General features: G+C 68.3%; 54 protein-coding genes (2 of these 54 running past the window's edge). 21 read left to right on the plus strand and 33 right to left on the minus strand.

Going from position 1 to position 56,423, the window contains the following annotated elements; genetic code table 11:
• Both G6N58_RS03560 and G6N58_RS03565 read left to right on the plus strand, forming a co-directional pair.
• Positions 1 to 663: the 3' portion of a flavin-containing monooxygenase gene (locus G6N58_RS03560; protein ID WP_115279689.1), read on the plus strand. It extends 828 nt beyond the left edge of the window; the window shows 663 of its 1,491 coding nt (coding positions 829–1,491); the start codon falls outside the window, past its left edge; it ends in the stop codon at positions 661 to 663.
• Between the two features lie 17 nt (positions 664 to 680).
• Positions 681 to 944, plus strand: coding sequence for a DoxX-related protein (locus tag G6N58_RS03565; RefSeq protein WP_068918609.1), 264 nt, complete (start codon positions 681 to 683; stop codon positions 942 to 944).
• Positions 945 to 962: 18 nt separating this feature from the next.
• Here G6N58_RS03565 and G6N58_RS03570 read toward each other — a convergent pair whose 3' ends face one another.
• The 8 genes from G6N58_RS03570 to G6N58_RS03605 are packed head-to-tail and all read right to left on the minus strand — an operon-like array spanning position 963 to position 8,245.
• The gene (locus tag G6N58_RS03570) at positions 963 to 1,928 is read right to left on the minus strand and encodes a sugar kinase (protein WP_232067717.1); all 966 of its coding nucleotides are present in this window, start codon (positions 1,926 to 1,928) and stop codon (positions 963 to 965) included.
• Positions 1,925 to 2,548, minus strand: coding sequence for a bifunctional 4-hydroxy-2-oxoglutarate aldolase/2-dehydro-3-deoxy-phosphogluconate aldolase (gene eda / locus G6N58_RS03575; RefSeq protein WP_115279687.1), 624 nt, complete (start codon positions 2,546 to 2,548; stop codon positions 1,925 to 1,927). Before eda ends, G6N58_RS03570 begins: the two co-directional genes overlap by 4 nt.
• Before the next feature lie 2 nt (positions 2,549 to 2,550).
• Positions 2,551 to 3,687, minus strand: coding sequence for a mandelate racemase/muconate lactonizing enzyme family protein (locus G6N58_RS03580; RefSeq protein WP_115279686.1), 1,137 nt, complete (start codon positions 3,685 to 3,687; stop codon positions 2,551 to 2,553).
• 32 nt (positions 3,688 to 3,719) lie between these two features.
• Positions 3,720 to 5,318, minus strand: a complete 1,599-nt coding sequence (locus tag G6N58_RS03585; protein ID WP_115279685.1) for an N-acyl-D-amino-acid deacylase family protein — start codon at positions 5,316 to 5,318, stop codon at positions 3,720 to 3,722.
• A 1-nt stretch (position 5,319) separates the two neighbouring features.
• Positions 5,320 to 6,048 carry an amino acid ABC transporter ATP-binding protein gene (locus G6N58_RS03590; RefSeq protein ID WP_115279684.1) on the minus strand — a complete coding sequence of 243 codons (729 nt, stop codon included), beginning with the start codon at positions 6,046 to 6,048 and terminating at the stop codon, positions 5,320 to 5,322.
• A complete protein-coding gene (locus tag G6N58_RS03595) occupies positions 6,045 to 6,755 on the minus strand; it encodes an amino acid ABC transporter permease (RefSeq protein WP_115281838.1) in 711 nt (236 codons plus the stop codon). The genes G6N58_RS03590 and G6N58_RS03595 overlap by 4 nt, the downstream gene beginning before the upstream one ends.
• Positions 6,755 to 7,417 (minus strand): amino acid ABC transporter permease, encoded by a 663-nt coding sequence (locus tag G6N58_RS03600; RefSeq protein WP_068918615.1) that lies wholly within the window; start codon positions 7,415 to 7,417, stop codon positions 6,755 to 6,757. Before G6N58_RS03600 ends, G6N58_RS03595 begins: the two co-directional genes overlap by 1 nt.
• Before the next feature lie 12 nt (positions 7,418 to 7,429).
• The gene (locus G6N58_RS03605; RefSeq protein WP_115279683.1) at positions 7,430 to 8,245 is read right to left on the minus strand and encodes a transporter substrate-binding domain-containing protein; all 816 of its coding nucleotides are present in this window, start codon (positions 8,243 to 8,245) and stop codon (positions 7,430 to 7,432) included.
• A 212-nt stretch (positions 8,246 to 8,457) separates the two neighbouring features.
• On the opposite strand from G6N58_RS03605, the gene G6N58_RS03610 reads away from it, so the two are divergent.
• A complete protein-coding gene (locus tag G6N58_RS03610; protein ID WP_115279682.1) occupies positions 8,458 to 9,141 on the plus strand; it encodes a GntR family transcriptional regulator in 684 nt (227 codons plus the stop codon).
• 13 nt (positions 9,142 to 9,154) lie between these two features.
• On the opposite strand, the gene G6N58_RS03615 is transcribed toward G6N58_RS03610, so the two are convergent.
• Positions 9,155 to 9,772 (minus strand): TetR/AcrR family transcriptional regulator, encoded by a 618-nt coding sequence (locus G6N58_RS03615; protein WP_115279681.1) that lies wholly within the window; start codon positions 9,770 to 9,772, stop codon positions 9,155 to 9,157.
• A 57-nt stretch (positions 9,773 to 9,829) separates the two neighbouring features.
• On the opposite strand from G6N58_RS03615, the gene G6N58_RS03620 reads away from it, so the two are divergent.
• Complete coding sequence (locus tag G6N58_RS03620) at positions 9,830 to 10,672, plus strand: alpha/beta fold hydrolase (protein WP_115279680.1); 843 nt, start codon at positions 9,830 to 9,832, stop codon at positions 10,670 to 10,672.
• An 86-nt stretch (positions 10,673 to 10,758) separates the two neighbouring features.
• Positions 10,759 to 11,895 carry an APC family permease gene (locus tag G6N58_RS03625; protein ID WP_115281837.1) on the plus strand — a complete coding sequence of 379 codons (1,137 nt, stop codon included), beginning with the start codon at positions 10,759 to 10,761 and terminating at the stop codon, positions 11,893 to 11,895.
• On the opposite strand, the gene G6N58_RS03630 is transcribed toward G6N58_RS03625, so the two are convergent.
• Genes G6N58_RS03630 through G6N58_RS03645 form a run of 4 tightly spaced genes read right to left on the minus strand, consistent with a single transcriptional unit; the run spans position 11,892 to position 15,761 of the window.
• Positions 11,892 to 12,551 (minus strand): GntR family transcriptional regulator, encoded by a 660-nt coding sequence (locus G6N58_RS03630; RefSeq protein WP_068918621.1) that lies wholly within the window; start codon positions 12,549 to 12,551, stop codon positions 11,892 to 11,894. The genes G6N58_RS03625 and G6N58_RS03630 overlap by 4 nt on opposite strands.
• Positions 12,552 to 12,595: 44 nt before the next feature.
• Positions 12,596 to 13,579 (minus strand): transketolase family protein, encoded by a 984-nt coding sequence (locus G6N58_RS03635; RefSeq protein WP_068918622.1) that lies wholly within the window; start codon positions 13,577 to 13,579, stop codon positions 12,596 to 12,598.
• A complete protein-coding gene (locus tag G6N58_RS03640; protein ID WP_115279679.1) occupies positions 13,576 to 14,421 on the minus strand; it encodes a transketolase in 846 nt (281 codons plus the stop codon). Before G6N58_RS03640 ends, G6N58_RS03635 begins: the two co-directional genes overlap by 4 nt.
• The gene (locus G6N58_RS03645) at positions 14,418 to 15,761 is read right to left on the minus strand and encodes an MFS transporter (RefSeq protein ID WP_115279678.1); all 1,344 of its coding nucleotides are present in this window, start codon (positions 15,759 to 15,761) and stop codon (positions 14,418 to 14,420) included. Before G6N58_RS03645 ends, G6N58_RS03640 begins: the two co-directional genes overlap by 4 nt.
• Before the next feature lie 202 nt (positions 15,762 to 15,963).
• On the opposite strand from G6N58_RS03645, the gene G6N58_RS03650 reads away from it, so the two are divergent.
• The 5 genes from G6N58_RS03650 (at position 15,964) to G6N58_RS03670 (ending at position 20,240) form a co-directional block, all read left to right on the plus strand.
• A complete protein-coding gene (locus G6N58_RS03650; RefSeq protein WP_115279677.1) occupies positions 15,964 to 16,803 on the plus strand; it encodes a sugar phosphate isomerase/epimerase family protein in 840 nt (279 codons plus the stop codon).
• Between the two features lie 9 nt (positions 16,804 to 16,812).
• Positions 16,813 to 17,589, plus strand: a complete 777-nt coding sequence (locus G6N58_RS03655; RefSeq protein ID WP_115279676.1) for an SDR family NAD(P)-dependent oxidoreductase — start codon at positions 16,813 to 16,815, stop codon at positions 17,587 to 17,589.
• Positions 17,590 to 17,644: 55 nt separating this feature from the next.
• A complete protein-coding gene (locus G6N58_RS03660; protein ID WP_115279675.1) occupies positions 17,645 to 18,931 on the plus strand; it encodes a uracil-xanthine permease family protein in 1,287 nt (428 codons plus the stop codon).
• A 62-nt stretch (positions 18,932 to 18,993) separates the two neighbouring features.
• Positions 18,994 to 19,941 carry an alpha/beta hydrolase gene (locus G6N58_RS03665; RefSeq protein WP_115279674.1) on the plus strand — a complete coding sequence of 316 codons (948 nt, stop codon included), beginning with the start codon at positions 18,994 to 18,996 and terminating at the stop codon, positions 19,939 to 19,941.
• A complete protein-coding gene (locus G6N58_RS03670; RefSeq protein WP_115279673.1) occupies positions 19,938 to 20,240 on the plus strand; it encodes a GDP-mannose 4,6-dehydratase in 303 nt (100 codons plus the stop codon). The genes G6N58_RS03665 and G6N58_RS03670 overlap by 4 nt, the downstream gene beginning before the upstream one ends.
• A 47-nt stretch (positions 20,241 to 20,287) precedes the next feature.
• Here the strand turns inward: G6N58_RS03670 and G6N58_RS03675 are convergent, their stop codons facing one another.
• From G6N58_RS03675 to thiO, 8 genes are read right to left on the minus strand one after another with little or no spacing between them, the layout of a single operon-like run.
• Positions 20,288 to 21,766: a M28 family peptidase gene (locus G6N58_RS03675; protein WP_232067718.1), complete on the minus strand. Its 1,479-nt coding sequence runs from the start codon at positions 21,764 to 21,766 to the stop codon at positions 20,288 to 20,290.
• A gap of 57 nt (positions 21,767 to 21,823) precedes the next feature.
• Positions 21,824 to 23,326 (minus strand): M28 family metallopeptidase, encoded by a 1,503-nt coding sequence (locus tag G6N58_RS03680; protein ID WP_115279672.1) that lies wholly within the window; start codon positions 23,324 to 23,326, stop codon positions 21,824 to 21,826.
• 51 nt (positions 23,327 to 23,377) lie between these two features.
• The gene (locus tag G6N58_RS03685) at positions 23,378 to 24,136 is read right to left on the minus strand and encodes an ABC transporter permease (RefSeq protein WP_115279671.1); all 759 of its coding nucleotides are present in this window, start codon (positions 24,134 to 24,136) and stop codon (positions 23,378 to 23,380) included.
• The gene (locus tag G6N58_RS03690) at positions 24,133 to 25,047 is read right to left on the minus strand and encodes an ABC transporter ATP-binding protein (RefSeq protein ID WP_115279670.1); all 915 of its coding nucleotides are present in this window, start codon (positions 25,045 to 25,047) and stop codon (positions 24,133 to 24,135) included. Before G6N58_RS03690 ends, G6N58_RS03685 begins: the two co-directional genes overlap by 4 nt.
• A gap of 5 nt (positions 25,048 to 25,052) precedes the next feature.
• Positions 25,053 to 25,817 carry an SGNH/GDSL hydrolase family protein gene (locus G6N58_RS03695; RefSeq protein ID WP_115279669.1) on the minus strand — a complete coding sequence of 255 codons (765 nt, stop codon included), beginning with the start codon at positions 25,815 to 25,817 and terminating at the stop codon, positions 25,053 to 25,055.
• The gene (locus tag G6N58_RS03700) at positions 25,811 to 26,581 is read right to left on the minus strand and encodes a thiazole synthase (RefSeq protein WP_068918632.1); all 771 of its coding nucleotides are present in this window, start codon (positions 26,579 to 26,581) and stop codon (positions 25,811 to 25,813) included. Before G6N58_RS03700 ends, G6N58_RS03695 begins: the two co-directional genes overlap by 7 nt.
• The gene (gene thiS / locus G6N58_RS03705) at positions 26,574 to 26,771 is read right to left on the minus strand and encodes a sulfur carrier protein ThiS (protein WP_068918633.1); all 198 of its coding nucleotides are present in this window, start codon (positions 26,769 to 26,771) and stop codon (positions 26,574 to 26,576) included. The genes G6N58_RS03700 and thiS overlap by 8 nt, the downstream gene beginning before the upstream one ends.
• A complete protein-coding gene (gene thiO, locus G6N58_RS03710; protein WP_115281835.1) occupies positions 26,771 to 27,787 on the minus strand; it encodes a glycine oxidase ThiO in 1,017 nt (338 codons plus the stop codon). Before thiO ends, thiS begins: the two co-directional genes overlap by 1 nt.
• A gap of 127 nt (positions 27,788 to 27,914) precedes the next feature.
• Between thiO and thiE the strand changes: the two genes are divergently transcribed.
• On the plus strand, positions 27,915 to 28,586 hold the full coding sequence (gene thiE, locus G6N58_RS03715; RefSeq protein ID WP_115279668.1) for a thiamine phosphate synthase: 672 nt from the start codon (positions 27,915 to 27,917) through the stop codon (positions 28,584 to 28,586).
• Positions 28,587 to 28,597: 11 nt separating this feature from the next.
• On the opposite strand, the gene G6N58_RS03720 is transcribed toward thiE, so the two are convergent.
• Positions 28,598 to 29,089, minus strand: coding sequence for an NUDIX domain-containing protein (locus tag G6N58_RS03720; RefSeq protein ID WP_115279667.1), 492 nt, complete (start codon positions 29,087 to 29,089; stop codon positions 28,598 to 28,600).
• A 142-nt stretch (positions 29,090 to 29,231) separates the two neighbouring features.
• Here G6N58_RS03720 and glnX point away from each other — a divergent pair, with 142 nt between their 5' ends.
• The 3 genes from glnX to G6N58_RS03735 are packed head-to-tail and all read left to right on the plus strand — an operon-like array spanning position 29,232 to position 33,868.
• A complete protein-coding gene (glnX, locus tag G6N58_RS03725) occupies positions 29,232 to 30,551 on the plus strand; it encodes a protein kinase G-activating protein GlnX (protein WP_115279666.1) in 1,320 nt (439 codons plus the stop codon).
• Positions 30,548 to 31,507, plus strand: a complete 960-nt coding sequence (locus G6N58_RS03730) for a glutamate ABC transporter substrate-binding protein (protein ID WP_068918637.1) — start codon at positions 30,548 to 30,550, stop codon at positions 31,505 to 31,507. Before glnX ends, G6N58_RS03730 begins: the two co-directional genes overlap by 4 nt.
• Positions 31,508 to 31,516: 9 nt before the next feature.
• On the plus strand, positions 31,517 to 33,868 hold the full coding sequence (locus G6N58_RS03735) for a serine/threonine-protein kinase PknG (protein ID WP_435406169.1): 2,352 nt from the start codon (positions 31,517 to 31,519) through the stop codon (positions 33,866 to 33,868).
• Between the two features lie 70 nt (positions 33,869 to 33,938).
• On the opposite strand, the gene G6N58_RS03740 is transcribed toward G6N58_RS03735, so the two are convergent.
• Both G6N58_RS03740 and pta read right to left on the minus strand, forming a co-directional pair.
• Positions 33,939 to 35,135, minus strand: coding sequence for an acetate kinase (locus G6N58_RS03740; RefSeq protein ID WP_115279665.1), 1,197 nt, complete (start codon positions 35,133 to 35,135; stop codon positions 33,939 to 33,941).
• Complete coding sequence (gene pta, locus G6N58_RS03745) at positions 35,132 to 37,210, minus strand: phosphate acetyltransferase (RefSeq protein WP_232067719.1); 2,079 nt, start codon at positions 37,208 to 37,210, stop codon at positions 35,132 to 35,134. The genes G6N58_RS03740 and pta overlap by 4 nt, the downstream gene beginning before the upstream one ends.
• 497 nt (positions 37,211 to 37,707) lie before the next feature.
• Here pta and G6N58_RS03750 point away from each other — a divergent pair, with 497 nt between their 5' ends.
• From G6N58_RS03750 to G6N58_RS03770, 5 genes are all read left to right on the plus strand, one after another.
• A complete protein-coding gene (locus tag G6N58_RS03750; protein ID WP_115279663.1) occupies positions 37,708 to 39,201 on the plus strand; it encodes a hypothetical protein in 1,494 nt (497 codons plus the stop codon).
• 217 nt (positions 39,202 to 39,418) lie between these two features.
• Complete coding sequence (locus G6N58_RS03755; RefSeq protein WP_115279662.1) at positions 39,419 to 40,885, plus strand: PhoX family protein; 1,467 nt, start codon at positions 39,419 to 39,421, stop codon at positions 40,883 to 40,885.
• On the plus strand, positions 40,882 to 42,330 hold the full coding sequence (locus G6N58_RS03760) for a glycosyltransferase family 2 protein (RefSeq protein WP_115279661.1): 1,449 nt from the start codon (positions 40,882 to 40,884) through the stop codon (positions 42,328 to 42,330). Before G6N58_RS03755 ends, G6N58_RS03760 begins: the two co-directional genes overlap by 4 nt.
• A 2-nt stretch (positions 42,331 to 42,332) precedes the next feature.
• A complete protein-coding gene (locus G6N58_RS03765) occupies positions 42,333 to 44,240 on the plus strand; it encodes a hypothetical protein (protein WP_115279660.1) in 1,908 nt (635 codons plus the stop codon).
• Positions 44,227 to 46,044: an ArnT family glycosyltransferase gene (locus G6N58_RS03770; RefSeq protein WP_232067720.1), complete on the plus strand. Its 1,818-nt coding sequence runs from the start codon at positions 44,227 to 44,229 to the stop codon at positions 46,042 to 46,044. The genes G6N58_RS03765 and G6N58_RS03770 overlap by 14 nt, the downstream gene beginning before the upstream one ends.
• Here G6N58_RS03770 and fgd read toward each other — a convergent pair.
• The gene (gene fgd / locus G6N58_RS03775) at positions 45,947 to 46,957 is read right to left on the minus strand and encodes a glucose-6-phosphate dehydrogenase (coenzyme-F420) (protein WP_083230912.1); all 1,011 of its coding nucleotides are present in this window, start codon (positions 46,955 to 46,957) and stop codon (positions 45,947 to 45,949) included. The two genes, G6N58_RS03770 and fgd, sit on opposite strands and share 98 nt — an antisense overlap.
• Before the next feature lie 91 nt (positions 46,958 to 47,048).
• On the opposite strand from fgd, the gene G6N58_RS03780 reads away from it, so the two are divergent.
• The gene (locus G6N58_RS03780; RefSeq protein WP_232067721.1) at positions 47,049 to 47,792 is read left to right on the plus strand and encodes an MBL fold metallo-hydrolase; all 744 of its coding nucleotides are present in this window, start codon (positions 47,049 to 47,051) and stop codon (positions 47,790 to 47,792) included.
• A gap of 42 nt (positions 47,793 to 47,834) precedes the next feature.
• Here G6N58_RS03780 and G6N58_RS03785 read toward each other — a convergent pair whose 3' ends face one another.
• From G6N58_RS03785 to G6N58_RS03795, 3 genes are all read right to left on the minus strand, one after another.
• Positions 47,835 to 48,032, minus strand: a complete 198-nt coding sequence (locus tag G6N58_RS03785; RefSeq protein WP_115279659.1) for a hypothetical protein — start codon at positions 48,030 to 48,032, stop codon at positions 47,835 to 47,837.
• Positions 48,033 to 48,140: 108 nt separating this feature from the next.
• On the minus strand, positions 48,141 to 49,259 hold the full coding sequence (locus G6N58_RS03790; RefSeq protein ID WP_115279658.1) for an LLM class flavin-dependent oxidoreductase: 1,119 nt from the start codon (positions 49,257 to 49,259) through the stop codon (positions 48,141 to 48,143).
• On the minus strand, positions 49,256 to 49,771 hold the full coding sequence (locus G6N58_RS03795; RefSeq protein ID WP_115279657.1) for a GNAT family N-acetyltransferase: 516 nt from the start codon (positions 49,769 to 49,771) through the stop codon (positions 49,256 to 49,258). Before G6N58_RS03795 ends, G6N58_RS03790 begins: the two co-directional genes overlap by 4 nt.
• A 126-nt stretch (positions 49,772 to 49,897) precedes the next feature.
• Here G6N58_RS03795 and G6N58_RS03800 point away from each other — a divergent pair, with 126 nt between their 5' ends.
• On the plus strand, positions 49,898 to 50,752 hold the full coding sequence (locus G6N58_RS03800; protein WP_068918647.1) for an SDR family oxidoreductase: 855 nt from the start codon (positions 49,898 to 49,900) through the stop codon (positions 50,750 to 50,752).
• Here the strand turns inward: G6N58_RS03800 and G6N58_RS03805 are convergent.
• The 5 genes in view from G6N58_RS03805 to purT are tightly spaced (at most 39 nt apart) and all read right to left on the minus strand, a layout consistent with a single transcriptional unit that may run on beyond the window.
• On the minus strand, positions 50,749 to 53,382 hold the full coding sequence (locus G6N58_RS03805; RefSeq protein ID WP_174904650.1) for a LuxR family transcriptional regulator: 2,634 nt from the start codon (positions 53,380 to 53,382) through the stop codon (positions 50,749 to 50,751). The two genes, G6N58_RS03800 and G6N58_RS03805, sit on opposite strands and share 4 nt — an antisense overlap.
• Before the next feature lie 39 nt (positions 53,383 to 53,421).
• Positions 53,422 to 54,645, minus strand: coding sequence for an O-succinylhomoserine sulfhydrylase (locus G6N58_RS03810; RefSeq protein ID WP_115279656.1), 1,224 nt, complete (start codon positions 54,643 to 54,645; stop codon positions 53,422 to 53,424).
• Positions 54,642 to 55,055: a rhodanese-like domain-containing protein gene (locus tag G6N58_RS03815; RefSeq protein WP_115279655.1), complete on the minus strand. Its 414-nt coding sequence runs from the start codon at positions 55,053 to 55,055 to the stop codon at positions 54,642 to 54,644. Before G6N58_RS03815 ends, G6N58_RS03810 begins: the two co-directional genes overlap by 4 nt.
• 36 nt (positions 55,056 to 55,091) lie before the next feature.
• The gene (locus tag G6N58_RS03820; protein ID WP_308207293.1) at positions 55,092 to 55,544 is read right to left on the minus strand and encodes an Rv0361 family membrane protein; all 453 of its coding nucleotides are present in this window, start codon (positions 55,542 to 55,544) and stop codon (positions 55,092 to 55,094) included.
• Positions 55,541 to 56,423, minus strand: the 3' portion of a protein-coding gene (purT, locus tag G6N58_RS03825) for a formate-dependent phosphoribosylglycinamide formyltransferase (RefSeq protein ID WP_264036056.1). It continues 389 nt past the right edge of the window; only the last 883 of its 1,272 coding nucleotides appear in the window; its start codon lies off the right edge, out of view; the stop codon is at positions 55,541 to 55,543. Before purT ends, G6N58_RS03820 begins: the two co-directional genes overlap by 4 nt.

The following is a 56,423-nucleotide window of genomic DNA, read 5'->3' on the forward strand; positions in this document are numbered from 1 at the left end:
CGGGACAAGGACCTGCGGCGGAAGTTGACGCCCGACTACGACATCGGCTGCAAACGGCCGACGTTCTCGAACAGCTACTTCCGCACGTTCACCAAGCCGAACGTACAGCTGCAGACCGAGGGCATCGATCACATCACCAGCGACGGGATCGTCAACAACGACGGCACCACCACGACGATCGACACCCTGGTCCTGGCCACCGGGTTCGACCTCTGGGAAGCCAACTTCCCGGCCATCGAGGTGATCGGACGCGACGGCCGCAACCTCGGCAAGTGGTGGCGCGACACCAGATTCCAGGCTTACCAGGGTGTCTCGATGCCGTACTTCCCGAACTACCTGAGTCTGGCGAGCCCGTATGCCTTCCTGGGGCTGAACTTCTTCAACACCATGGAGTACCAGATGCGGTTGATGGACCGCCTGTTCACCGAGGTGAAGCGGCGCGGCGCCACCACCTTCGAGGTGACCGAAGCGGCCAACACCGCCTACCTGGACAAGATGACCGAAATGCTGGGCGACTCGCTGTGGACGCTGGGCAACTGCGCGAGCTCGCGCTCGTACTATTTCAATCCGCACGGCGAACCGAGCCTGCTGCGCTCGATGTCGACCAAAGACGCCATCACAGAGGCCAGCGAGTTCCCGCTGAGCGACTACCAGATCGCCTGAGCAGAAAGCCGATACGGATGACACAGAAGTCCCGCTTCCCCAGTTTCGCCGGTCTCGCCGTCGCCGCCACCGGGGTGTCGCATTTCGTCAAACCGGAGCTGTTCGAGTCCATCACCGCGCCGGCATTCCCGGACAACACGCGTCGCGCGATCTACATCAACGGCGGAATCGAGACCGCGATCGGTCTCGGACTGCTCAGCACCAAGACCCGCAAGGCTGCCCTGTTCGGCGGGCTGGGATACGTGGCCTACCTCGGCATCAACGGGGCGCGCAACCGCTAGGTGGTTGACGCCGCCGCGTCAGCGGCTCACGGGATCGGCACCAGTATCCGACAACCGGGCGACATCCTCGCGGGTGGGCGCGGCCTCCCAGTCGCCCAGGCTGGTGCAGGCCAGAGCACCACACGCGGAAGCGACCTCCAAACAGGCTTGTGGGGGCGCGCCCCGAGCTGTCTCGGCCAGCCAGCCCGCCACAAACGCATCTCCGGCACCCACCGTGTCGGCCACGGTGATCCGGTGCGCATCCCGCGTGTGGACCGTGCTGCCGCGCGCCGCGACCGCGCCCCGGGCCCCCCGCTTGATGACCACCTGTCCCACGCCGAGGGCGAGCAGTCCGTCGACCTGCCCACGCACATCGCTTGCGCCGGTCACCAGTTCGGCCTCGTCCTCGCCGGCGAAGACGATGTCGGCCCGCCGGGCCAGGGCACGGTACGCGCTGACCGCGGATTCCCGGTCCGTCCACAGACTCGCGCGGTGATTGACGTCGAAACTCACGACGCGGTTCGCGGCCTTGGCATGGTCGATGGCAGCGTGCAGGGCCAGACGCGGCCGCTCCCCCAGGGCCGCGGTGATACCGGTGACGTGCAGGATCCGACCCCGCTCGATGACGTGGCGCGGTATGTCCGAGGGGCGCAGCCGGCTGCCGGCCTGGAACCGGCGGTAGTAGGTCAGGCGACTGGAGCCGGGGCTGGGACGTTCCTTGAGCATCACCGCGGTGGCCGCCTCCGGGTCGACGATCGCCACTGTCTCGACCGACTCTGCGCGCAGTTCCCGCATGATCAGGTGACCGAGCGAGTCGGCACCGACCCGGCCGATCCATGCGGCGGAGCCACCGAGCCGCGCCACCCCGATCGCGACATTGCTCTCGGCGCCACCGAAACCCAACTGCATCTCGCGCACATGGCTCAGGCTTCCCACCCGCTCTGCGGTGATCAAGCCCATGCTCTCCCCCACCGTGACCACATCGACGGGATCCTGTGATGTCACCGCGCACATACCGATTCGGCAGCCGCCAGAGCGGAGCGGGCTGCGCCGGCCACCGCCCCGCGGTCAGGCGTCGCGGTGATCCAGCTGCCGGAGACGGCGAAGACCGAGGGCAGAGACAGCAGGTTCGCAACGCTGGCCAGCCGGACGCCTCCCGAGGGCATGAACCGCACGCCCGGATACACGGAGGCAAAGGCCCTGAGGCAGGCGGTCACATCCACAGCATCGGCGGGAAAGAGCTTGAGCTGGGTCAGCCCCAGACCCGAAGCCGTCTGGACCTCCGAAGGGGTGAGCACTCCCGGGATCACCGGAACACCGCAGGCTTGCACATACCGCACCACCTCGACGTCGAGGCCGGGTGTCACGATGAAGCGCGCGCCCGCCTCGAGCGCGGCGCGGGCCTGTTCCACGGTCAGTACCGTTCCCGCGCCCACCAGGATGTCCGCGCGGGCCGCCAGCCGCCGGAGTGCCGCCAGGCTGTGCGAAGTGCGTAGCGCCACTTCGACGATCGGCAGCCCGCCGTCGACGAGCCCGTCGCCGATCACGTCGACATCTCCCATGGCCCGTACCGTCAGCAGAGGAATGACGGGATACTCGGACATCCGGGTGTCCGGCTGGGACATGCTCACACCGCCACGGCAAAGTCGGGATTCGTGCCGTAAGCCGCCAACGCGTCCGGGTTCAGCGAGATACCGAGACCGGCGGAGTCCGGGACGCCGAGCATGCCGTCGGCGTCGAGGGTCCAGCCGCCTGCCACCAGTTCGTCGATATAGGCCGCGCCCGTCTTGTACTCCACCAGGTCCGTGCCGGCCAGAGCGGAGGCCAGGTGCAGATCGGCTGCCAGACCCACACCGGTGTTCCAGCCGTGTGGCACCAGACGGACACCGTGATCCTGTGCTGCCCAACCGATCCGGCGTGATTCACTGAGCCCGCCACCCTTCGTGGTGTCCGGCTGAACGATGTCGAAGGCGCCTGCTGCGATGAACGGCGCGAACGTCTGACGGCGGGTGAGCACCTCGCCACCGCTGATCGGAACCTTCGAATAGGCGCGCAGCGCCACGAACCCGTCGAGGTCGTCGGGCGCCAGCGCCTCTTCGAACCACGCCACGTCGTATGCGGCGAGCATATCCGCGGTACGCCTGGCCCACGACAAGCCGCCGGGGAAAAACGCCTCAGAACCACCCGCATCCACCGCAAGCAGACGTTCACCGACCGCCTCGCGCGCCGCGGCCACGGTGCGCTCGTCGGTGGCGCTGTCGACACGTCCGAACTTCCACCACCCGATCTTGAAGGCGGTGAAACCCTGTTCGACCAACGATTCCAGGTTCTCGGCCATGACCGGCGCTTCGTCCATCAACACCGACGCATACGGCCGGACCCGGTCCCGGTAGCGCCCTCCCAGCAGCCGGCCGACCGGCTGATTCGAGGCCTGGCCTGCGAGGTCCCACAACGCGATGTCGATGGCGCTGGTGGCGTGTGTCAACGCACCGCCTCTGCCCATCCAGAAAGCGCTCTGGTGCAGGGTCTCGGTCAAGCGCTCGGCCTCCAGCGCACTCTGCCCGACGAGCTGGGGACTCAGCAGTTCCAGCGCCGCACGAACCAGCCCCTCTGTGGTGAAGGCACTTCCGATCCCGACGTGCCCGGAGTCGGTGTGAACGGCAACCAGGGTGTGCACGACGTCATCGGGACGGAGCTCGTTGGACCAACCGCCCTCCGGCGTGGCACCCCGCAGGCCGCAGGTTTCGATTCGGGTGATCAACATGTTCTGCTCTTCTTTCGTTGTGGTTGTGGACATCAGCGCAGCAGCCGGCCGGCCAGCCGGCCGGTGTGCCGCGCGTCCGCTATGACGGGAACTCCGTTGACCCAGACGTGTCGGGCTGCGTCGGCGTAGTCGCCCGGCGGCATGGCCCAGGTGTCGGTTCGCGACAGCACACCCGGGTCGAACACGACGACATCGGCGACGTGCCCGTCTCGCACGTATCCGCGGTCACGAATACCGAAGTGGTCGGCCACCATTCCGGTCATCTTGTGAATCGCAGCCTCGAACGTCAGTGTTCCCGCCGATACGTGGTGGGCGAGGTAATGCGTGTGCCCGTAGTAGAACAGCGGGTGCCGGGTGCGGGTGCTCAGCGGGCCTCGACGGCACGCGCTGAAGGCGTCCACCCCCAGCAGGAAATGATCGTGCGCAATCGCCTCCGCAAGATGGTCTTCGGTGAACAGCAGACCCAGAAGCTGGACACTGCCCAGATCGGAACCGGCAGCGGCAAGCACATCGAACAGGCAATCCCACTCGTCGCGGCCGTGGCGCTCGGCGATCTCGGGGAAGCTCAATCCTTCCCACTCGGGATGCGTGGCCGAGACCCCGAGCCGAACCCTGTCCCACTGCCCTCGATGGACGAACCGCCAGTAGCGATCGCCGTCCCGGCGCACCTGGTCACGGACTTCCGGGTCCTGCAGCAGCCGGGCAGCCTCGGCTGCCGGACGCTCGGCGAGCCAGCCGGGCAGCAGCCCGGCAGCCAACCCGATCCCCTGCGGGTACGGCGTCATGTCGGCCAGGACGTCGGTATCCCGACTGCGCTCGTCGACCACCCGTTGGGCTGCACGTTCCCACGCGCCGCTGTGCGCGCCGCTGTCGTGACGGACATTCAGATGCGACAGCTGGGCGCGGACCCGACCCTGGTGAACGATGTCGAAGAACTCGTCGACCGCTTGCTCCAGTCCGGCGTCGCGATTACGGATGTGGCTGGAATACATGCCATCTCGTCGACCCGCCACACGCGCCAGTTCGGCAATCTCCGCCATGTCCGCGAATCGTCCCGCACCGTATTCGAGTCCGGTGGACAAGCCGATGGCCCCGGCATCCATCGCTTCCTCGAGGAGGCTGATCCGTTCTTTCCGCTCGCTTCGCCCGTGCCGGACAGCGTTGGATCGCGCTGCTTGCCGTATCGCGGTATGCCCGACGAACCACACCAGGTTCTGGGCGGTACCCCCGGAATGCACCCTGTCGAGGAGTTCCCCGAAACTGCGCCAGTCGACGACACCCTCGAAACCCAGTGCCTGCAGCGCGTTCTGCGCTGCCTCGACATCATCGAGCCCCAATGGCGCGTAGGTGACTCCGCAGTTGCCGACCACTTCGGTGGTGACACCCTGGTAGATGGTGCTCAACGCGCTTCGGTTACCCAGAACTGACCAGTCACTGTGGCTGTGCGGGTCGATGAGCCCCGGGGTGACGATCATCGCGTGGGCATCCACGGTGTGTGCAGCCTCCACGGCGTCATCGACCCCGAGGTAGGCGATGCGGTCACCACGGATTCCGACATCACACCGCCGGGCGGGATCGCCTGTGCCATCGATGACATCGGCACCGACGATCAGCGTGTCCAGGACAGGCATGTCACAACACCTTGCTCAGGAACTCCCGGGTCCTGAGCTCTCTGGGGGCGCCGAAAAGCGTTGCCGGTTCGGCGACCTCGACGATGCTTCCCTTGTCCATGTAGATCACCCGGTCGGCGACCTCACGGGCGAACCCCATCTCGTGGGTCACCACCACCATGGTCATGCCATCGGCGGCGAGTCCCTTCATCACGGCGAGCACCTCCCCCACGATCTCGGGATCGAGCGCTGAGGTGGGCTCGTCGAAGAGCATGATCTTCGGGTCCATCGCAAGAGCCCGGGCAATTGCCACGCGCTGCTTCTGGCCGCCGGACAGGGCGTCGGGGTAGGCCGCTGACTTGTCCGTCAGACCGACTCGATCCAGGAGGGCGCGTGCGCGCTCGACGGACGCTGCTCTGGTGCGTTTGAGCACTCGCTGCTGGGCCAGCGCGACGTTGTCCAACACCGACATATGGGGAAACAGGTTGAAGTGTTGGAAGACCATGCCGACATCACGTCTGACGACCGCCAGGTCTGCGGTCTTCTCCTGCGGGCCCAGGGTGTGCTTGTTGATGACGATACTGCCGTGTGAGGGCCGTTCCAGGCCGTTCATACACCGGAGCAGCGTGCTTTTGCCCGAGCCGGAAGCACCGATGATGCAGACCACTTCGCGTTCTTCGACATCGCAGGACACTCCGTGCAGAACCTCGTTGTCGCCGAAACTGAGGCGCAGGTCTTCGACGTGAATCACTTTCTGGCTCCTGGGTTGAGGGCGGTCAGTGCATCGCCGACTCTGGGCGCGGGCACGCGGGTTCCGAGTCGCCGTTCAAAGCGGCGGGCAACGCTGGACAGGACAAAGCAGATGACGAAGTAGAACGCCCCCACCACTTTGTAGGCGACAATGGGATCGGCGGTCTGCGAGCTCACGATGTTGCCGGCGCGGGTGAGCTCGATCAGGCCGATGACCGCCACGAGCGAACTGTCCTTGATCAGGATCACCAGGAAGCCGACACCGGGTGGCACGATTAGACGGGCGGCCTGGGGCAGGATGATCCAGCGCATCCGTTCGACGTAGGGCATCCCGAGTGCCTCGGCAGCCTCGAACTGCCCTCTGGGCACCGCTTGGATGCTGCCGCGCACGAGTTCACCGATGTAGGCCGCGGCGAAAATGGACAGCGCGATGACGCCCGCCCAGTATTCGGCCAGACTGCTACCGGGCGCCAGTAACGGGACACCGAAGTAGACGAAGAAGATGATGAGCAGCACCGGGATCCCGCGGATGAGCCCGACGTACACACCGCTGACCCACCGCAGCGGGCGGATGGTCCCGGTGGACATCAGGCCTATCAACAGGCCGAAGAATCCACCGAAAACCACGGACAACACACAGATCTGCACGGTGACGAGCGCTCCCTGCAGGATCAGTGAAAGGTGCTGCCAGCCAAAGGTTTGGAACATCACGCCACCTTCCATCTGATGAACTTCGTCTCGACGACCCGGGACGCACCGGCGATGAGAAAGGCGACGCTGAAGTACAGCAAGCCCCCGACGGTGAACGTCTCGATGGTGCGGAACGTGGTCGAGGTGATCCCCAGCATGGCGTGCATGAGATCCGGCAGGGCGACCACAGAGGTCACCGAGGAGGCCAGGAACAGCAGGATCGTCTGATTGGTGATCGCCGGTAGGACGTTGCGCACAGCCGGTGGGAACAGCACCCGCCAGAAGGTGTCCCGCGAGCTCATCCCCAGTGCCGCGCCGGCCTCCCGGAGACCGGCAGGTACCGATTGGAAGCCGGCGCGGTATATCTCGGCCATGTACGCGGCGTTGTTCAGCGTCAGCGCCACCACGCCTGCCGCGATCGGGTCCAGATTGACACCGGCCTGCGGCAGCGCGAAGTACACGAGGTAGAGCTGCAACAACAACGGGGTGTTGCGGATGACCTCGATGTACGTGCGCGAGGCAGCTCGACAGATCCGTACGTCAGATGCGCTGCCCGCGTAGAGCAGAACGCCCAGGGCACCGCCTGCGACGGCGGCGGCAAGGCTCACGCCGAGACTGACTGCCAGCCCCTGCAACAGGGGCCCGAGATAGGGGATGATGTCGCCGTAGTAGAGCTGCATGGTGGGCTGCTGCTACTTGATCAGCGCCGGGACGTCCATGCCGAGCCACCTGTTGTAGGACTCGTTCGCGGCGTCGCTGATGTTGTAGTTCATGATGAAGTTGTTCAGGTAGTTCAGCCACACCTGGTCACCCATCTTGGCCCCGAAAGAGACCAGCGACGGCGACAAGGCGGGCGCCTCCAGCACACGCACGGCGTCGCCCTCGCTGCGGCGGATGTCTGCCACCACGGCCGTGCTCTCCATCAGGGCATCGACCTTGCCGCTGCGCAGCGCCTGGATCGAATCAGCCACCGCCTCATACAGACTCGCGTTGGCCTGCGGGAAACGTGATTCGAGGATCGATGCCGGAACGCTGCCACGGGTGGCCGCCACGGCCCGGCCCTCGAGGTCGTCGTAGGTACGGATGTCACTGGCGGCGGGCACCACCACGAGCTGTCCTTCGGAGGCGTACGGCCGTGTCATCGCGACCACCTGGGCGCGCTCGTCGAGGTTTGTCAGCGCGGCGATGATGACGTCGACCTTGCCGGTTTCCAGCATCGGGATACGGCTGGCATTGGTGGTACTCACGAATTCCACTTCGGCACCCAGCGAATCAGCCAGCGCGTGGGCCTTGTCGATGTCGAACCCCTCGTACTGACCCGAACTGTTCATCACGCCGTACGGCGGTGCGTCCGCGAAGACCCCGACCGTCAGTTTCTTGTTCTCGAGGACCTTGGTCAGTGTGCTGGGTCCGCCTGCAGCCGGCCCCGTCTGACCCGAAGATGTGCAGCCGGATGCCAGCAGCACCACTGCCAGGGCGGCTATCGCCGCGCGTATTCCCTTGCGCATGGGTTCCTCTGATTCGTCGGTGATGGGACGGGTTCGTCCTCGATGGGGCGCTCACACCCGTCCGCCGGCAGACCCGGCGGCGATTAGAGATTATTTACAATCTATTATCTTGGCAAGCCCCGAATGAGATCGAATGTCCGGTGATCAGTCGGGAGCACCTGCGTTGCCTACGATTGACATGGCGCCGGCCCGGCGCGGAGGGAGACGATTGCATGACCCACGCAACAGAGGGCCTTTCCGCGGACGCCCCGTCCCTGATCAACCAGTCCCGACGCCATCAGATCGCCGATTGGCTGCGCGAACAGATCGTCAAGGGAAGCCTCGCTCCGGGAGCGCAACTCAAACAGGACATTCTCGCCGCTCGCCTTCGAACCAGCCCGGGACCAGTGCGAGAGGCACTGCGACAGCTGGAAAGCGAAGGCCTGGTGCAGCACATTCCGAACCGGGGTGCGTTCGTGAACTCGGTCAGCGCCGACGAACTGCTGGGCGTGTTGCTACCCGTACGGTTGTCGATCGAGTCCTTCGCAGTGGCCCACGTCGGCGACGATCCGGAGACCGTCGCCGAGCTGGAACGCCTCGTCGGATTGATGGACTCCGCCGCCGCGGTCAACGACCTCGACCAACTCAACGAGCTGGACGTGGCCTATCACGAAACCATCGTCCGCAGTGCGCATTCCGTGCATGCGATGCAGCTGTGGGCGAGTGTGCAGCCCCGGATCCGCATGCAGATCCACCGGTTGGCCAAACGCCACGCCAGTCCGTTCGCGATACCGCAAGAGCACCGGGTGCTGCTTGATTCGATTCTCCGCGACGGCCCTGATGAGCTGCAACGGGCTTTGGATGACCACATCATGGCCAGCGCGCGGAGCCTGCTCGCCTACGAGCAGTCCGACTGACGCCACCGAGGCGTCAGCGCGGGGCCGCCAGGCCCATGATCACGCGGTCGCACACCGTGTACATCTCGGCCTTGGCAGCGTCCTGGTCGGCAGCAGCCGCTATGTAGAGCGCCGCTTCGTCGAGGGCCCCCAGCAGGACATGCGCACCGGCCCGCAACGGCTGCTCCGGTATCGCTCCCTCGGCCACGGCCTGCGCCAGCATCGCCTCGATGACCCCAAGCCCGTACTTCGCACCCATCGCGCGCCACTGCTGCCACCCCAGCACACCGGGGGCGTCCAGCAGCGCGATCTGCTGTGCGGCCGGTTCGGAGCACAGGTCGAGGAACAACCGGGCTCCCAGCCGCATCGCCTCCACCGAGCCGGTAGGCGCGGCCTCGGCAATGCCTGCGCCCACCGCGGCCACCAGTTCGGCCTCGAGCTCTTCGTAGACCGCCGTGAACAGTTCGGCCTTGTCGGCGAACTGGTGATACAGCGCGCCCCGGGTGACACCCGCGGCCTCCACGATGGCCTGGGTGGACACCTCGGCAAACCCTTTGGTGGCGAACAGGTTCCGGGCGGCAGCCAGTAACGCCGCACGGGTGGCGGCGGTGCGCTCGGCCTGGGTACGGCGGGCAGGGGGGTTGACTTTCATACAGGCTGTACGTAACTTTCATACTCAGTGTTTGTAAGTATGGAGAGGATAGCCGACATGCCCCAGGTCACGTTGCCCCACGCCGCCGTCGAGTACCGCGAACTCGGGCCGGCCGACTCCGTGCACCCACCGGTGGTGTTCGTGCACGGCATGCTGGTCGACCACCGGCTGTGGTCCGAGGTGGCCACCACCCTGGCTGAGCAGGGCTATCGCTGCATCCTGCCGGACTGGCCGCTGGGCTCCCACACCCTCCCGGTGTCCGATCGCAGCAGGCAGTCCCCCGCCGGCGTGGCGGAGACCATCAACGATTTCCTCGAGGCCCTCGACCTGACCGACGTCACCCTGGTGGGCAACGACACCGGCGGCGGTCTGTGCCAATTCCTCATCGACGCGCACCCCGAACGCATCGGACGGGTGGTGCTCACCAACTGCGACGTGTTCGACAAATTCCCACCGTTCCCGTTCAACGCGGTGTTCGCCATGCTGCGCGGTCCGCGGACCATCACCGCGTTGTTCAGCGCCCTGCGCCTGAAGGCACTGCGGCACTCGCCCCTGGGATATGGACTGCTGGCCGACGCGGACCCCGCCCTGACCGCCGCGTGGCTGACACCCGCCCGCACCGATCGCCGGATCGCCACCGACCTGGCCGTCATGCTCCGCCACGTCGCCCACACCGACCTGACCGAGGTGGCGCCGCGGCTGCGTGCGTTCACCCGCCCGGTGACGGTGGTCTGGGGCATGGCCGACCGTTGCTTCACCCCGGAACTCGGACGCCGGCTGGCCGCCCTGTTCCCCCAGGGCACCTTCGTCGAGGTGCCGGGCGCACGCACGTTTGTCCCCATCGACAACCCTGCGGCAGTGGCGCGGGCGATCGCGAGCGTCGGCGCCACCTGCGCCTAACCTTCGCGTGTTATGAGTGAGCGGTGGGAGCACCGCTGACACGAAGACTGGGACTGACCGATGCCGTCCTGATCGGGCTGGGGTCGATGATCGGTGCCGGCGTCTTCGTCGCCTTCACTCCCGCCGCCGCGGCCGCGGGATCGTGGTTGCTGATGGGTCTGGCCCTGGCCGCCGTGGTGGCCTACTGCAACGCCAGCTCGTCGGCGCGTCTGGCGGTGCTGTACCCGGAGTCCGGCGGTACCTATGTCTACGGCCGGGAACGCCTGGGGCCGTTCTGGGGCCACCTGGCGGGATGGTCGTTCATCGTCGGGAAGACCGCGTCGTGTGCCGCGATGGCCATGACGGTGGGGTTCTACGTCTGGCCCGCCCACGCGCACCTGGTCGCTGTAGCCGCCGTGGTGGCGCTGACCGTGCTCAACTGCTTCGGGGTGCAACGCTCGGCACTGCTGACCCGGATCATCGTTGCGGCGGTGCTCGCGATCGTGGCCGCGGCCGTCGTCGGGATCTTCACGGCGGGCAACCCCACTGCGACCGTAAGCGACTCGCCGCCATCGGTTCTCGGGGTTCTGCAGGCAGCCGGTCTGCTCTTCTTCGCCTTCGCCGGGTACGCCCGCATCGCGACGCTGGGCGAAGAGGTGCGCGACCCGCACCGGACCATCCCCCGCGCCATCACACTGGCCCTCGGTATCACCCTGGTGGTCTACGTCGCTGTGGCGCTGGCCCTGCTCCACGCGCTCGGCGACACCGGACTGGCCGCCGCGACGGCACCGGTGGCGGAGGCGGTGAGCGCGGTCGGGCTGCCGTGGCTGTCACCGGTGGTCCGGGTGGGTGCTGCGCTGGCCGCGCTGGGCGCGCTACTGGCGTTGATCCTCGGCGTATCCCGGACCACGCTGGCCATGGCACGCGACCGCCACCTGCCGGCAGTGTTGGCGACCGTGCACGCGGGGGTGCCCCGGTACGCCGAGATCACCGTGGGAGTGGTGGTGGCACTACTGGCCGCCACCGTGGATCTGCGCGGCGCCATCGGCTTTTCGTCGTTCGGCGTGCTGGTGTACTACGCCATTGCCAATGCCTCGGCCTTCACGTTGGGGCGACACGTGGTTCCGGTGATCGGACTGACCGGCTGCCTGGTGCTGGCGGTGACGCTGCCGTGGACGTCGGTGCTCACCGGCGCCGCCGTGCTGGCCGTCGGTGCGCTGTCCTATGTTCTGCGCCGGAACTAGGCGACCAGAACGTGGGCCGCGCCGGCCATGTGGCTGGCCACGGTGGCCGCGGCGAGGTCGGCGTCACCCGCTTCGATGGCGTCGACGATCTCCATGTGCCGCTTGGCGTCCATGTTCTTGATGGCACGGTCCACGCCGGCGAACATGATCGACATCCGGATGCTGCCCTCCAGCGAGGTCCACTGGTGCAGCAACGTCTCGTTGCCGGTGAGCTGGCACATGGTGCGGTGGAAGCGCAGGTCGGCTTCGATCCGGTCTTCGAGATTGGATGCCGCCCAGCGGTCCATGTCGTCGACGGCATCCCGCAACAGCCGCACGCACTCGGTACGGTCAGCCAACGCGGCGAGTTCGCGCGCGGCCAATGACTCCAGGGCGGCCCGGACGTTGAAGATGTCGCGAATCTCCTTGGTGTCCAGGTGCCGTACCGAGAGCCGGCCGCGCGCGCCCGCCGAGATCAGCCCCTCCTGCTGCAGCTGGCGCATGGCCTCGCGCAGCGTGCCACGGCTGATCTGCAATTTCTCCGACAGCTCGGTCTCCACCAGGTGGGTGCCCGGGGGCAGTTGACCGGTGGTGATGGCCCGGCGCAGCGCGCTCAGTGCCTGCTGGCGCAGACTGGTTTTCTCCAGCCGCAGCAGCGATGTCGCATCAACGGACATCGGCCACCCCATCGGTTTGTCAACACTTGTCTGTCAACAACACCCTACAGGCGGTCGAGCACCGTTGCGACGACCCGCGCCGTGGACAGTCCGTACCGTTCGTGCAGCGTGGGCAGCGCCCCCGCGGCCAGGAACTCGTCCGGCAGGGCGACGGGAACCACCTGCTTGCCGAGTCCGCGACGCACCACCTCGGCGGCCACCGTTTCGAACAACCCGCCCACCACGGTGTGGTTCTCGCACGTCACCACCAGGCGGTCCGAATCAACCTGCTCCAGTACGGTTTCCGCGTCGAACGGCTTGATGGTCGGGGTGTGCACCACGGCGACGTCGACGTTGTGCGCCGCCAGTTCCCGGGCTGCCGCCAGCGCACGCATGGTCATCAGACCGCTGGAGATCAGCACCACGTCATTACCGCCACGCAGCACCTTGGCCTTGCCCAGCTCGAACGAATAGTCGTACTCGTCCAGCACCGTGGGCACCTGGCCACGCAGCAGCCGCAGGTAGGTGGGGCCGGGACTGGCCGCCAGCTGCGGTACCGCCTGCTCGATGTCCACCGAGTCGCACGGGTCCACGATCGTCAGCCCCGGCACCCCGCGGAAGATCGCCATGTCCTCGGTGGCCTGATGGGACGGGCCGTATCCGGTGGTGAGACCGGGCAGCCCGCCGACGATGTTGACGTTGAGCCCCGGCTCGGCGATGTCGAGGCAGATGAAGTCGTATGCCCGCCGGGCGGCGAACACCGAGTAGGTGGACGCGAACGGTACCAGCCCCGTCTCTGCCATGCCGGCGGCCGCACCGAAGAGCAGCTGCTCGGCCATACCCATCTGGAAGAAGCGCTCCGGGAACGCCTTTGCGAAGACGTGCATGTCTGTGTACTTGCCCAGGTCTGCGGTCAGCCCGACGATCCGCGGGTCGGCTTCGGCTGCCTGCACCATGGCGTGACCGAAGGGCGCCGGCGCGGTCTTCTGCCCTGGGTCGGCGAACGACGCGATCATCGCCGACGTGCGCAGCTTGGCGGGGGCGCTCATGCGGATACTCCTTCGAAACCGGTGCGGAGCTGCTCGCGGCAGATCGCCCACTCGTCTTCCTCGATGCGCATGAAGTGCGCCTTCTCCCGGTTCTCCAGCAGTGGCACACCGCGTCCGATCCTGGTGTCGCACAGGATGACTGCCGGGACGTCGGCATCGTTGGCCGCGTCGAACGCGGCCAGCAGGGCGTCGACGTCGTTGCCGTCGACACGCTGGGCGAACCAGCCGCAAGCCGTCCACTTGTCGGCGACCGGTTCGGTGCGCAGCACCCCGGCAGTGGGGCCGTCGGCCTGCAGGGCGTTGATGTCGACCATGGCAATGAGATTCGACAGCGCGTGGTGCGACGCACCCATGGCGGCCTCCCACGTCGAGCCCTCGTCGAGTTCGCCGTCGGACAGGAAGTTGATCACCCGCGCGCCGTTGCCCTGGTGCCGCAGGCCCAGGGCCATCCCCACCGCGACGGTCAGACCGTGCCCCAGCGATCCGCCGGAGATCTCCATTCCCGGTGTGTAGCTCGCCATTCCGGACATTGGCAGCCGGGAGTCATCGGAGCCGTAGGTCTCCAGCTCCTCGACGTCGATGATGCCGGCCTCGGCGAGCGCAGCATAGAGGCCGATGGCGTAGTGCCCGGTGGAGAGTAGGAACCGGTCGCGGCCCTGCCAGTGCGGATCGTCGGCGCGGTACCGCAGTTGGTGGGCGTACACCACGGCCAGCATGTCCGCGGCGCCCAGCGCCTGGCCGACGTAGCCCTGCCCCTGCACCTCGCCCATGTGCAGCGCGTTACAGCGGATGCGGTAGGCCGCTTCCCGGACTTTCTGGGAGGTACTCAGCACCGCGGTCATGCGATCGCGCTCTGCGGGGCGGGGGTGCGGGCCTCGGCTTCGGCGGCCAGCTGACGCTCACGCGGGCCCCAGGTTTCGCGGGTGGACAGCGCGGCCCACAGCCCGATCGCCATGTAGGTGCTGAACAGCACCGCCGGGCCCCACCAGCCGAACGCCTCGAAGAGCAGGGTGGTGACGAAGGGGGTGAATCCGGAGGCGATGGCCGAGATCTGGTAGGCCAGTGAGGCGCCGGAGGATCGGGTGTTGGCGTTGAATAGCTCGGGGAACCAGCCGCCCTGGGCACCGGCGAGGGCGTTCTGGCAGACGCCGTAGGCGATGGCGAAGCTCGCGATGTAGAGAAACATCTGCCCGGTGTTCACCATCGTGAACATGAGGATGCCGAATGGGATACCGAAGGCGGTGACCGCGATGTAGACGGGCCTGCGGCCGATCTTGTCGGTGAGGGTGGCCCAGCCGAACGTGGCGAAGATGCCGAGTGCGGACGCGATGCACAGCGCTGTCAGCGTCTGGCTGGCGCTGGCCAGTCCGGTGCTCTTCAGGTAGGAGATCATGTAGGTGATCGAGACGGCGTAACCGGCGGTCTCGGCGATGCGAAGACCGATGCCGCGCAGAATATTTCGCCAGTCGGTCTTGAGCACCTCGGCGATGGGTGACTTCACGATGCTGCCGGATTCCCTGACCTCTTCGAACACCGGCGACTCGGGCACCTTGGCGCGGATCACGAGGCCGACGATCACCAGGATCATGCTGGCCAGGAACGGCACCCGCCACGCCCAGTCACCGGGCAGGTGCACGCTGACCAGGAAGGTGAGGTTGGCCAGCAGCAGGCCGACCGGGAAGCCGGCCTGCACGATGCCGGTGTACTGGCCCTTCTTCTTCCACGGCGCGTGCTCGTAACACATCAGGATGGCGCCGCCCCACTCCGCGCCGAAGGCCAGGCCCTGGATGATGCGGACGGTGACCAGCAGCACCGGGGCCAGGATCCCGACGGCAGCGTAGGTGGGCAGCAAGCCGACGGCGAACGTGGCCAGGCCCATGATGATCAGCGAGGCGACCAGGACCGGCTTGCGTCCCACCTTGTCGCCCAGGTGGCCGCCGATGACGCCGCCGAGCGGACGGGCCAGGAAGCCCACACCCAGGGTGGCGAACGCGGCCAGCGTGCCGGCCAGCGGCGAGGCGGAGGGGAAGAAGGCGGTGCCGAAGTACAGCGCCGCGGCGGTTCCGAAACCGATGAAGTCGTAGGTCTCGATCACGGCGCCGACGCCGGATCCGACGGCAACTCGTTTGGCTTCCGGCGTGCCGTGCACCGGGCCGCGCATCTTCAGAGCGTCGTCGCTCATGGGCGTCATCCTCTCAAATCCTGGTCTAGCTGGGCAATCACGATCACTGTCGACGGTCAACAGTGCGATGCGACATAGTGTGACCCCGCGCACACGTCACTGTCAACAGTCAACATGAACTAGTGCTTATCAGTTGACTGTCAACAGTCGACCGAGCTACTGTGGCTGTCGTCACAAGCCCTGCACGTCCCGAGGTGTCCCGATGTCCTGCCCCACCACAACCTTCGACAGCCGGCTCGGCTGCTCCACGATCAGCTTCCGGCACCAGGCCCTGGCCACCGCGCTGGCCACCATCGCCGATCTCGGTTTCGAGGAGATCGACCTGGGCGCCCTGCCCGGCGTGTGCGACCACGTCCCCTACGTCCTCGACGAGGCGGCCGTGGCCGACGTTGCCGCCACCGTGGCGGCCTCCGGACTCCGGGTACGGTCCATCAACGGCGACATCGGCGACCTGAACACACCGCTGGCTGACGGTCCGCGCGCCGACCGTCAGCGCCATCTGATGATGCTCGTCGAGCTCGCCGTCGCCACCGGCTCACGGGCGCTGGTCCTGCCTTGCGGTGCACTGGAACACGAACCGGTGCGCACCCTGGCCGACGACCTGGACCTGGTGGCCGCCGAACTGACCGCCGCCGCACAGATGGCAGCAGACCGCGGGGTCGAGCTGTGGACCGAGTCCCTGCACTACTACCGCCTCTGCTACGACATCGAACGCGCACAACAGCTTTCCGACCGGCTGCCCGAGCAGGTGGGCATCGTGATGGACTTCAGCCACATCGTCGCTTCCGGCGCCGACCCCGGCGAGTTCGTCCGCCGCTTCGGCCCCCGCATCACCCACGTGCACATCCGCGACGCCGTGGCCGGGAACATCAACCTCTCCGTGGGCAACGGCGCCGTCGATTTCGGCTTCGGACTCAAGACACTGGCCCACGCCGGTTACCAGGGGCACTTCTCCCTGGAACTGGAAACCAGAGACATCACGCACGACGAACGACCCGCTGCCGCCGCACGGGCCGGCCGCTTCATCACCGAATCGATCTAGGGAGAACACATGTCGATCACAACCCAGCGCACCGCCGTCATCACCGGGGCCACCTCCGACAAAGGCATCGGCATGACCGTCGCGCAGCGCTACGCCGCCGAGGGCTGGGCCGTGGTGATCCTGGATCTCGACGGCGAGAAGAGCGCCAAGGTGGCCGCCGACATCGGCAACCAGTTCGCCGTGCCGGCCTACGGCCACGCCGTCGACGTCACCTCCGAGGACTCGGTGACCGCCGCCCACGCCGCCGTCGCCGCCGAGGTGGCCGCCGGCAATCTCCCCGCGGTCGGGGCGCTGGCCAACATCGCCGGCATCACCTCCCCCGTTCCGTTCCTGGAGACCACCCTCGAACTGTGGAACAAGGTGTTCGCGGTCAACTCCACCGGCACCTACCTGGTCACCAGGGCATTCCTGCCGGACATGATCGAGCAGGGCTGGGGCCGCATCGTGAACATGAGTTCGGTGTCCGCCCAGCGCGGCGGCGGCGTCTTCGGCAAGGTGCCCTACTCGGCGGCCAAGGCCGCGCTGCTGGGGTTCACCAAGGCGCTGGCCCGCGAGGTCGCGGACAAGGGTGTGACCGTCAACGCCGTCACCCCCGGAGCCGTCGACACCAACATCCGGGTGGGCTCCACCGACGAGCAGGAGGCCGCCCTGGCCGCCGCCATCCCGGTCGGCCGCACCGCCACCACCGATGAGGTGGCCGCCTGCATCACCTTCCTGTCCAGCGAGGACGCCAGCTACCTGACCGGCACCACCATGGACATCAACGGCGGCAGCCACATGCACTGAGGCCGAAGGCGGGGTTCGGTGTGCGCCCTCCGCCGCAGTGGTGTGTCATCTACGGATGATTCCGCTGACCTGGAAGCCCGTCACCAGCACGGCCGATCCCTCCTTCGTCGTCGGCCCCGACGAGCGGCTGAGCTGGCCCAAGACCATCGGCATCGGCGCCCAGCACGTGGTCGCCATGTTCGGGGCGACCTTCCTGGTGCCGGTGCTCACCGGCTTCCCGCCGGCCACCACCTTGCTGTTCTCCGGCATCGGCACCATTCTTTTCCTGCTGATCACCGGCAACCGACTGCCCAGCTACCTGGGCTCCAGCTTCTCGGTGATCGCACCCGTCACCGCGGCGACGGCCTCGGCCGGCACCGGTAGCGCGCTCGGCGGCCTCATCGCCGTCGGGGTGCTGCTGATCGTCATCGGCGCCGTCGTGCACATCGCGGGCACCCGGTGGATCGACATCACGTTGCCGCCCATCGTGACCGGCGCGATCGTCGCGCTCATCGGCTTCAACCTGGCGCCGGCCGCCAAGAACAACTTCGTCGAAGGGCCACTGGTCGGCATCGTCACCCTGGTGCTCCTGGTGGCCGCGCTGGCCTTCTTCCGCGGGCTGATCGGCCGCCTGGCCATCTTCCTGGCCGTGGTCATCGGCTACCTGCTGGCGCTCGCCCTCGGCGACGTCGACACCTCGGCGATCGCGGCTGCCGCCTGGATCGGGCTGCCCGAATTCCAGGCCCCCTCCTTCGATCTCGCCGTTCTGCCGATGTTCCTGCCCGCGGTGATCGCCCTGGTGGCCGAGAACATCGGGCACGTGAAGTCGGTGGGTCAGATGACCGGTACCGACGTCGACCCGCTGACCGGGCGCGCGCTGGCCGCCGACGGCATCGCCACCGTGCTGGCCGGCGCCGGCGGCGGTTCGGCCACCACCACCTACGCCGAGAACATCGGCGTCATGGCCGCCACCCGGGTGTACTCCACCGCCGCCTACTGGGTGGCCGGGATCGCCGCGATCCTGCTGGCACTGTGCCCGAAGGTGGGCGCCACCATCTCGGCGATACCGCCGGGTGTCCTGGGCGGTGCGACCATCGTGCTCTACGGCCTGGTGGGTGTGCTCGGCATCCGGATCTGGCTGACCAACCACGTCGACTTCTCCCTGCCGATCAACCAGATGACCGCCGCCATCGCCCTGATCATCGGCATCGCCGACTTCACCTGGCAGATCGGGGATCTCATCTTCACCGGCATCGCCCTGGGGTCCATCGCGGCGCTGGTGGTGTACCACGGGATGCGCGGGCTCGGCGCGTTGCGCGGCGTCCCGGCCACGCCCGCGACGCCGGCCGAACCCCTGACCTGACACCACAAACCACGGGTTTTCCGGGGTCCCGTACGGCCGACTGCATTGTCAGGCTGGGCGGTATGACTGATCACGTGCTCGAACCGGCGGCCCAGGAGTTCGCCGACGCCACCTCCACTCCCCCATTCCTCTACGAACTCGGTCCCGAGGGGGCGCGCAAGGTCCTCGACGACCTGCAGGCCGCGCCCATCGCCAAGCTCGACGTGGACGACCGCTGGATCACGGTGGCGTGCCGGTTCGGCGATGTCGCGGTGCGCATCGTCACCCCACCTGGCACGACGGGCCTCCTGCCGGCCGTGCTCTACATCCACGGCGGCGGCTGGGTGCTGGGCAACGCGGGCACGCATGACCGGCTGGTGCGTGAACTGGCCAACGGCGCCGGCGCGGCGATCGTCTTCGTCGAATACGACCGGTCACCCGAGGCGCACTACCCGGTGGCCATCGAGCAGGCCTACGCCGTGGCGCAGTGGATCACCCAGCAGGGTGCCGAGCACGGACTGGACGCCGAACGGATGGCCATCGCCGGGGATTCCGTCGGCGGCGACATGACGGCGGCGGTGGCCATCATGGCCAAGCAGCGCGGCGACGTCCGATTCATCCACCAGTCGCTGTACTACCCCGTCACCGACGCCGGGCAGGACACCGCAAGCTACTCCGAGTTCGCCGACGGCCCGTTCCTGACGGCCAAGGCGATGGCCTGGTTCTGGGACTGCTACCTGCCCGATGAGGCGAAGCGTTCCGAGATCACAGCGTCACCCTTGCGGGCCGGGCTCGACGACCTGCGCGGCCTGCCCCCGGCGCTGGTGATCGTCGACGAGAACGACGTCCTGCGTGACGAGGGCGAAGCCTATGCCCGCAAGCTGACCGCCGCCGGGGTCCCGACCACCAGCCTGCGGGTCAACGGGATCATCCACGACTTCATGATGCTGAACCCGGTGCGCGAGACCGCTGCCACCACCGTCGCCATCGAGATCGCGATCCAGAGCCTGCGGAAGGCGTTCGCCCGATGAGTCTGGTCGCCGTCACGGGAGCCTCCGGCTACGTCGGGAGCCACGTGGTCAATCAGCTGGTGCGCCAGGGCTATCAGGTGCGCGCAGTGGTGCGGGGCAGCGGACGTGCCGACGAGGTGCGCCGACTGGCCCAGACCGAGCCGGCGATGCGGGAAGCGCTGCACCAGCTCGGCAGGCGGCCGCAGATCGACAACACCAAGGCCAAGACCCTGCTGGGCTGGTCGCCGCGGCCGGTCGAGGACACCATCCTCGACACCGCCCACTCACTGCTGCGTGCCGAGACCGACGTTTCGCCGTGAGCCACTAGCACTTTCGGGCCCGTGCGTGAGATTGGGCGGGTCAGGGGTCAGGGGCCCATCGCGGAGCGGTGGCGCAGGTCGTGGGCGGGCACGCCGTTGGGGCCCTCGATGGAAGATGCGTAGGTCCCGACAGTGAAGGCCAGACCCGAGCCCGTGATGGCCAGCGCCTCGCGGTTCACCGCCCGGGCCGTGTCCCGCACAGTGTGGTAGTTCGGGTCGAAGGGCGCGCCGGCGGTGCCACCCCACAGCCGGGCCTGCACCGCGGTCTTCTGTTGCGGCCCACCGGTGGTCAACCCGCCCACCGGAATCCCCGCGGTCAGGAAGGGGTGGTAGTCGGTGCTCGCGGACAAGGGCATGTCAGCCGGGCGCATCCCGGCCAGATTCAGATAGCCGGCCAGCGTGCGCTCCAGCCCCTCCGATCCGACGGGCACGTCCTCGGCGTCCACATCGGGGCTCGGCGCCCCGGACTGGTCCCCGTCATAGGTGAAGTACCCGGCATTCGGCGAGCCGATCATGTCGACGTTGAGATACAGGGCGATGTCGTTGAGTTCGTCGCGGCTGCGGTTGAACACGTAGTCCAGCGACCCGGCCAGCCGACTCTCTTCGCCACCCCAAAATGCGAACCGCACCGCGTTGCTGACGTCGGGTTCGGGCCCGAGTTGCAGGGCGGTCTCGAGCACCGCCGCCACCCCCGTGCCGTTGTCGTTGATTCCTGGGCCCTGCGGCACGCTGTCGAGATGCGCACCCACCATCACGACATCCCTGGTGGAGCCGGTCCTGGTCTGCGCCAGCACATTACGCGAGGTGACCGTGGCCGTTTTCCCGTCGAGCACCACCCGCGCCGGACCGGTGGCCCGACGCAGCGCCGCGCCGCCCTCGTCACCGATGACGGCCACCGGAAGCGTGAGCCGCTCGTAGTACCCCCGCTCGAAAAGCCCCGGCGGACTACCGTTTCGGCCACCTGCGCTGACCACCACCAGCGCTGCGGCCCCTTTGTCTACGGCCGCCTGGTGTTTGGCCACCACCGAACACCCGGTGTCGTCCACCACCACCACCGCACCCCGGGGCACCCGGGCCGGATAGTCGGCCGCGCTGCAGCCGGGAGCGCGGGCGGGCCGGACCACCGGACCCTCGACGCCGCGTGACTGCACCAGCAGCGAGGCCTGGTCCACCTGGTAGGTGCGGCCGCCGACAGTGACCGTGGGACGGCCGGCGTCCTGGGTCTCCAACCGCTCGAATTCGGTGGTCTCGACGTCGAAACCCTTGTCGCGCAACACAGTGATCACGTAGTCCACGCTGGCGTCGAAGCCAGGTGTGCCGTCGGCCCGGTTTCCGCCGTGCTCGGCCGCGATGTCCTGCAGCCGCTGCAGGTGCACCGACATGCCGGCCTCGGTGACCTGTTCGGCCAGATGGTCGGCCAGGCTGACCACCTGCTCGGGTGGCGCCGGCGCCGGCGGCGAGGAACATCCCGACAGCACCACCACCGTCGAGAAGACCGCCACCAACCCCGCCCCTGCACGCCTCACCCGCACAGGCTAGCCCCTCACCGGTGCCCGCCCGGCGTCATCGTTGCCGTACCGAGATCAGGAGGGACCGATCTCGTGCCGGGTCCGGTCGTCGCGGACCGGCATGCCGTTGCGGCCGGACTGGTCCTGGGAGTAGAGGCCAACCGCATACCCCACACCCGCCCCCTGGATGGCCTGGCTGGTGACGTCGATGTTGTCGATGTTGTCCTGCGGCCGGTGATAGTTCGGATCGAACGGCTCGCCGGCGGTACCGCCCCACTGCTGCTGCTGAGCTTCGGTCTTGTCCCCTTCGGCGCCGGAGTACAGCCCCCCGGCCGGGATCCCGGCGAAGGTGAACGCGTCGTAGTCGGAACGGCCATCGAAGAACGTGTCCTGCGCCGGCATGCCGGCCGACTCGAGATACGCGGTCAGCGTCCGTTCGATCCCGGCCGAGCCTTCCGGCACCCGGGCCGGCACCTCATCGCGGCGGAACGCGGTGGACTGATCACCGTCGTAGGTGAAGTAACCGGGGTTGGGTGAACCCACCATGTCGAAGTTCAGATACATCGCGATGTCCTTGAGCTGCTCGGTGTTCAGCGACTCGACGTACTTCTGCGAACCGACCAGCCCGATCTCCTCGGCTCCCCAGAAGGCGAACCGCACCGCGTTGGCCACCGGCGGCGAACTGCCCAGCTGCAGCGCGGTTTCCAGCACCGCCGCCACCCCCGAGCCGTTGTCGTTGATGCCCGGTCCCTCGGGCACGCTGTCCAGGTGGGCGCCCACCATCACGACGTTCTCGGTGGAGCCGGTCGCGGTCTGGGCGATCACGTTGCGACTGGTCAGCTCACGCATCTCGGCCTGTACCCGGATGGTCGCCTCACCGGGACGGGCCCGCAGCTGCGCACCGTCGGCCTTGCTGACGCTGACCACCGGCACGGTTACCGACGTGTCGTCGCCCAACGTGCCGCCCATCCGTTCCTCGTCCACGTTGTCGGCGATGACGACCCCCACGGCGCCCAGGTCGGCCGCCACGGTGGCCTTCTCCCCGAACGGGCATCGGCCCCGGTCCACCAGCACCACGGCCCCGGACACGTCGAGGCCGTCGTAGTCCTCGACGGTGCAGCCCGGACTCTCCTCCGCCGGCGCCGCCACCAACCGCGCCGTCACCCCTGACCCGGAGGTGCCGGGCGAGTATTCGAGCGCCCGGGCGCCGAAGTCCGTGCCGCCGACGCTGACGGTGCCGGGCTCGGAACGGAACACCCGCACATCGAACTCCGGGGTCTGCACCTCGAAGCCCTTGGCCCGCAGCGCCTCGGCGACATAGTCGACGCTGGCGTCGTACCCGGAGGTGCCGGCGGCGCGGTTGCCGTCGTGGGCGTCGGCGATGTCCTGCAGCGCGCGCAGGTGGGTCATCATGGCGTCACCGCTGATGCGCTCCTGTAGCCCGGTGGCGAACTCGACGGCCTCGGCCGGGGTTCCGGGGGGCGCCGCGACCGGTTGCGGATCCTGCGCCCGTTGCCCGCATCCGGCCAGCGCGAGCACTGAAAGCATCGTGACTGCTGCCAACGTCCTGGACACCATTCGCTCCAAGATACTGACGGTGCAGGCCGGCCTGCGGTGGGTGATCCGCCGTCAGGCGTCGCGGCGGTCGACGACGACTGAGGCCACGGCGAAGACGAGGGCGGCGACGGCGGTGAAGTACACCAGACCCCCGACACCGCCCCAGCGCAGGTCGTAGCCCAGGCGGAGCAGTTCTACGCCGGTGAACGCCACCCCGTTGACGAAGGGCAGGGACGGCCCCACCTGGGGCCCGATGTCGGGCAGCAACGCCAGGACGGTTTCGATCACCAACGGCCACAACAGCAAGAGAACGACAGTGCCCGGAGCGGCGCGGATCAGCGCCCCGACGCCGACCCCCAGCACCGCGGCAACGGCCGCGTACAGCGCGAAAGCCCCGGCCAGCAGCCACGGCCCGCCTCCTAGCAGCGACAGCGCATCCGTGGTCATCGGCGGCGCCACCAGGCCCGCGGCCACCACCGAGGCCAACACCATCGCCGCAGCGGCCACCGCGGCCACCGCCGCACTGACGACCGCCTTGGCGGCGAGCACCAGGTAGCGATTGGGGACCGCCAGGAACGTGGTGCGAATCATCTGCGTACGGAACTCCGAGGTGACGGTCATCGATGCCACCACCATCAGCACCGGCACTCCGACCATCGCGACGGCGACGGCGGTGTCCTCGGGTGCGATGTCTCCCATCCGGCTGCCCCACGCCTGCAACGCGGCCAGTGCCACGCAGACCCCGGCCGCGGCGGCGATGGCCAGCCACGGAGCCCGGGTGCTGACCAGCTTGATGCGTTCGGCGGACAGCGCCGCCAGGACCTGACTCATGACACCGACCGAAAGTCGGTGACGCTGTCGGTCAGTTCCAGGTACGCGTCCTCCAGCGACGCCTTCTGCGGGCTCAGTTCGTGCAGGGTGATGTCGTTGCGGGCGGCCAGGTCACCGATGACGTCGGCCGAGGCACCGCTGACCGCCAGCACATCCGGATGGTCGTCGAAGCCGATGCCGGCGTCCACCAGCGCCGCCCGCAGCTGCTCCAGGTGCGGGCTGCGGACGCGCACCACGCCGCCGCGCGACCGCGCCAGGAAGTCCTCCACCGAGGTGGTGGCCACCAGCTTTCCCCGCCCGATCACCAACAACCGGTCGGCGGTGTTGGCCATCTCGGCCAGCAGGTGGCTCGACACCAGGACCGCGCGGCCCTCGGCGGCCAGGCTGCGCATCAGCGTGCGGACCCAGCGGATGCCTTCGGGGTCCAGCCCGTTGACCGGTTCGTCGAACAGCAGCACCGGCGGATCTCCCAACAGCGCAGCGGCGATCCCCATCCGCTGGCTCATGCCCAGCGACAGCGCTCCCGCTTTCCGGCCCGACACGTCCTGCAGACCGACGATGCCCAGCACCTCGTCGACCCGGGCGACCGGAATGGAGTTGGCGGCGGCGATCCAATGCAGGTGGGCGCGCACCGATCTGCTGGGGTGCACACTGCGCGCGTCGAGCAGCGCGCCCACGGTGCGCAGCGGATCGCGCAGCTCCCGGTAAGGCTGCCCGCAGACGGTGGCCGAACCCGAGGTCGGCCGGTCCAGCCCGAGGATGAGCCGCATGGTGGTGGATTTCCCCGCGCCGTTGGGGCCGAGAAAGCCGGTGACCACCCCGGATTCCACCCTGCAGGTCAGATCGTCGACGGCCCGGGTGGCCCGCGGACCCCGGCCGAACACCTTGGTGAGCCCGCTCATCTCGATCACCGGAGTCACTGCGGCGACCTTACGCGGCTCACCACCATCTGCGCGACGGCAGCCATCCCGGCGGCGTTGGGGTGAAACGGTGCCGGGCGGCCCGGAATCGGGAAGCGGGCGCCCACCGTCCACGGCAGCTGGGACCAGGCGTGGTGTTCGGCGCTGGCCTCGGCGACACCTACTACCTCACACCCGGTGGCGAGGGTGGCCTGCAGCAGCCGGTCGGCCAGGTGGCGGCCCAGCTCGGCGTCGGGCGCGCTCAGCGGCGGCGCGGGGGTCCCGGCCGGCGGCAGCAGGGTCAGGTAGTCGACGAACAGCAGCCGGGCCTGCGGCGCCCTGCGTCGCACCACCTCGGCGACCGCGCGCAGCGAGGAGTCCAGCACCAGCAGGGCGCGCTCGCGGGCCTCGGGGTCCAGTATCTCCTGCAGCCGGGGGCCCAGCAGCGGCAGCCGGTGAACCGGCCGGGGCAGGCTCGCGGCCATCAGCGCGGGCACGTAGCCGATGTCGTTGCCACCGATGGTGACGGTCACCAGCACCTCGTCCCCGCGCAGCGCCTCGACCTGCGGCGGCACCCCGTTCTGCGCTTCGTGCAGCACGTGTGCGGTGGTGGCACCGGAGTAGGTGACATCGGTGAGGTCCAGCTGCAGCGCCTGCGCCACGAGGTGGGGGTAGTTGCGCTGCGAACGGCCGGCACGCCGCGGTGAGCCCGGCACCCGGGGCATGATGCCCGGGCCGGCCGCCATGGAGGAACCCAACGCGACGTAGCGGCCGGTCAGCATGTGGTGACGGCACCGTCCGGGCTCGACGCCTGCGCCCAGAACCGCTTGGGGATGCGGCCGGCGCGGCGGGCCAGATGCCCGGCGGTGACGGCGGCGGCCATGGCGGCCGCCATCATCGGCGGGTTCGACGCCCGGGTCACGGCGCTGGCCAAAAGCACGGCGTCGCAACCCAATTCCATGGCCAGCGCCGCGTCCGAGGCGGTGCCGATGCCGGCGTCGAGGATCACCGGGACCTGCGCCTGCTCGACGATCATCGCGATGTTGTGGGGATTGGCGATCCCGAGTCCGGTCCCGATGGGTGAGCCCAACGGCATCACCGCCGCGCAGCCGGTGTCGGCCAGCCGCCGCGCCAGCACCGGGTCGTCGGTGGTGTACGGCAGCACGGTGAAGCCGTCGTCGACCAGCTGCTCGGCCGCGCGCACCAGCTCGATGGCATCCGGCAGCAGGGTGCGCTCGTCGGCGATCACCTCGAGTTTCACCCAGTCGGTGCCCAGGGCCTCGCGGGCCAGCTGCGCGGTCAGCACCGCCTCGGCGGCCCCGCGACAGCCTGCGGTGTTGGGCAGCGCCATGATGCCCAGCTTGTCCAGCAGCGCCAGCACTCCGGTGCCTTCGGCGGCGTCGACCCGGCGCATCGCGACGGTGGTCAGTTCGGTGCCCGACGCGATCAGCGCCTCCTCGAGCACCGCCTGGTTGGCGGCGCCGCCGGTGCCGAGGATGAGCCGCGAGCCGAAGCTGCGGCCCGCGATCGTCAGTTGGTCAACCACCCTGCACCGCCGTCACCACCTCTACTCGAGCTCCCTCGGACAACGGGGTGTCCCACCGGGACCGGGGCAGCACCGCCCAGTCGACGGCCACCGCCACCCCTTTCTGCGCAATTCCCCGCTGTGCCAGCAGCGCCGCCACCGTGGTCTGCGGCGCGATCTCGACGTCCTCGTCGTTGAACTGGATCCGCATCAGACGCTCACGGCCGACAACTGCGCACCGATCGTGGCCGCGGTCCAGGGCGCCAACAGGAAACCCGAGCGGCCGTGACCGGTGGCCACCAGGGTGCGCTCGTCGAGCCGGCCCACCAGCGGCAGATTGTCCGGCGTCATGGGGCGCAGTCCCGCGGCGCTTTCGGCGAGTTCGTACTCACCGAGCGCCGGGACCACCGCGCAGGCGTCGTCGAGCAGTTCGCGCACCCCGGCGACCGTCGGCGCGGTGTCGCGGCCGTGTTCGTACTGCGTGGCACCCACCACCACGCCGTCGGCCCGCGGCACCAGATAGACCTGGCGCCCGCGCACCCGCGCGCGGATGACGCGCTGCGGCACAGGCAGGCAGCCGCGGCGCCAACGCAGCCGCAGCACTTCACCTTTCACCGGGCGTACTGCCAGGCCCGGCCACAGCGTCGGTGCGTCGATGCCGTTGGCGAGTACGCGGGCGTCGGCGTCCACCTCGGCGAGGTCACGAACCGGGCCGGCCCACTGCACCCCGAGTCGCTCGCAGTGTTCACCCAGAGCGGCCAGGACGGCGCGGTTGTCGACGGCCAATTCGGTCCTGGCGAGCAGGCCGTGCCGGATGCCCTGCGCCAGAAGCGGTTCGATGTCACGGGCGCTGGTGGTGACCTCCACCGGGTGGCCCTGCGCCGACAGCCACTGCCCCACCGTGGCCAGATCGGCGGCGTCGGCGCGGTCGACGGCCACCACCAAGGACTCCCGGGCCGTGACGATGTGGGCGGGCAGTCCGTCGCGATAGGACCCCGGGCCGTCGGCGGTCCACAACGCCAGCGACTCCAGGCCCAGGCGCAGCAGCTCCTCCTCACCTGGCCAGCCCTCGCTGTGCGGGGCGAGCATCCCGCCGGCCACCCAGGAGGCACCCGTCTCGGGGGTGCGGTGCACCCGCACGGTCCAGCCGTCGAGTGTGGCGCGGCGGGCCACCGACAGGCCGATGACGCCCCCGCCGATGACCGCGAGTGTTCCCCTGTGCTGCATGGCCGTTGGCTCCCTATCGCCGGCATGACCCGGATCAGGTGTGACGGTAAGGGCAATGCGTCGTGCCCACTCTCAGCCCCGCGACCGGGACTCCCGCGCTGTCGAGAGACCACAGTACCCTCGCCAGATGCCCGAAGAGCTGGACCGCCTGACAACCGCACGGCTGTATCTGTGCACCGACGCCCGCCGTGACCGCGGCGATCTCGCGGAGTTCGCCGACGCCGCGCTGGCCGGAGGCGTCGACATCATCCAGCTGCGGGACAAGGGGTCGGCCGGGGAACGGGAGTTCGGGGCGCTGGAGGCGCGCCAGGAGTTGGCCGCCCTGGAGGTGCTGGCCGACGCGGCCGCCCGCCACGGTGCGCTGCTGGCCGTCAACGACCGCGCCGACATCGCCCGCGCGGCCGGGGCCGACGTCCTGCACCTGGGCCAGGACGACCTGCCGTTGCCCGCCGCCCGCGACATCATCGGGCCGCGGCCCCTGATCGGCCGGTCCACCCATGACCGCGAGCAGGTGGACCGGGCTCTGGACGAGGCCGTGGACTACTTCTGTGTGGGACCGTGCTGGCCGACCCCAACCAAACCCGGCCGCACGGCACCGGGGCTGGATCTGGTGCGCCATGCCGCCGCCACTGCCGGTGAGCGGGTGTGGTTCGCCATCGGCGGCATCGACGAGCAGCGACTTCCGGAGGTCCTGGCCGCGGGCGCCACCCGCGTGGTCGTGGTCCGCGCCATCACCGGCGCCGACGATCCCGAGGCCGCCGCCCGGCGTCTCAAAACTGCGATTTCGGCGCGCTGGTAACCGCCCAGCGGTTACGAGCGCGCCGAGATCACGCCCAACTCGCTGATGACCTCGAGCAGCTGCGGCCAGCTGTCGGCGAAACCGGGATGCAGCGGCAGGTCGGCCACCGCATCCGTCGGCACCCAGCGCAGCTCCGAACTCTCCCGGTTGGGCACCGTCTCCAGCAGCGATCCGGCGTCGGCGATCACCGTCGTGTAGGTCCACCCCGGCACCTCGGCGGTGACCACACTGGTGCGCACCACCAAGACCTCGGCGGTCAGTCCGGCCTCTTCCCAGGCTTCGCGCACCGCGGCCTCTTCGGGTGTCTCGTGGCTGTCCCGGGCGCCGCCGGGCAGCGCCCAGGTGCCGCCCTGATGACTCCACGGCGCGCGGTGTTGTAGCAGCACCGACACCGAGCCGTCCGGTGCGGCAGCCCGCAGCAGCAGCCCCGCGGCGCCGAACCTCCCCCAGTAGTGGTTGCCGGTCTCGGAGACCACCACCCACCCGTCGCCGTCGCCATGCACGCGCTCAACAATAAGCCGCGCACCGAGACCGCGTACCAGCTCACCGATCTGACCCCACGCGTCACAGGAATGCTCTTAGAATTCGCTTATACAGTTGGAATGAGTCCGGGCAAACGCAAGCGGGAAACGAGGTCCGCACAAGGTGACGGTTGAGTTGGCGCACCCGTCGACCGAGCCTCTGGCGTCCCGGTCGCCCGCCGAGCCTGCCCACCCCCGGTGGTGGTTCCTGTGGACCACGCCGGGGCGCATCCTGGCGATCGGCGTCATCCTGGCCACCCTCGGCGTCATCAGCGCTTTCGCCACCTCGACGACAATCGACCAGCGCCAGCAGCAGCTCACCACCGTGCTGGATCACACCGAACCGCTGGCGTTCGCCGCGGGCCAGCTGTACACCACGCTGTCGGTGGCCGACGCCGCGGCGGCCACGGCCTTCATCGCCGGGGCCGAACCGCGGCCGGTGCGCCAGCGTTACGAGCAGGCCATCACCGACGCGGCGGTCGCGCTGACCCAGGCTTCCAGCGGCCTCACCGACAAGCCGATGCAGGAACTGCTGGGCAAGATCAACGCGGAACTGGCCGTCTACACCGGGCTGATCGAGACTGCGCGCACCAACAACCGGGCGGGCAATCCCGTCGGCTCGTCCTACCTGTCCGAGGCGTCGTCGTTGATGCAGGACACCATCCTGCCCAGCGCCCAGCGGCTCTACGAGGTGACCAGCACCCGCGTCGACGAGGAGACCACGGCCTCGACCCGCATCCCTGCTCCGGTCATCCTGGTGGTCGGGGCCACCATCCTGTTCGGCGCGTTCGCCCACCGCTGGCTGGCGCGGCGCACCCGGCGGCGGATCAACATCGGGTTGATCGCCGGCGGGCTGGCCATCCTGATCATGGTGGTCTGGGTGGGGACCGCGCTGACCATCTCCACCGCGGGCAGCCGCAGCGCCAAGAACACCGCGGCCGAATCGCTGAAGACGATCACCAGCCTGGCGATCACCGCCCAGCAGGCCCGCGCCGACGAAACCCTGTCGCTGATCCGCCGCGGCGACGAGGATGTCCGCAAGCAGTCCTACTACGAACGCATCGACACCATGCAACAGGAGCTCAGGCAGTATCTGGAGCGCGAGGACGCGATCGACAAGACCGATCTGGCCAGTGCCGACGAGTTGCTGACGCGCTGGCGCTCGGCCGACGAGCGGATCAACGCCTACATCTCGGTGGGCAACTACCAGGCGGCCACCCAGGTGGCGCTCGGTACCGGCGAGGACGACTCCACCCCCGCCTTCGACAAGCTGGAGGAGGCGCTGGCCGGCGGTATCCAGGAGAGCCGCGATCAGCTGCGCAGTGACATCGCCAATGCGCGGCGGGTGCTCTCCGGTGCCACGGTGGGCGGAGTGGTGCTCTCCCTGGGCGCCGCGGTGGCAGTGGCTCTGGGAATCTGGCCGCGACTGAGTGAGTACCGATGAGGTGGAAAGCGCTGCTGGCCGCCTGCGCGGTGGTCCTGACCGGATGCGGAGCGACGGCACCCCCGTCCTCGGCACCGCTGCTGACGCTGCCGCCGCCCACCCCGGCCGGCATGCAGGAAATGGCTCCCGAGGCGCCCACCCCGCCGAACCCGGAGGAGGACGACTGCGACCCCACCGCCAGCCTGCGCCCGTTCTCCAGCCGGGCCGACGCCGAAGAGGCGGTGGCCAACATCCGAAGCCGTGGCCGGCTGATCGTCGGCCTGGACATCGGCAGCAACCTGTTCTCCTTCCGCGACCCGATCACCGGAGAGATCACCGGGTTCGACGTGGACATCGCCGGCGAGGTGGCGCGCGACATCTTCGGTACGCCGTCGCAGGTCGAATACCGCATCCTGTCCTCGGCCGACCGGATCAGCGCGCTGCAGAACAACGAGGTGGACATCGTGGTCAAGACCATGAGCATCACCTGCGAGCGGCGGCAGCTGGTGAACTTCTCCACGGTGTACCTCAATGCCTATCAACGCATTCTGGCCCCGCGCGACTCAGCGATCAGCCAGGCGTCGGATCTGCCGGGCAAGCGGGTGTGTGCAGCCAAGGGCACCACGTCGCTGGACCGGATCCGCGAGATCACCCCGGCGCCGATCATCGTCACGGTGGTGACCTGGGCCGACTGCCTGGTGGCGCTGCAGCAGCGCCAGGTGGACGCGGTGTCCACCGACGACTCGATCCTGGCCGGGTTGGTCTCCCAGGATCCGTACCTGCACATCGTCGGCCCGAACATGAACCAGGAGCCCTACGGCATCGGAGTCAACCTGCAGAACGAGGGCCTGGTGCGCTTCGTCAACGGCACGCTGGAACGCATCCGTCGCGACGGCACGTGGAACACGCTGTACCGCAAGTGGTTGACCGTGCTCGGACCGCCGCCCGCCCCGCCCAGCGCCCGGTACTCGGATTAGGTGAGTCGGATGGGTGAAGGCGAAATCGACGAGGGTCCGCCGACCATGCGGCAGGACCTGACGGCGCTGTTCGACACCGGCCGGTCGGAGCGCTCCAGTGACGAAGAGGCACCGGAGTCGCCGGACGGCTTCGACGACGAAGGACCCGGTACGCAACCGGCGGAGTTTCTCTTCGATTCGGGGTCCACCGCACGACCGATGGCCACGCAGGCCATCTTCCGGCCCAACTTCGACGACGACTCCGAAGGCTCCTACGTCTCGAGCGGCGGCACCGAGCCGGAGGACACCAGCACCACCTTGACCCGCGCCATCTCGCCCACCCGCCGTCTAGGCGGCGGCCTGGTGGAGATTCCGCGGGTCCCGGAGATCGATCCGCTGGCCGCACTGATGACCAATCCGGTGGTGGCAGAGTCAAAACGGTTCTGCTGGAACTGCGGCAAGCCCGTCGGCCGCTCCACCCCCGACGGCAAGGCACTGTCGGAGGGATGGTGCCCGCACTGCGGTAGCCCGTATTCGTTCCTGCCGCAGCTGGGACCCGGCGACATGGTGGCCGATCAGTACGAGATCAAGGGCTGCATCGCCCACGGCGGTCTCGGGTGGGTGTATCTGGCGGTGGACCACAACGTCAACGAAAGACCGGTGGTCCTCAAGGGTCTGGTGCATTCCGGTGATGCCGAGGCCCAGGCCATCGCGATGGCCGAGCGGCAGTTCCTCGCCGAAGTGGTGCACCCGTCGATCGTGAAGATCTTCAACTTCGTCGAGCATCCCGATTCTCACGGTGAGCCCGTCGGCTACATCGTGATGGAGTACGTCGGCGGTACCTCACTCAAGCAGCCCAAGGGTTCGGTGCTGCCGGTGGCGCAGGCGATCGCCTACATGCTGGAGATCCTTCCCGCGATGGGCTTCCTGCACTCGATCGGGTTGTGCTACAACGACCTCAAGCCCGAGAACATCATGCTCACCGCCTCACAGCTCAAGCTGATCGACCTCGGTGCGGTGTCGCGCATCAACTCGTTCGGCTACCTCTACGGCACCCCGGGGTACCAGGCGCCCGAGATCGTGCGCACCGGACCGACGGTGGCCACCGACATCTACACCGTGGGCCGGACGCTTGCGGCACTGACGCTGAAACTCAAGACCCGCAGGGGCCGCTACGTCGACGGGCTGCCCGAAGGCGACCCGGTGCTCACCGAGTACGACAGCTTCGCCCGCCTGCTGCGCCGCGCCATCGATCCCGACCCCCGGCGCCGGTTCGCCAGCGCGGACGAGATGTCCAGCCAGCTGCTCGGTGTGCTGCGCGAGGTGGTGGCCCGCGACACCGGGGTTCCGCGGCCGGGCCTGTCGACGGTGTTCTCACCCTCGCGCTCCACCTTCGGCGTGGATCTGCTGGTGGCACACACCGACGTCTATTACGACGGCAAACCGCATTCGGAGAAGCTGACGGCGGCCGAGATCGTGACCGCACTGCCGGTGCCGCTGGTGGATCCGGCCGACGTGGGCGCCAAAGTCCTGAGTGCGACGGTACTTTCGCAGCCGGTGCAGACGCTGGACTCGCTGCGGGCAGCCCGGCACGGCACGCTGGACTCCGACGAGATCGACCTGTCGGAATCCACCGAATTGCCGCTGATGGAGGTGCGGGCGCTGCTGGATCTCGGTGACGTCGCCAAGGCCACCCGCAAACTCGACGATCTGGCCGAGCGGGTGGGTTGGCGGTGGCGGCTGGTCTGGTTCCGCGCCGTCTCCGACCTGCTCAACGCCGACTACGATTCGGCCATCAAGCATTTCACCGAGGTGCTGGACACCCTGCCCGGCGAGCCCGCCCCCAAGATCGCGCTGGCGGCGACGGCCGAGTTGGCCGGCGACCCCGACGAAGTGCAGTTCTACCGCACCGTGTGGAACACCGACAACGGCGTCATCTCAGCCGGTTTCGGTCTGGCCCGGGCGCAGTCGGCCAACGGTGACCGGGAGGCCGCGGTGCGCACCCTCGACCAGGTGCCGGCCACCTCACGGCATTTCACCACAGCGCGGTTGACCGGCGCGGTGACGCTGCTGTCCGGGCGCTCCACCAACGAGCTCACCGAGGCGCAGATCCGGGCCGCGGCGCGCCGGGTGGAAGCCCTGCCCGACAGCGAGCCGCGGGTGCTGCAGCTGCGGGCGCTGGTGCTGGGCACCGCGATGGACTGGATCGCCGAGAACGAGGCCAACAGCAATCACATTCTGGGGTTCCCGTTCACCCAGCACGGCCTGCAGCAGGGCGTGGAGGCGTCGCTGCGGGCGCTGGCCCGGGTGGCCCCCACCCAGGCCCATCGGTACGCTCTCGTCGACATGGCCAACACGGTGCGCCCGATGTCCACCTTCTGACGCCGAAACCGACAAAATGCCGGATTCTTTTCGAAAAAACCCGCCCCAAACGGCGGTTTGGGCCGGTCTGTCAGGTGAGGGCGTCGACGCAGGCGCGGGCGATCGCGAGTTCCTCGTTGGTAGGGATCACCAGCACGGTGGTGGGTGACCGGTCGGCGGAGATGATCCGGGGCCCGCGGGCGGGACTGTCATTGAGGTGTTCGTCGAGTTCGATACCCAGCGGCGCCAGCCCGGACAGCGCGTCGCGGCGCACCGCCGCATCGTTCTCACCGACACCTGCGGTGAACGTCAGGACATCCACCGTGCCGAGCAGTGCCAGGTACGCGCCGATGTACTTGCGCAGGCGGTGGATGTAGACGTCATAGGCCAAGCCGGCGTCTTCTGAGCCGGCGTCGATCTGGCGGTGCAGTTCCCGGAAATCGGTGGCACCGCCGAGACCTTGGACGCCGGAGCTGCGGTTGAGCATGGTCTCGATGTCCTCGACGGACATCTGCGCGGTACGCCAGAGGTACATCACGACGCCGGGGTCGATGTCACCGCTGCGGGTGCCCATCACCAGGCCCTCCATCGGGGTCAGGCCCATCGAGGTGTCGACGGGGCGCCCGCCCACGATGGCCGAGGCCGAGGCGCCGTTGCCCAGGTGCAGCACAATCTGGTTGAGGCTCTGCAGCGGCACGTTCAGGAACTCCGCGGCGCGCTCACTGACGTACTGGTGTGATGTCCCATGGAAGCCGTAGCGGCGAATCTTCCACTCCCGGGCCACGTCCCGGCTGATTGCATAGGTGGCGGCGGCCGGGGGCAGGTCGTGGAAGAACGCGGTGTCGAAGACGGCCACGTGCGGGACGTCGGGCAGCACCTTCTGTGCGGTTGTGATGCCGAGCACGGCGGGCGGATTGTGCAGCGGCGCCAGCGGGGACAGCTCGGTGATGGTGGCCAGCAGCGCGTCGTCGACGACGGTGGGTCGGTAAAGGTCTTGTCCCCCGTGCACCACTCGGTGCCCGACGGCCATCAGACCCTGTTCGTCCAGCCGCGCGCCGGCCTCGTCGAAGAGTTCGAACACTGTCCGCAGCGCTGCCTCGTGGTCGGCAATGGGTGTCTCACGGCCCCAGTCCCGGCCTCCCAGTACCAGTGCGGCCGAAGCGTTGTCGTCACCGATGCGCTCGACGATTCCGTGTGCGACCGAGGTTCCGGTATCGGGTTGTACGAGTTGGAATTTGACCGACGAGGAGCCGGAGTTGAGCACCAGAACGGTGCGCTGGTCGCTCACTTGCTTTGCGCCTGGATCGCGGTGATGGCCACCGTGTTGACGATATCGGACACCAACGCTCCCCGGGACAGGTCGTTGACGGGTTTGTTCAGCCCCTGCAGCACCGGGCCGATGGCAATGGCGCCGGCGCTGCGCTGCACCGCCTTGTAGGTGTTGTTACCGGTGTTGAGGTCCGGGAAGATGAGCACCGTGGCCCGACCCGCCACCGGCGAGTCGGGCATCTTCGTGGCGGCCACCGAGGGTTCCACGGCGGCGTCGTACTGAATAGGGCCTTCCACCAACAGTTCCGGGGCGCGTCGGCGGACCAGCTCGGTGGCCGAGCGCACCTTGTCGACGTCGGCACCGGTGCCCGAGGTGCCGGTGGAGTAGGACAGCATGGCCACCCTGGGGTCGATGCCGAACTGGGCGGCGGTGCGCGCGGAGCTGATGGCGATGTCGGCAAGCTGTTCGGCGGTGGGGTCGGGCACGATGGCGCAGTCGCCGTAGGCCAGCACCCGATCCTCCAGGCACATCAGGAAAATGCTCGACACCGTGGAGACGTCCGGCTGGGTCTTGATGATCTCGAATGCCGGGCGCACGGTGTGCGCGGTGGTGTGCCGCGCGCCGGAGACCATGCCGTCCACCAGCTCGTTGTGCACCAGCATGGTGCCGAAGTACGAGACGTCGTGGATGATCTCCCGGGCCTGCTCCAGCGTCACGCCCTTCTTCTTGCGCAGCTCGGCATACTGCTCGGCGAACCGGTCGCACAGCTCGCTGGTGCGGGGGTCGAGCACCACGGCGTCGGAGAGGTCCACGCCGAGTTCGGCGGCCCGGCCCCGCACCGCCGACTCCTCGCCCAGGATCGTCAGCTCGGCCACCCCACGGTCCAGCAGCCGTCCCGCCGCCTTGAGGATGCGGTCGTCGTCGCCCTCTGGCAGCACGATCCGTCTGCGGTCGGCGCGGGCCCGGTCGATCAGCTGGTACTCGAACATCTGCGGGGTGGTCACCGCTGGCATCTCGATGGCCAGTTGCGCGAGCAGCTCGGCGGTGTCGACGTGGCGGTCCATCAACTCCAGCGCGGTGTCGATCTTGCGCGCCGAATCGACGGTGACCCGCCCCCGGGCACCGGCCACCGCGCCGGCCGTCGCGAAGGTGCCGAGGTCGGTGGCGATGATGGGTAGCCGCAACCGGAGCCCGTCGACCAGCGCCGCGATCGAGGGGTGCAGGGCGAGGCCGCCGTTGAGGATCACCGCGGACAGCGAGGGGAAGCCGTCGGCGGCGTGCGCACTCATCACGGCCAGCACCACGTCCGAGCGATCCCCTGGGGTGATCACCGCGACCCCTTCGGTGAGCCGCTCCACCACGTGCTCGGCGGTCATCCCCGCCACCAGGACGTCGAGCACCTCTCTCCCGAGGAGGGCGTCGTCGCCGTTGATCAGGGTGCCGCTCACCGCGGCGCGCAGATCGGCGACAGAGGGGGCGACCAGCAGTTTGTCCTCGGGTAGGACGTAGGCGGCGGGTTCGAAGCGTTCCAGGGCAGTGGCCACCGCCGCCATGTCCTGCGGTTCACACCGGTTGGCGACGACGGCGGCGGTGTGCGCGTGCTGGTGGCGCAGCTCGGCCAGGCACAACTCCACCACCTGGGCCACCTCGTCGGGAGTGCGGTTCTTGGCGCGCACCGCCAGCACCACCGGAGCGCCGAGGTTCACCGCGATCCTGGCGTTGACGCTGAGCTCACTGGGGCTCGCGACGTCGGTGTAGTCGCTGCCCACGATGAGCACGGCGTCGCAGTGGTCGGCGACCCGGTGGAAACGATCGACGATCTCGGCGATCGCGGAGTCAGGGTCTTCGTGCAGCTCTTGGTACCCGACGCCCACACAGTCCTCGTAGGTGAGGCCGGCCGACGTCTGCGACAGGAGCAGCTCGAGGATGTAGTCACGTTCCTCCCCGAGCCGTGTGATGGGGCGAAACACACCCACCTTCGGAACGGTGGCGGTCAGCCGGTGCAGGATCCCCAGAGCGATGGTGGATTTGCCGGTGTCCCCCTCCGGGGACGCGATGTAGATACTGGATGCGAATCCCGGGGCCTCAGGCACCCCTACAGCCTCCCGCATCAGCGGAAACGGGTCCAGCGCACCCCACTCGAGACCATTCCGCTCCGGTGTGACTCATATCACAATGCAACTCGTGTGTTTGCTGTAACTGCGTAGGCTAACGTTTTTGCCAGTTCGCCGATCGGAGTTGCCGGGTACCAGATGATGCTGAAACTGAGTCAGCCAGCAGGAAACCCGGCGATCGGTGCGGCGGCAGGCATCACCAGCACGATCGTTGCCCGGAAGCGCGCTCGCGGCCTCTGCGAGCGAAGGCGTCCAGGTGACTGCGCCTCGGGGGAAGCGCGGCAGAACGAGGCAATTGCCCCGGTCGCCGCGCGCGGTTGTCGGCATCCAGACCCTGGAGCCGGCGGCATTCCGGCATCGACATCGATGCCGAATCGACACGCGATCCACAGCATCGTCTTGGCTGGCACGGGTCGCAGGTCGCGTACTGTAGGCCTTTGCCACGAATGCCGTGGCACGTAGTCAGGACAGAGAGTATGCCCACCGACTCCCCGGCGTTCAGTGCGAGTTCCCCCCGCATCGAGGTTGTCAGCGATGTCAACGGCGGCGCTGTGATCTTTGCCGAGTCAACATCCAACCGTCCCGGCCGGGCGGAGATCTGGGCGCGGGTCTGGTTTGTCCTGGCACTGGGGACCCTGGCCTACTTCGTCCCGCTGACCGAGATCGGACGCGCCGCGTTCGACGGTTCTCAATCGGTTTATCTGTTGGTGGCACCGATCCTCGCCGGCCTGGTGGCGTCGGGATATGTCGGCGCTCCTCGGGGTGCACACGACACCGACATGGACTGGATCGGCGCCCTGCTGGTTGCGGTGTGCGGTTTCGCCACCATCTGGCTGATCGGCGACCGACTGCCCACGATGGCGGCGCTGTGGCACCTCGACAACGTCGGGTTGATCGTGTGGATCGTCGCCTCCGGCATGGTGGTGTTCTCGGCGCGGCACATCCTGCGGATGTGGCATGTCTGGGCGGTCGGCCTCCTGCTGGCGCCGGTGACACCGTTCCTGTTGGTCACCGCCCAGTTCGGCGGTACTGACACCGCCATCGCGATGACGACGGCAACCCTGGGCAGCCTCGCGGTGTTCCTGGCCACCCGGTGGGCCGATCTGCGGTCGCGGTTGCTGATCACGGTGGTCAACGTCGCGCTGTCCGCCGCCGCTGTCCTGCTGCTCGCCGAGGCCTCGCTCTACGTCCGCGTGCTGCTGGCTGCCGGCGCCGTCCCGGTGCTCGTGGTGCTCGCCGCGCATCGGCTGGTGCCCGGCGCGCGGGACACCGGAACCTCCGCGGCCACCGCGGGGTTGCCCAGGCGCAGGCTGCACTCCTATGTGGCGCTCATCCTCGCCGCGGCCGCGATGTTCTGGGCCCACCTCCCGATGGCCCGGCCCGCGCCGGTGGCGGAGGCCCCCTCGGACTGGGTGGCCGAGGCAGCGCTGGATCCCATCGAGAATTTCGACTTCATCACCGATTTTCTGGGTCCCGACGCCACTTTGACCCGCTACCGTGCGCTCGGTGGCGCCGGTGAGTACCAGACCGTGGTCGACGTGATGACTGCACCGAGTCTCGGCCGCCTGCAGGACTTCTCCGATGCCGTCTGGTATCCGTCCACGGCGCCGGTGAACTACCGGCCCTACGACGTTGCCCCCGCGGCAGACCGGCCTGCGCCCGCCGGAATTCAGACCGCGCACAGTGACGCCGATGCCGCGCAGGTGCAGGGCGCGCCGAACTGGAACGCTGTGACGTGGATCTGGCACTCCGGCAATGCCTTTCAGCGCGTCACGGTGGTCACCAGCCAGAGCAGAGGCGTGCCCGCCCCCGCACCGCGGCCACTGACCGTGCACAACCTCGTGGTCGAGCCCGCACTGTGGCTGACCCGCCAGCAGCAGCTGCAGGCCGGTGCGCTGGACCCGATTGTCGCGGCCAGCACCAACGTGGTGGTACAGCGACTGCTTGCCGTGGGCTCTTCACCCTCCTGACGGCCAATCGGGCGACGCCCGGCACCCTGCAGGGCATGCCATTTGTTTGCTAGTTTCGCTAGCTCTGGCATTTTTACGAGCTAGTCAGTACTATTCCAGACGTAGCGCAACGATGCTGGTCAGCTTCCGACGATCAACATCGTGCGCCAGCTGTAGTGCCACCCACTTGCCCACAGTCGCGGTCGCCCCGACCCGACTCGTACCGAGAACTGGGAACATGTCGATCGATCTGCCCCTCTATCGTCCCGACCCTGCCGACGGCCGCGTCGACATGGCGGAGTTCGAACAGGCGGTACTCCCCACCCGGTCCCGCGTCAATCCCGAACTGTGGGCCAGGATCTGGTTCATCCTGTTCGTCACCGCTGTGGCCTACTTCGTCCATCTCGCCGAGTTGGGTCGCACCGCCGCCGGTGGCTCTCAGGCTGCCTATCTGGTGGTGGCGCCGGTGCTGGCGGGTCTGGTGGCCGCGGGATACAGCCGAGCACCTCGTGGCGTGATCGACGCCGAATCAGATTGGATCGCCGCCGCTCTGCTGTGCATCGGCGGGTTCGCCGCGATCATCCTGATACAGCATCGACTGCCGACCATGGCTGCCCTGTGGCACCTCGACAACCTCGGGCTGCTGGTGTGGGTGGCCGCCTGCGGCACCGTGGTCTTCTCTGCCCGCCATGTCCTGCGGATGTGGAATGTCTGGATCCTGGGTCTGGTGCTGGCCCCGGCGATGCCGTTCATGCTGGTGACTGCCCAGTTCGGCGGATCCGATACCGCCATCGCCATGGTTTCGGCCGCCATCGGCACCATCGCGGTGTACCTGGCATCCCGATTCGTCTCTCTGCGGGTGCGCCTGGCGGTCACCTTGGCCAACATGGTGGCCTCCACCGCCACTGTCCTGCTGCTCGGCGGGGTCGGCCTGTACGTCACCGTGCTGATCGCCGCCGGCGCCGTCCCCGTGGTGGTGGTCCTCGCTCTGCACCGGATCACCTGGGTCCGAAGCGATCCGGACATCGCGACTTCGCCGCTGCCACTGCCCTCGTGCCGACCGCAGTCCTACGCCGTCCTGGTGGTCGCCGCCCTCGTGATGCTGTGCATCCAGCTGCCCCTGAGCCGACCTGAGCCGGTGGCCGATGCCGCCCCGGGCTGGGTGGACAGCAGCGGACTCACGGATGGCGAGAGCTTCGAGTTCATCACCCGCTTCCTGGGGCCCGACGCCAGCCTGGTCCGCTATCGGGTGACCGCCCGATCCGATGCCTACGACACCGTGGTCGACGTGATGACCTCACCAGATCTGGGTCGTCTGCAGGACTTTTCGGACGCGGTCTGGTATCCCTCCGCGGTTCCGGTGAACTACGCACCGTTTGACGCCGGTGCCGACGCCCCGGCCGGGATCAAGTCCGCGCACAGCGATGCCGACGCGGCCACCACCAGTGACACCCCCAACTGGGACGCGGTCACCTGGGTCTGGCGCAGCGGCGACGTCTACCAGCGGGTGACCGTGTTGACCAGTCAGACCCGCAACATGCCCGCGCCTGCACCACAACCGCTGTCGGTGCGCAGCGCGCTCATCGAGCCCGCATTGTGGACACTGCGTCAGCAACCCTCCGACCCCGGTGCGGTGAACCCGTTGGCCAGAGCCGACACCGAGGCCGTGGTGGACATGCTGCTGCACCAGCACTCCCGCGCATGAGTCAGGAGTACGCGACGGCGCAACTGCCGCCGCATCTGTCCGCGCGCACTGTGCTGGACCGCCGGTCGATGGTGCGCATCGCCGTGGTTGCCGCGCTAATCGCGGCGGCCTTCCTGATGGTGCCCAACGGGGCCGCCGCGGTGATCACCACCGTGATCGCGATCTGCTATCTCATCACGTCGCTGGACCGGAACTGGTTGCTGATCAAGGGTTTCACCTCACCGTCGCTGGTGACGGTCAGCGATGAGGACGCCAGAGCCGTGCCGGATGACCAACTGCCGTTCTACACAGTGCTTCTGCCGGTGTTCAACGAACCGACCATCATGGAGAACCTGCTCACCGGCGTCGGCCGACTCGACTACCCCGCGGACAAGTTGGAAGTACTGCTGCTCATCGAAGAGGACGACCTACCCACCCAGCTCGCGGTCGCGGACATAGTGCTGCAGTCCGTCCGGGTGGTCCTGGTGCCGCCGAGTGAGCCCCGCACCAAGCCCAAGGCGTGCAATTACGGGATGTCCGTTGCCGATCCGCGCAGTGAGATGATGACCATCTACGACGCCGAGGACATTCCCGAGCCGCTGCAACTGCGCCGCGCGGTGGTGGCCCTGCGACGTGCACCCGACGACGTCGGCTGTGTGCAGAGCCGGCTCGGGTACTTCAACGAGAATCAGAACCTGCTGACGCGGTGGTTCGCCCTGGAATACGACCAGTGGTTCGGCGTGGTGCTGCCCGCCATCCAGGATGCCCGCTGCGTGGTACCGCTGGGCGGCACCTCCAACCACATGCCGACCCGGGTGTGGCGGGAAGTCGGCGGCTGGGACGAGTTCAACGTCACCGAGGACGCCGATCTCGGAGTGCGCCTGGCCCGGTACGGGTACCGCACCATCATCTTGGACTCGGTCACGTTGGAGGAGGCCAACTCCGACGTCGTCAATTGGATCCGGCAACGCTCGCGGTGGTACAAGGGCTACCTCCAGACGATGATGGTGCACCTGCGCCATCCCCTTGCGTTGCGCCGGGAGATCGGCACCAAAGCCATCCTGCGACTGATCACGATGACCGGCGCTGTGCCACTGGGCAATGCCTTCAACCTGCTGTTCTGGTTTGCGCTGCTGTGCTGGATCGCCGGCCGGCCGCCGTTCGTCAGCTTCCTCTTCCCGCCCTTCACCTACTACCTGTGCCTGACGCTGTTCATCGTGGTCGCCCCCATGGCGATGTTCGTCGGACTGGTGGTCAGCCATGAACTGGGCAAGCCGTACCACTGGTGGGCCGCCCTGCTGGTCCCTCTGTACTGGCTGCTGCAGTCGGTCGCTGCGATCAAGGCGATCTACCAACTGATCTTCCGGCCGTTCTTCTGGGAGAAGACCGTGCACGGCCTCACCCACAACCCCCTCACCTCACACCATTCTGCGGTCGCCACCGCAAGACCCGACGGAGACGAGTAACCGTGCAACCCGCCCTTCGCCGCATCGTGTGTACGGTCGGCGCCGCCGCCATGACGGCCGCGCTGGCCCTGCCATCGATCGGCACTGCCCACGCCGCACCCAGCACCTCCCCGGCCATCGGATGGAATCAGCTCGGACTGTCCGATCAGATGCAGTTGCTGGGCGCCAATCAGCCCACCGACGTGGAGATGCCGGTGCCGGACGGAGTGTCCCCGGCCCGGCTCACCGGTCAGATCGGATCCGTGGTCAACACCGACGGCCGCATCGATGTGGTGGATTCCCGCGGTGTGGTGATTGCCACCATCGCGATCCCGGCCGACCTGGCCACCGTGCCCTTCACCATCGATATCTCCAAGGCCGAGGTGGTCGACGGCGTCGCCAGGTTGAGTTTCCGGCTGCGCGACTTCGCCAATCAGCGTGTCGACAGCTGTGTCCAACCTCCCGAGGTGACGTTGAGTCAACTCGCCGCAACGTATTCGGGCACCGCGCCGGATCCCGGCACCGTGGCGGACTTCCTGCCCGGTTACCTGGACCGGATCACCATCCAGGTGGGTTCCGAACCCACCGAGGACCAACAGCAGGCCGCGCTGGACCTGGTGGCCAAGCTGACCCACCTCTACCGGCCGATGCCGGTACGCATCGACGTCGACACCGCGGGCGACCCCGGGGCCGACACCGGCCGGGACGCCCACCGGACCATCGTGATCCGCGACGGCGCACCCGGGATCACCGTCGAGAACGCCGACTCCCCCGATGCACAGCTGGTGATCTCCGGCTCCGGCCCGGAGCTGCAACAACAGGTGGAACTGTTCGCCGACCGCCGATTCGGGTTGGCGCAGAACAGTTCTGCCGTGGTACTCACCGCGAGCCAGGAGCAGGCACAGCTGTCCAACATCAAGACCTTCGAGCAGCTGGGCATGACGGGTCAGGTGTCGGTTCTCGGCCTCACCACCATGTACGCCGGTTTTGACGTCGCGACATTCGGCGTCGGTTCCATCACCAACGCCAAGGTGCACCTCAAGGCCCGCTACACCCCGGTGGTGGGAGGCGATGCCTCGGTGCTGATCCGTTCCGGGTCAACCGTGCTGGCCACCCAGAAGCTCGACGAGTCCGGTGTCCTCGACATCACCGGTGACATCCCCGCCGAGGACATCACCTCGAATGTCGGGATGGCCCTGGAACTGCGGTACACACCGCGTCAGGAATGCGCGCCGCTGAACGACAGGATCAGCTTCGCACTCGACCCGCAGTCCACCATCACCGTCACCCCGGGTAGCCGCAACCGGGGCGGATTCCCGGTGTTGCCCATGGCATTCAACCCCGACTTCGAGGTGGCTCTCGACCAGCCCGGGCATCTGGACTTCGCCGCCCAGGCGATCAATCTGATGGGTCAGCAGAGCTCGATGCCACTGCGGCCACACATCACCAGCTTCGCCGAGGCCGCGACGGCTGGCACCGGCCTGCTGGCGGTCACCGGCGGCAGTGAGCTGGCAGCAGCCGGAATGCGGGCCCCGTTGCTGCCGTCGTCGGAGGCCTCGGTGGACGTGGCGGGAAGTCCGGAGACCGACATCGACCTGCAGGGCGGAGTCGGTGTGGTGCAGGCCTTCACACACAACAACCGGACCGTGCTCGCGGTCACCGGGACCGACGACTGGGCGCTGGTGGAGGCCAGCTTCGACTACATCCGCGGGCTGCCGAACCGGTGGGCATCGCTCACCGGTGACGTGGTGGCCACCGGCGCGGCAGGCGACTCCCTGAATCTCACGCTGCACGAGGGCGGCGGTATGACCAACGAATACCCCGGCGACGGCTGGAAGTGGTGGGCCTGGGCATCGATCGCCACCGGCGGCGCCGCGGTGCTGGCGGCGCTGGCGTTCGTTGTGCTGCGGCGACGGCGTGCCGGCCACTGATGTCCTGAGCCCACCGGCTGCGGCGTCCCCCGCCGAGGACGCCGCTACCGGGCGGGCCCGGGCACCGAAACGCATCTGGGGTGTCGCACTCTTCGCGGTGCTGTCCGTCTTCTACTTCGCCGTAGGCGCCGTTCTGGTGTTGCGCTACAACCTCTTCGACCCCGACGCACCCAGCCGCGTGGCCAACGCCGGCTATGCCCTCTACAGCAGACAGCCCCACCTGTCCGCCATCGGTTTCGTGTGGAATCCGCTGCCCAGCCTGGTACAGATCCCGGTACTGCAACTCAGCGGCTGGTGGCCCGCGCTCAAGACCCACGGTCTGGCTGCAGTGGTGCAGAGTGCTCTGTTCATGGCCGGTGCGGCGGTGATGGTGCGCCGCATCGCGCTGGACCGCGAGGTGGGCACCTGGTGGCGGTGGCTGGCGGTGGCGGCGTTCGCGCTGCAGCCGATGATCATCGTCTACGGCGCCTCCGGGATGAGCGAGGCAGCGCAGGCGTTCTTCCTGCTGTGGTGTGTACGCCACCTGATGCGCTGGCTGGGCAACAACTGGGTGGGTGACCTGGCTTGGGCGGGGATCGCTCTGGGTCTTGGTTATCTGGCCCGCTACGAGGTGATTCCGGCTGCATTCGGCGCGGCGCTGCTGGTGGCCGCGGCAACGTTCCTGCGGTCGGCGGCACCGCTGCGCGACAGGATCAACTCCGCCCTGCTCGCAGTGCTCATCGTGGGCTTCCCCCTGGTGTCGGTCTTCCTGATCTGGGCGCTCACCGGCTGGGTGGTCACCGGCGAACTGTTCGCGACACTGACGTCGCAGTACGGCAACGAGAGCCAGGTGTCGGCAGCCATGGAACGCGGCGGGCCCGCTGCGCTGGCGGCCTCCGACGACTGGGTGGTGATCGCCGCCCGGTTGTTGGGAATGCAGCCCTTCGTCCTGGTGGCCATCGCGCTGGCAGTGGCGCTGGCACTGCTGCGCCGCAACATCGCCGCGCTGGCACCGGCCCTGGTGTTCGGCGGTGTCCTGGCGTTCGCCGCGGCGGGCCAGTACTCATCGACCACCTTCGGGTGGTTCCGCTTCTACCTGTTGGCCATCCCACTGGTGATCTGTGTGGCACTGGCGCTGTGGACGCCGGCCGGCACAGCCGCACCCGGCCCCTGGCGCACGGGGGACATCACCGCCCGTCTCGGCGCGGCGCTGATATCCCTGTCCCTGGTGGTGGGTATTCCCGTGACCGTGTTTGCCATGTCAGACTCGCGAATCGGCAACCAGCAGTTGCAGTTCGGCTTCCAGTCGCTGCTGGACCCCGCGGCGCATCCGCCCGAGGAGCAGTGGTACCGACGCCTGATGGTCAACGATCGCACGCTGGCGGCATACTTCGACAACCGGCACCTGCCGCCGGGGTCGGTGCTGATGGACTCGTTCAACACCTGGGGAGTGTGGCTGGCGTCAGACAACCCGAAGCAGTTCGTGATCACCAGCGACTACGACTTCACCGCAGTGATGAACCGGCCGTGGGACTTCGGCATCCGCTACATCGTGGCGAGCAACCCCGCGATCAGCGACGCCGACGCACTGAACGTCCGGTACCCGCAGCTGTGGGACAACGGAGCGGGCCTGGGCCGGCTGGTGCTGTCGGTGTACGGCGCCACCGGGGACGAGCGGTTCCGGGTCTACCGGTTCACCGGGAAACCGCCCGACTCCGAGGACGAGGTCAGCCCAGCTTTCGCAGGCGGGGTTCCAGATCCCGTTGGAACAGTTCCAGGAAGCGGCGCTGGTCGTGACCCGGTGCGTGGAACACCAGGTGGTTGAGACCCCAGTCCACGTAGTCCTTGACCTTGGCGACGGCCTCATCGGGATCGGAGGCCACGATCCAGCGTTTGGCGACCTGCTCGATGGGCAACGCGTCGGCGGCCTTCTCCATCTCGATCGGGTCGTCGATGGAGTGTTTCTGCTCGGCGGTCAGCGACAGCGGCGCCCAGAAGCGGGTGTTCTCCAGTGCCGCCTCGGGATCGGTGTCATAGGAGATCTTGATCTCGATCATCCGGTCCACGTCATCGGGGTTCTTGCCCGCCGCCTCGGCACCTTCGCGCATGGCGGGGATGAGCTTGTCCTTGTAGAGCTCCTCGCCCTTGCCCGAGGTGCAGATGAAGCCGTCGCCGGCGCGGCCGGCGTACTTGGCCACCTGGGGGCCGCCCGCAGCGATGTAGATCGGGATACCGCCCTCGGGCACGTCGTAGATCGAGGCCCCCTTGGTTTTGTAGTAGTCGCCGTCGAAGTCCACCCGGTCACCGAGCCACAGCTCGCGCATCAGGCGCACCGACTCGCGCAGCCGGGCATAGCGTTCCTTGAACTCCGGCCATTCCCCTTCGTAGCCGGTGGCGATCTCGTTGAGCGCCTCACCGGTGCCCACACCGAGGAAGATCCGTCCCGGGTACAGACACCCCATGGTGGCGAACGCCTGCGCAATGACCGCCGGGTTGTAGCGGAACGTCGGGGTCAGCACCGAGGTACCCAGCTGCAGCCGCTGGGTGCGCTCCCCGACCGCGGTCATCCAGGCCAACGACCAAGGCGCGTGCCCGCCCTCGTGGCGCCACGGCTGGAAGTGATCACTGACCGTGGCGCTGTCCATCCCGTGCGCCTCGGCGGCCACCGCCAGCTCCACCAACTCACGCGGCGCGAACTGCTCCGCCGACGCCTTGTACCCCAGTTTCAGTTCAGCCATTTTTCCTTTCTACTCCTCGGCGGGGCCGTGGCCGTCGGCGGTGCCGCTTTGCCTCGGGCGTCGGCACGAGCACGCCGCTACACTGCGTGGCGTGGGGGCTCGGGGAAACGATCTGACTCAGGTGGGCGACAGCGTGTATCTGGCGCAGACCCGCCTGGTGAACTGGACGCTGGTGACGGGGGCCGACGGCCTGATCCTGATCGATGCCGGGTATCCCGCGCAGCGGCAGGAGGTGCTCTCCAGCATCCGCGCACTCGGCTACGACGTCGGCGATCTGCGCGCAATCCTGTTGACACACGCTCATATTGACCATTTCGGCACGGCCATCTGGCTGGCCGGTCAGCACGGAACACCCGTGTACTGCCACGCCGACGAGGTGGGACATGCCCGGCGCGACCATCTGGAACAGGCCACGCCGCTGGATGTCATCCGGCAGGCGTGGCGGCCGCGGTGGTTGCTGTGGTCATTGGAGATCGCGCGCAAGGGCGCTTTTGTGCACGACGGCATCCCCACCGCCGCGGCACTCACCGCGGACATCGCCGCGACGCTGCCGGGCGCACCCCAGATCGTCGCAACGCCCGGCCACACCGGCGGACACTGCTCGTATCTGGTGGACGGGATCCTGGTCAGCGGCGACGCGCTGGTGACCGGCCATCCGACCTCGAACCGGCTGGGCCCGCAGCTGTTACATCCGGTGTTCAATCATGACGAGTTGGCTTGCGCCCGTAGCCTGGACACCATCGCTGCGCTGGAGGCGGACGTGCTGATCCCGGGCCACGGCGATCTCTGGCGCGGACCGGTGCGTGCGATGGCCGAGCAGGCCCTGGCGCGCTGAGCTGCGGAAAACCACTGTGCCCGTGGTGAACTGATCAGCGCGTCACCGCCAGGAATCCTCGCGATGTGCGCTGCGCCCGCGCGCCCGCATGACAATGGCGGCGTTCAGCAGCACCCACACCCCCACCAGCAGGACGATGGCGGCGATCCAGCCGTCGACGATCACGGCCAGTACCACGCACACCACGATGGTGACCGCCAGGGCGATCAGGCTCCCGGCGATCCGGGTGACTGTAGGCAACTGCGCTCCGATTCCCCACGATCTGCGTCAATGATTTGCTGAATACAGAATATACCCCCAAAGTTGCAGTTCATGCCCGCTTCTTGCGACGGACACTGTAATAACTGTTCAGGGAGGCGTCGCTCCCCACTCCCGCGCGATCAGCTGATGGCTGCGCAGCCGGTCGGCGTGATCGTGCGCCACCGAGGTGATCACCAACTCGTCCGCACCGGTCACGCGTTGCAGCGTGGTCAGCCGCTCGACCACCGAAGCCGGATCACCGACGAACTGGGTGGCCGTGCGGTCCAGCACGGCGGCCTGCTGCTCGTCGGTCAGCGGTGGCACCGTCTCCGGATCCGGATACGGCGCCGCACCGCCGCCGGCCCGAATCGAGTAGACCCAGTGCCCGAAGCTGGCGGCCAGCCGGTGCGCAGTCGCGCTGTCCTCGGCGGCCAGCACATCGGCGGACACCACCACGTAGGGCCGTGTCAACGCAGCAGACGGCTCGAAAGCGTTGCGGTAGAACTGGATTGCGTCGAGTGCCGTGGCCGGAGTGATGTGGTAACTGGCCACGAACGGCAGCCCGAACCGGGCGGCAACCCGGGCGCTCTGGCCCTTGCTGCTGCCGAACACCCACGGCACCAGACCGCTACGCTCCCCGGGCACGGCGTGCACGTCGAAGCCGGAGGCGGTGTGGGTGCCGTCGATCATGGCGAGGATGTCGGCCACCTGGTCGGCGAAATCCGGTGCCACCGCGCCCGGTTGCTGCAGCAGCGCCGTCGTGGCCTGCAGCCGCTCACTGCGCATCAGGGCGCCGACGTCCACGGGTGGCGGCACCACCACGCCGTCGATGTCCCGCCACTCGGTCTGCCGCACCGGATTTCCGGACGGCTGCCGCTGGGCTTCGGTGCGCAGTTGCGCGGAGCGTCCGACCCCGAGATCGATCCGGCCGGGATGGAACGCAGCGAGCATGCCGAAGCTCTCCACCACGGCGCTGGCGGTGGTGAAGCCGAGCTGCACCGCCGCGGCGCCGACGTGAATGGTGTTGGTGGCGGCGGCGATCTGGCCGATCAGAACTGCGGGCGCCGAGCCGGCCACCGACACGAAGTGATGCTCGGCCACCCAATACCGGTGAAAGCCCCACCGCTCGGCGTGCTGGGCCAGGTCGACGGTGTTGCGCAGCGCCGTAGCGACGTCGGAACCGGCGCTGACCGGGGACAGATCCAGGATCGACAACGGCACGCTCATGCGGACACCTCCGGGGTGAGGACCTTGGCGAAAGCAACGGGATACACGGGACCGCGTCCCGTCAGCGGCGCGGGCAGCCGCTGGTAGCCCAGCGAGGTGTAGAGCCCCTCGGCCTCGGGCTGCCGGTCGCCGGTCATCAGGTAGATCCGGCGGTAGCCCCGGTGGGCGATCTCGGCTTCGAGTCTGGCCATCGTGGCAGTGGCCAGCCCCCGCCGGCGTGCGCCGCGCGATGTCCAGATCCGCTTGAGTTCGGCAGTGAGTTGACCGTCGACGTCGCCGAATCGCCGGAACGCACCGCCGGTGAGCGGGGTCCCGTCGGCTCCCACCCCGATGAACAGCCCACCCCACGGCGGAGCGAAGTCATCGGCGGGGTGGTCCCGCAGGCTGCGCAGCTGCGCTTCCTCGGTGCCGCCGTAGCGCTGCGAGTACTCCGCGGCCAGCTCGGCGAGCAGCGGCCCGGCCAGCGCATCACCCTGCGCGACCGCGACAAAGCGCAGCTCTTCACCGGTCATCACTCCAGGGTCCAACGTCGGGCCGACGCGCGCATTCCTGGGGTGCCCTTCGATTCGTGGTGAGTAAAACAAAAGTCAGTTCAGGAGCTTGTCTGCCAAAACTTGACAGGTGTAAAGTTCGGCGCCATGGACAACATCCGAGGTAAGACCATCGTGATCACCGGCGCCGCCCGCGGAATCGGCCTGGCCACCGCGAAGGCGCTGCTGGCCCGGGGCGCCCGGGTGGTCATCGGGGACCGCGACGTCGCAGTCCTGGACAAGTCGGTCACCGAACTCAACCGCCTGGGCCAGGTCAGCGGATATCCGGTGGATGTCACCGACCGGGAGTCATTCGCGGTGTTCCTCGACAAGGCCCGCGCCGACGGTGGCGGCCACATCGACGTCCTGATCAACAACGCCGGAGTGATGCCCATCGGCCCGTTCCTGGACGCGTCCGAGCAGTCCATCCGCACCTCGGTCGAGGTGAACTTCTACGGTGTCCTGACCGGCAGCCAGTTGGTGCTGCCGGAGATGGTGAAGCGCCGCAGTGGCCACATCATCAACATCGCCTCGCTCGCGGGGTTGATCGCGCTGCCCGGGCAGGTCGTCTACGCCGGTACCAAATTCGCCGTCGTGGGCCTCACCACCGCGATGGCCGACGAATTCGCCCCGCACGGCGTCAACGTCACCTGCGTCATGCCGACCTTCACCAACACCGACCTGACCTCGGGCACCAAGAACACCGGTGCCCAGAAGCCGGTGCAGCCCGAAGAAATCGCCGCGGGGGTGGTCAAGGCGCTCGACAACCCCAAGATCACCCACCTCTCGGTGCCGGGGCCGTTGCGCTTCGTCGGTCTGCTCACCTCGCTGTTGCCTCCCAGGGGCAGGCGCTGGCTGACCAAGAAGTTCGGCAACGACGACGTGTTCCTCAAGTTCGACGCCACGGCGCGCGCCGCCTACGAGCAGCGTGCGCAGACCGCCATCGGGGTGGTCGAGGACTAACGGACGGTGCCGTAACCGCCCCGACGCAGGATCTCGGCCAGCTCGTCGCGTGACGAGGCGCCGACCCGCTGGCAGGCGCGGTAGATGTGCCCTTCGACGGTGCGCACCGAACTGTAGGTGCGCTCGGCGATCTGCTTGTTGGACAATCCCGCCACCACCAGTTCGGCCACCTCCCGTTGCTTGCCGGTCAACGGTGTCGGGGTGGGCGGAGTCCGCGTGGCGGGGGTGGACAGGCCCCCGCAGTCGGCGGCCAGTTGCGCGGCGATGGAGGCCGCGAACAACCCGCGGCTGCGAGATTGTGCGCCGGTGAGGATGACGGCAGCCTGCGCGGCGGCATCCGCCGCCGTGGCGCGGTCACCCAGCAGCTGGTACGCATGCGAGGCCTGCAGCAGCCCTTCGCCGTCCCGGCGGTGCAGCGCTTCGGCATGCAGCGCAACGGCATCGGCCAAGGGCAGCCGCAACAGGCCGGCCAGCGTCCGGGCGCGGACCGCTATCTCGGGCAGGTGCTCGGTGGCACCCCACTGGGTGGCGGCCTGCAGACACGCCAGCTCATGGGTGAGCTGCCCCCGGTCGGCAGCCACCTTGGCCTCGGCCAGCACGGTGTCGATGGCCTCCGAGAGCCGACCCCCCGCCACCAGCGCCCAGCCCCTCGCGGTGGCCAGACCCGTCTGCATGAACAGGAAATCCGGCCGCACCACCCTGGTGGCCTCGGTCAGCATCTCCGCGGCCGCATCGGCCTGCCCCAACTTGGCGTGGGTCTCGGTGAGGGCGAACGCGCATGCCGGCCGCAAACCCGTTGTGATGCCGTGGTTTTCGACACCGGCCAATGCTTCGTGCAGCAGCCGCGCGGCGGCCTGCAGGTCACCACGCATCAGCTCGGCGCTGCCGAGCAGAAACACCAGGTTCGCATACGCCAGCCCCGGCATGTCCCTGGCCAGTTCCGAGAGCACCTCTGCAGCGCGCGTGCAGTCCTCGATACGCCCGGTCAGACGGCACGCCCGCGCGTACACCCCACCGAACCAGAACCGCATGTGGGCACTCTCATGGGAGTTGGCGGCACGGTCCAACGCGGCCCTCGCCGCCGGCGAGATGTCCTCGGCGTGGCCCAGCGCACCGCAGGCCATCATCAGGGCCACCGAGGCCAGCATGTGCTCTGAGTCCGACAGCAAACCCGAATCCAGTGCGGCCCTGGCTTTCTGCTCGGCGTCAGCGCACCGGGCCAGTACCGCGTCCAGACCGGCTTCCACCGAGTAGCGCGACATCCGCTCGGTGTCGGTCTCCGGCCCGGCCGCCAGTGCCGCCAGGATGTCCGCCGCCGCATGGGGATCGGCCATCATCCAGATCGAGTTGGCGGCACGCAGCACCGCCCAGCGGTGGCGGTCCCGGTCACCGTCGCCACTCAGCTCGCGCAGCAACTCCTCGGCGGCAGGCCCGCGACCGGCCAGAAACCGGTTGACGGCCCGGATCTCGACCGCCTCCCCCACACCCGCTTTCGCGGATTCGGCGGCAAAGCGTTCGGCCAGATCGAGATCCAGCAGCCGCATGGTGTGCCGCGCGGCCTCCAGGTACAGCCCGGGGTCAGGCGGCAGGTCGGACTCGAGTGTGAGCAACGCCCGGCGCACCACGGTCTGCGGCTCGTCGTCCGCGGACAGCCGGCAGGCCAGCCTGCCGCGAACCTTCGACAGGTACATCTCCCCCGCGCGTGCCCGCCGCAGCTCACCGAACAGCGGGTGGGCCAGCCGCACCAGCAGGGCGGCCCCGGTGCGTTCGACGGTGATCAGGTGCATCTGCTCGGCGATCTCGAGGTTGCCGCGCCCCACCAGGGCGGCCAGCAGTTCCACCTCCAGCGGCTCACACTGCGACAGGTTGTCGACCACTGCGGCCAAATCCGTTGGCAGCTGGTCTAATTGGTTTCCCACCAGATCACTCATGCTCTGCGACACCGCCACCGGTCCGGGCCAGCTCCACACCCCCGCGACCTGACGCAGATGACCCGCCGAAGCCTGGTCCTTGGCCAGTTGCTGGAGGAACAGCGCATTGCCTCCGGTCAGCTTCCAGAACCGTGCCGCGCTGCGCGCATCCAGGGGTCCGCCCAGGATGGACTCCACCATCAACCTGGTGGACTCCGGCGACAGCGGCTCGAGGTCCAGGCGGTCCAGCAGACCGTCCTTCCACAGCGCCTTGATGGCGTCCGGGGCCGGCACGCCGGAGCGCACCGTCACCACCAGTCGCGCCTCGCGTGTCTGGGCCAGCTGGTGCACGACGTGCGCGGAGAAGCCGTCGAGCAGGTGGGCGTCGTCGATACCCACCAGCACCTTGGCGGCGCGCTGCCGGCCCACCAGCGCGGCGATCACCCGCCGCACACTCGGGGCGGGTTCGGTGATCGTGTCACCCAGCTCTGCACTGAAGGCCCCTAGCGGAATAGGGCGCGCCGACGCGGTCCCGACGACCCAGCGGGTGCGCACACCGGTGGTGGCGGCCTGCGCGAGTTGCTCGCGGGCCAGCCGGGTCTTGCCGACTCCGGCGGCACCGGCGATCACCACTCCGGCGAGGTTGCCCGTACCGCCGAGTGCCCGGCGCATGGCCGTGAGTTCACTGTCCCGACCGGTCAGCGCGTCACCGCTGATCACGCGCTCAGGATAGACGCCGGACGCCCTCCGTGGGCCGGACTACGTCAAAGCCTGGTCCAGATCCTTGATCAGGTCGTCGGTGCCTTCGAGCCCCACCGAAATCCGCACTACACCGTCGCCCAGCCCGATGGCCGCCCGGCCCTCGGGTCCCATGGCGCGGTGTGTGGTGGTGGCCGGATGGGTGATCAGCGACTTGGCGTCGCCCAGGTTGTTGGAGATGTCGATGATCTGGAGCTTGTCGAGCACCTCGAAGGCACGCGCCTTGGTGCCCCCGTCGAGTTCGAAGGTGATCACCGTGCCGCCGCCGGACATCTGCCGCCGGGCCAGGTCGTACTGCGGATGCGACGACAGGAACGGGTACTTCACCCAGTTCACCGCCGAATGACCCTCGAGGAACTCGGCGACCCGCTGTGCCGAGGCGTTGGCGTATTGGACGCGCACGGCCAGGGTCTCGAGTCCCTTCAGCAGAGTCCACGCGTTGAAGGCACTGATAGCCGGGCCGGTGTGGCGCATCAGGGTCTGCACCGGGCCGTCGATGTAGTCCTTGTCGCCCAGGATCGCACCGCCGAGCACCCGGCCCTGCCCGTCGATGTGCTTGGTGCCCGAGTACACCACCACGTCGGCACCGAGCGGCATGCCCTGCTGCAGCAGCGGTGTGGCAAAAACATTGTCCAGCACCACTTTTGCGCCCGCAGCGTGTGCCAACTCGGCGACCGCGGCGATGTCCACCAGGGACTGCATGGGGTTCGAGGGCGTCTCGAAGAACACGGCCTGGGTGGGCACCGACAGTGCCTGCTCCCACTGGGACAGGTCCTCGCCGTCGACGAACACGGTCTCCACACCCCAGCGCGGCAGGATCTCGTTGCACACCACGAAACACGAGCCGAAGAGGCTGCGGGCGGCCACCAACCGGTCGCCCGCTTTGAGCAGCGCACCGAGCGCGGTGAACACCGCCGCCATGCCGGTGGCCGTGGCGAACGCCGCGGGTGCCCCCTCGATCAGACGCAACCTCTCCTCGAACATCGAGATGGTGGGGTTGCCGTAGCGGGAGTAGACGTAGCGGTCGATCTCCCCGGTGAAGGCCTTCTCGGCGTCGGCGGCCGAGGAGTAGACGTAGCCCGACGTCAGGTACAGCGCCTCGGAGGTCTCTTCGAAACCCGACCGCAGCAGCCCGCCGCGCACACCGATGGTGGCCTGGCTGACCCCGTCGGGCAGCGGCGCCGGGATCCGGACGCTGGGCACGTCGGCGTTGTCGCCGCTCATGACTGCACCCATGGCAGGCCGAGCGCACGCCAACCGGTGGTTCCGCGGTGGCGGTGCTCGTCGAGATTGCCCTCGAACCCGTCGAGCACGTTGTACGACGGCCCGATCCCGGCGGCGGTGGCCGCCTCGGCGGCGCCGATGGACCGGTTGCCCGAGCGGCACAGGAAGATGACCGGACGCTCACCGGGTTCGATCCCGGCGGCCATCAGGTCGTCGACGAAGTTCTCGTTGTGGGTGCCCGCGTAGGTGTTCCACTCGATGAAGACGGTCTGTCGGTCCAGCCCGCTGAGGTCAGGCACCCCGACAAACTTCCACTCGGCGTCGGTGCGACAGTCCACGAGCACCGCGTCGGGATCGTCGCTGAGAATCTTCCACGCCTCTTCGGGGGTGATATCGCCGGCATAACTCACAGAACCGAGTTTTCCACACCGCCGCAGCCGCCTGCGTCACTGTGCCGGCGTGCACACCTTCCACCGGCCGTCCTCCCGCACGAACGTGGTGGGGATGTCCACTTTGTCGTCGGGTGTCTTGTCGAAGTGGTAGGTGACCGTGCCGGTGGCCGTGTCGCCGTCGATGGTGACTCCGGAGATGCCGTCGATGTAACGCTGCCCGTCGGTGGCCACCGAACGTTGTTGAGTGTCCAGGACTTTCGATTCCTCACCGACTTCGGCCGCGCAGGTGTAGGTGGCGTAATCGGCGAAGTCGGCCCGCTGCAGCGCGTCGTTCTGGGCGATCGCGGCCTGAGCCACCACGTCGACCTCCGGGATCTCGTCCCCGTCGAGCCAGCGCACGACCGCGATGCCGCCGATCACGATCACGATGATCGTGAGAGCGATCAGGAAGGGCCACGGAGTGGACCCCACCGAGTCGGCCGGCTCGTCTTTCGGGGCCATCGTCATCTCTCCCAGAGTCGTCGCAGTGCCGTGGACACCTGTTGCACGCGGTCCCTGGCGGTGGTCACGTCGGCGGCGGTGGACAGTGCCAGGCTCAGTCGGTGCCGGGCCGTCGTCGCGGGCACCTGCGTCGCGTACACCCGGGCGTCGCTCTCGGGAACCTGCAGCGCCGTGGCCAGTCCGGCCACCAGCGCGGCGCGGTCGAGGTCACCGGTGCCGTAGACCAGCTCCGCAGCGGCCGGCGAGATCATGATGGTGTCCACCGGGAGTCCCAGCACGGCCCGGGCGTGCAGCTCGTAGACGTCCAGGCGCTGGGAGCGCACGGTGACCACCGCACTGTCTGTGGGCCGGGCGGTGACGTCGGAGAAATAGACCTCGTCCCCGCGGACCAGCAGTTCGACCGCGAACACGCCACGACCGCCCAGCGCATTGACCACCCGGGCCGCGATCGACTTCGCGGCATCCAGCCCCGCGGTGCCCATGGGCTGAGGCTGCCAGGACTCCACCACCAGTTCACCGGCGAAACCGTCCACCTGGCGGTGGCCGATCGGCTCGCTGAAGTGCAGGCCGGCCGGGCCGTCGCCGGTACGCACCGTCAGCAGAGTGACCTCGTAGTCGATCTCCACGACGGTTTCGGCGAGCACCCGGTCATGGGTGAAGCGGCCACCCGCCGAGACCGCGCGCTCCCAGGCCGGTTCCACGTCGTCGGGCCGCAACAACACCGACTGGCCCTCACCGGGCAGGGCCACCAGCGGCTTGACCACCAGCGGGAACCCGGCGTGATCGGCGATGGCCTCGAGCTCGGTCACCGAGCCCGCGAACCAGAACGGCGCCGTCGGCAGCCCCAGCTCATCGGCGGCCAGCCGCCGCAGCCCCTCGCGATCC

The organism is Mycolicibacterium tokaiense (assembly GCF_010725885.1).
Taxonomy (GTDB): Bacteria; Actinomycetota; Actinomycetes; order Mycobacteriales; family Mycobacteriaceae; genus Mycobacterium; species Mycobacterium tokaiense.

What these genes read in the sequence shown, in the direction of transcription:
- G6N58_RS03565 (WP_068918609.1), top strand. Translation starts at nt 681, where the DNA reads ATGACACAGAAGTCCCGCTTCCCCAGTTTCGCCGGTCTCGCCGTCGCC.
- eda (WP_115279687.1), bottom strand. Translation starts at nt 2,548, where the DNA reads ATGTCCCAGCCGGACACCCGGATGTCCGAGTATCCCGTCATTCCTCTG.
- G6N58_RS03580 (WP_115279686.1), bottom strand. Translation starts at nt 3,687, where the DNA reads ATGTTGATCACCCGAATCGAAACCTGCGGCCTGCGGGGTGCCACGCCG.
- G6N58_RS03585 (WP_115279685.1), bottom strand. Translation starts at nt 5,318, where the DNA reads ATGCCTGTCCTGGACACGCTGATCGTCGGTGCCGATGTCATCGATGGC.
- G6N58_RS03595 (WP_115281838.1), bottom strand. Translation starts at nt 6,755, where the DNA reads ATGTTCCAAACCTTTGGCTGGCAGCACCTTTCACTGATCCTGCAGGGA.
- G6N58_RS03600 (WP_068918615.1), bottom strand. Translation starts at nt 7,417, where the DNA reads ATGCAGCTCTACTACGGCGACATCATCCCCTATCTCGGGCCCCTGTTG.
- G6N58_RS03605 (WP_115279683.1), bottom strand. Translation starts at nt 8,245, where the DNA reads ATGCGCAAGGGAATACGCGCGGCGATAGCCGCCCTGGCAGTGGTGCTG.
- G6N58_RS03610 (WP_115279682.1), top strand. Translation starts at nt 8,458, where the DNA reads ATGACCCACGCAACAGAGGGCCTTTCCGCGGACGCCCCGTCCCTGATC.
- G6N58_RS03615 (WP_115279681.1), bottom strand. Translation starts at nt 9,772, where the DNA reads ATGAAAGTCAACCCCCCTGCCCGCCGTACCCAGGCCGAGCGCACCGCC.
- G6N58_RS03620 (WP_115279680.1), top strand. Translation starts at nt 9,830, where the DNA reads ATGCCCCAGGTCACGTTGCCCCACGCCGCCGTCGAGTACCGCGAACTC.
- G6N58_RS03625 (WP_115281837.1), top strand. Translation starts at nt 10,759, where the DNA reads ATGATCGGTGCCGGCGTCTTCGTCGCCTTCACTCCCGCCGCCGCGGCC.
- G6N58_RS03630 (WP_068918621.1), bottom strand. Translation starts at nt 12,551, where the DNA reads ATGTCCGTTGATGCGACATCGCTGCTGCGGCTGGAGAAAACCAGTCTG.
- G6N58_RS03635 (WP_068918622.1), bottom strand. Translation starts at nt 13,579, where the DNA reads ATGAGCGCCCCCGCCAAGCTGCGCACGTCGGCGATGATCGCGTCGTTC.
- G6N58_RS03640 (WP_115279679.1), bottom strand. Translation starts at nt 14,421, where the DNA reads ATGACCGCGGTGCTGAGTACCTCCCAGAAAGTCCGGGAAGCGGCCTAC.
- G6N58_RS03645 (WP_115279678.1), bottom strand. Translation starts at nt 15,761, where the DNA reads ATGAGCGACGACGCTCTGAAGATGCGCGGCCCGGTGCACGGCACGCCG.
- G6N58_RS03650 (WP_115279677.1), top strand. Translation starts at nt 15,964, where the DNA reads ATGTCCTGCCCCACCACAACCTTCGACAGCCGGCTCGGCTGCTCCACG.
- G6N58_RS03655 (WP_115279676.1), top strand. Translation starts at nt 16,813, where the DNA reads ATGTCGATCACAACCCAGCGCACCGCCGTCATCACCGGGGCCACCTCC.
- G6N58_RS03660 (WP_115279675.1), top strand. Translation starts at nt 17,645, where the DNA reads ATGATTCCGCTGACCTGGAAGCCCGTCACCAGCACGGCCGATCCCTCC.
- G6N58_RS03665 (WP_115279674.1), top strand. Translation starts at nt 18,994, where the DNA reads ATGACTGATCACGTGCTCGAACCGGCGGCCCAGGAGTTCGCCGACGCC.
- G6N58_RS03670 (WP_115279673.1), top strand. Translation starts at nt 19,938, where the DNA reads ATGAGTCTGGTCGCCGTCACGGGAGCCTCCGGCTACGTCGGGAGCCAC.
- G6N58_RS03680 (WP_115279672.1), bottom strand. Translation starts at nt 23,326, where the DNA reads ATGGTGTCCAGGACGTTGGCAGCAGTCACGATGCTTTCAGTGCTCGCG.
- G6N58_RS03685 (WP_115279671.1), bottom strand. Translation starts at nt 24,136, where the DNA reads ATGAGTCAGGTCCTGGCGGCGCTGTCCGCCGAACGCATCAAGCTGGTC.
- G6N58_RS03695 (WP_115279669.1), bottom strand. Translation starts at nt 25,817, where the DNA reads ATGCTGACCGGCCGCTACGTCGCGTTGGGTTCCTCCATGGCGGCCGGC.
- thiS (WP_068918633.1), bottom strand. Translation starts at nt 26,771, where the DNA reads ATGCGGATCCAGTTCAACGACGAGGACGTCGAGATCGCGCCGCAGACC.
- thiO (WP_115281835.1), bottom strand. Translation starts at nt 27,787, where the DNA reads ATGCAGCACAGGGGAACACTCGCGGTCATCGGCGGGGGCGTCATCGGC.
- thiE (WP_115279668.1), top strand. Translation starts at nt 27,915, where the DNA reads ATGCCCGAAGAGCTGGACCGCCTGACAACCGCACGGCTGTATCTGTGC.
- G6N58_RS03730 (WP_068918637.1), top strand. Translation starts at nt 30,548, where the DNA reads ATGAGGTGGAAAGCGCTGCTGGCCGCCTGCGCGGTGGTCCTGACCGGA.
- G6N58_RS03735 (WP_435406169.1), top strand. Translation starts at nt 31,517, where the DNA reads ATGGGTGAAGGCGAAATCGACGAGGGTCCGCCGACCATGCGGCAGGAC.
- G6N58_RS03750 (WP_115279663.1), top strand. Translation starts at nt 37,708, where the DNA reads ATGCCCACCGACTCCCCGGCGTTCAGTGCGAGTTCCCCCCGCATCGAG.
- G6N58_RS03755 (WP_115279662.1), top strand. Translation starts at nt 39,419, where the DNA reads ATGTCGATCGATCTGCCCCTCTATCGTCCCGACCCTGCCGACGGCCGC.
- G6N58_RS03760 (WP_115279661.1), top strand. Translation starts at nt 40,882, where the DNA reads ATGAGTCAGGAGTACGCGACGGCGCAACTGCCGCCGCATCTGTCCGCG.
- fgd (WP_083230912.1), bottom strand. Translation starts at nt 46,957, where the DNA reads ATGGCTGAACTGAAACTGGGGTACAAGGCGTCGGCGGAGCAGTTCGCG.
- G6N58_RS03790 (WP_115279658.1), bottom strand. Translation starts at nt 49,259, where the DNA reads ATGAGCGTGCCGTTGTCGATCCTGGATCTGTCCCCGGTCAGCGCCGGT.
- G6N58_RS03795 (WP_115279657.1), bottom strand. Translation starts at nt 49,771, where the DNA reads ATGACCGGTGAAGAGCTGCGCTTTGTCGCGGTCGCGCAGGGTGATGCG.
- G6N58_RS03800 (WP_068918647.1), top strand. Translation starts at nt 49,898, where the DNA reads ATGGACAACATCCGAGGTAAGACCATCGTGATCACCGGCGCCGCCCGC.
- G6N58_RS03810 (WP_115279656.1), bottom strand. Translation starts at nt 54,645, where the DNA reads ATGAGCGGCGACAACGCCGACGTGCCCAGCGTCCGGATCCCGGCGCCG.
- G6N58_RS03820 (WP_308207293.1), bottom strand. Translation starts at nt 55,544, where the DNA reads ATGACGATGGCCCCGAAAGACGAGCCGGCCGACTCGGTGGGGTCCACT.